27 protein-coding genes and 3 pseudogenes are annotated in these 46,337 nt (G+C 71.2%); 17 read left to right on the forward strand and 13 right to left on the reverse strand.

Features of this window, described 5'->3' with window-relative positions:
• The first annotated feature begins 388 nt into the window (after positions 1-388).
• From ACFYW9_RS37030 to ACFYW9_RS37040, 3 genes are all read left to right on the forward strand, one after another.
• Positions 389-2,563 (forward strand): FUSC family protein, encoded by a 2,175-nt coding sequence (locus tag ACFYW9_RS37030; protein ID WP_389159481.1) that lies wholly within the window; start codon positions 389-391, stop codon positions 2,561-2,563.
• Between the two features lie 1,188 nt (positions 2,564-3,751).
• Positions 3,752-4,156, forward strand: a complete 405-nt coding sequence (locus tag ACFYW9_RS37035) for an FKBP-type peptidyl-prolyl cis-trans isomerase (protein ID WP_389159482.1) — start codon at positions 3,752-3,754, stop codon at positions 4,154-4,156.
• Positions 4,157-4,518: 362 nt separating this feature from the next.
• On the forward strand, positions 4,519-4,794 hold the full coding sequence (locus ACFYW9_RS37040; RefSeq protein WP_389159505.1) for a hypothetical protein: 276 nt from the start codon (positions 4,519-4,521) through the stop codon (positions 4,792-4,794).
• Here ACFYW9_RS37040 and ACFYW9_RS37045 read toward each other — a convergent pair.
• Complete coding sequence (locus ACFYW9_RS37045; protein ID WP_389159483.1) at positions 4,772-5,743, reverse strand: NAD(P)-dependent alcohol dehydrogenase; 972 nt, start codon at positions 5,741-5,743, stop codon at positions 4,772-4,774. The two genes, ACFYW9_RS37040 and ACFYW9_RS37045, sit on opposite strands and share 23 nt — an antisense overlap.
• 180 nt (positions 5,744-5,923) lie before the next feature.
• Here ACFYW9_RS37045 and ACFYW9_RS37050 point away from each other — a divergent pair.
• Positions 5,924-6,392, forward strand: a pseudogene (locus ACFYW9_RS37050) (alpha/beta hydrolase); the annotation flags it as partial.
• A 186-nt stretch (positions 6,393-6,578) separates the two neighbouring features.
• Here the strand turns inward: ACFYW9_RS37050 and ACFYW9_RS37055 are convergent.
• On the reverse strand, positions 6,579-6,830 hold the full coding sequence (locus ACFYW9_RS37055; RefSeq protein WP_389159502.1) for a DUF1998 domain-containing protein: 252 nt from the start codon (positions 6,828-6,830) through the stop codon (positions 6,579-6,581).
• A 104-nt stretch (positions 6,831-6,934) separates the two neighbouring features.
• On the opposite strand from ACFYW9_RS37055, the pseudogene ACFYW9_RS37060 reads away from it, so the two are divergent.
• Positions 6,935-7,121 (forward strand): annotated as a pseudogene (locus ACFYW9_RS37060) (IS110 family transposase); the annotation flags it as partial.
• Here ACFYW9_RS37060 and ACFYW9_RS37065 read toward each other — a convergent pair.
• A complete protein-coding gene (locus ACFYW9_RS37065; protein WP_389159484.1) occupies positions 7,113-7,436 on the reverse strand; it encodes a hypothetical protein in 324 nt (107 codons plus the stop codon). The pseudogene ACFYW9_RS37060 and the gene ACFYW9_RS37065 sit on opposite strands and share 9 nt — an antisense overlap.
• Positions 7,437-8,231: 795 nt before the next feature.
• On the opposite strand from ACFYW9_RS37065, the gene ACFYW9_RS37070 reads away from it, so the two are divergent.
• The 8 genes from ACFYW9_RS37070 (at position 8,232) to ACFYW9_RS37105 (ending at position 25,212) form a co-directional block, all read left to right on the forward strand.
• Entirely contained in the window at positions 8,232-15,572 is a 7,341-nt protein-coding gene (locus tag ACFYW9_RS37070) for an SDR family NAD(P)-dependent oxidoreductase (protein ID WP_389159485.1), read from the forward strand.
• 122 nt (positions 15,573-15,694) lie between these two features.
• Complete coding sequence (locus ACFYW9_RS37075; RefSeq protein ID WP_389159503.1) at positions 15,695-20,431, forward strand: beta-ketoacyl synthase N-terminal-like domain-containing protein; 4,737 nt, start codon at positions 15,695-15,697, stop codon at positions 20,429-20,431.
• Complete coding sequence (locus ACFYW9_RS37080) at positions 20,428-20,763, forward strand: acyl carrier protein (protein ID WP_261706158.1); 336 nt, start codon at positions 20,428-20,430, stop codon at positions 20,761-20,763. The genes ACFYW9_RS37075 and ACFYW9_RS37080 overlap by 4 nt, the downstream gene beginning before the upstream one ends.
• Positions 20,764-20,766: 3 nt before the next feature.
• The gene (locus tag ACFYW9_RS37085) at positions 20,767-21,588 is read left to right on the forward strand and encodes an alpha/beta fold hydrolase (protein WP_389159486.1); all 822 of its coding nucleotides are present in this window, start codon (positions 20,767-20,769) and stop codon (positions 21,586-21,588) included.
• The gene (locus tag ACFYW9_RS37090) at positions 21,585-22,865 is read left to right on the forward strand and encodes a glycosyltransferase (protein ID WP_389159487.1); all 1,281 of its coding nucleotides are present in this window, start codon (positions 21,585-21,587) and stop codon (positions 22,863-22,865) included. Before ACFYW9_RS37085 ends, ACFYW9_RS37090 begins: the two co-directional genes overlap by 4 nt.
• A gap of 215 nt (positions 22,866-23,080) precedes the next feature.
• A complete protein-coding gene (locus ACFYW9_RS37095; RefSeq protein ID WP_389159504.1) occupies positions 23,081-24,118 on the forward strand; it encodes a class I SAM-dependent methyltransferase in 1,038 nt (345 codons plus the stop codon).
• Between the two features lie 276 nt (positions 24,119-24,394).
• A complete protein-coding gene (locus tag ACFYW9_RS37100) occupies positions 24,395-24,862 on the forward strand; it encodes a hypothetical protein (protein ID WP_389159488.1) in 468 nt (155 codons plus the stop codon).
• A complete protein-coding gene (locus tag ACFYW9_RS37105) occupies positions 24,859-25,212 on the forward strand; it encodes a transcriptional regulator (protein ID WP_389159489.1) in 354 nt (117 codons plus the stop codon). Before ACFYW9_RS37100 ends, ACFYW9_RS37105 begins: the two co-directional genes overlap by 4 nt.
• 148 nt (positions 25,213-25,360) lie before the next feature.
• Here ACFYW9_RS37105 and ACFYW9_RS37110 read toward each other — a convergent pair.
• From ACFYW9_RS37110 to ACFYW9_RS37120, 3 genes and pseudogenes are all read right to left on the reverse strand, one after another.
• Positions 25,361-25,831 (reverse strand): annotated as a pseudogene (locus ACFYW9_RS37110) (diaminopimelate decarboxylase family protein); the annotation flags it as partial.
• Between the two features lie 26 nt (positions 25,832-25,857).
• Positions 25,858-26,241 (reverse strand): SAV_915 family protein, encoded by a 384-nt coding sequence (locus ACFYW9_RS37115; protein ID WP_389159490.1) that lies wholly within the window; start codon positions 26,239-26,241, stop codon positions 25,858-25,860.
• A gap of 856 nt (positions 26,242-27,097) precedes the next feature.
• Complete coding sequence (locus tag ACFYW9_RS37120; protein WP_389159491.1) at positions 27,098-27,745, reverse strand: non-canonical purine NTP pyrophosphatase; 648 nt, start codon at positions 27,743-27,745, stop codon at positions 27,098-27,100.
• 595 nt (positions 27,746-28,340) lie between these two features.
• On the opposite strand from ACFYW9_RS37120, the gene ACFYW9_RS37125 reads away from it, so the two are divergent.
• Together ACFYW9_RS37125 and ACFYW9_RS37130 are read left to right on the forward strand one after the other, a co-directional pair.
• A complete protein-coding gene (locus ACFYW9_RS37125; protein WP_389159492.1) occupies positions 28,341-30,827 on the forward strand; it encodes a PEP/pyruvate-binding domain-containing protein in 2,487 nt (828 codons plus the stop codon).
• A 28-nt stretch (positions 30,828-30,855) separates the two neighbouring features.
• Positions 30,856-32,106 carry a hypothetical protein gene (locus ACFYW9_RS37130; RefSeq protein ID WP_389159493.1) on the forward strand — a complete coding sequence of 417 codons (1,251 nt, stop codon included), beginning with the start codon at positions 30,856-30,858 and terminating at the stop codon, positions 32,104-32,106.
• A 26-nt stretch (positions 32,107-32,132) separates the two neighbouring features.
• On the opposite strand, the gene ACFYW9_RS37135 is transcribed toward ACFYW9_RS37130, so the two are convergent.
• A complete protein-coding gene (locus ACFYW9_RS37135; RefSeq protein WP_389159494.1) occupies positions 32,133-33,419 on the reverse strand; it encodes an HD domain-containing protein in 1,287 nt (428 codons plus the stop codon).
• A 285-nt stretch (positions 33,420-33,704) separates the two neighbouring features.
• Between ACFYW9_RS37135 and ACFYW9_RS37140 the strand changes: the two genes are divergently transcribed.
• On the forward strand, positions 33,705-34,385 hold the full coding sequence (locus tag ACFYW9_RS37140) for an HIT family protein (protein ID WP_389159495.1): 681 nt from the start codon (positions 33,705-33,707) through the stop codon (positions 34,383-34,385).
• On the opposite strand, the gene ACFYW9_RS37145 is transcribed toward ACFYW9_RS37140, so the two are convergent.
• The 6 genes from ACFYW9_RS37145 to ACFYW9_RS37170 all read right to left on the reverse strand — a co-directional run bounded on the left by ACFYW9_RS37145 (position 34,366) and on the right by ACFYW9_RS37170 (position 42,375).
• Positions 34,366-36,552 carry an NACHT domain-containing protein gene (locus ACFYW9_RS37145; protein ID WP_389159496.1) on the reverse strand — a complete coding sequence of 729 codons (2,187 nt, stop codon included), beginning with the start codon at positions 36,550-36,552 and terminating at the stop codon, positions 34,366-34,368. The two genes, ACFYW9_RS37140 and ACFYW9_RS37145, sit on opposite strands and share 20 nt — an antisense overlap.
• Positions 36,553-37,256: 704 nt before the next feature.
• On the reverse strand, positions 37,257-37,583 hold the full coding sequence (locus tag ACFYW9_RS37150) for a nucleoside triphosphate pyrophosphohydrolase (RefSeq protein ID WP_389159497.1): 327 nt from the start codon (positions 37,581-37,583) through the stop codon (positions 37,257-37,259).
• A 194-nt stretch (positions 37,584-37,777) separates the two neighbouring features.
• A complete protein-coding gene (locus tag ACFYW9_RS37155; protein WP_351869248.1) occupies positions 37,778-38,164 on the reverse strand; it encodes a GntR family transcriptional regulator in 387 nt (128 codons plus the stop codon).
• The gene (locus tag ACFYW9_RS37160) at positions 38,157-38,948 is read right to left on the reverse strand and encodes a hypothetical protein (protein ID WP_389159498.1); all 792 of its coding nucleotides are present in this window, start codon (positions 38,946-38,948) and stop codon (positions 38,157-38,159) included. Before ACFYW9_RS37160 ends, ACFYW9_RS37155 begins: the two co-directional genes overlap by 8 nt.
• Positions 38,949-39,264: 316 nt before the next feature.
• Entirely contained in the window at positions 39,265-40,134 is an 870-nt protein-coding gene (locus tag ACFYW9_RS37165; RefSeq protein ID WP_389159499.1) for a PRD domain-containing protein, read from the reverse strand.
• Positions 40,135-40,245: 111 nt separating this feature from the next.
• A complete protein-coding gene (locus ACFYW9_RS37170; RefSeq protein WP_389159500.1) occupies positions 40,246-42,375 on the reverse strand; it encodes a glucose PTS transporter subunit IIA in 2,130 nt (709 codons plus the stop codon).
• Positions 42,376-42,964: 589 nt separating this feature from the next.
• Here ACFYW9_RS37170 and ACFYW9_RS37175 point away from each other — a divergent pair.
• The gene (locus ACFYW9_RS37175; protein WP_389159501.1) at positions 42,965-46,174 is read left to right on the forward strand and encodes an alpha-L-rhamnosidase; all 3,210 of its coding nucleotides are present in this window, start codon (positions 42,965-42,967) and stop codon (positions 46,172-46,174) included.
• The last annotated feature ends 163 nt before the right edge of the window (positions 46,175-46,337 follow it).

Consider the following 46,337-nt stretch of genomic DNA (forward strand, 5'->3'; position numbering starts at 1 on the left):
GAACTCGGCCTGGACGAGGCCCCCGCCGCCTACGAGCACTTCGACGCCCGTGACGAGGGCTGGATCAAGGTGGTCCTGCACCCGAACGGACACGGGAACGGCCACAAGCGGTAGGCGACCCGGGGCCGCCGTCCCGCCCGCCCTCCGGCCGCGGCTGGGGACAATCGCCCGCGCTCCGGTCGGACCTGAACCAACGGCGATTGCCGCGCTCCGGCCCGGTAGGACGGACGGCGGACGCTCAGCAGTGTCCGCGGTGGCTGCACCCCGTCCAGCGGCTGCGGCCGCCGGCCTGTTCGCGGGGCGGGTGGGAGGCTTCCCTGCCCGACGGCTGCCGCACCTCAACCAGGCCGATGCGACCCGGCAGGGTGTTCCGGCTAGGCTCACACCCGTGACGTGGCTGCGGGCCTTCGGAGAGGTCGTGCGATCCGGGCTCACGATCGAGGAGACGCGGCTGGAGCCCCTGCTCGCGCTGCGCACGGCCGCTGGGATGGCGATCGTCGTCGGGCCGGCGCTGTGGCTCGTCTCCCCTGCGTATGCCGCGTCCGCCGCCCTCGGCGCCTACTCCGCGGGTGGGGCCACCTTCCAGCGCACCTGGCGTCCACGCAAGGTGATCGCGCTCGGCGCGGGCGCGGGTCTGGCGCTCAGCACCTTCGTGGGCTACCTGGCGGCGGGGCGACTCGTGACGTTCCTCCCGCTGCTGGCCGTATGGGCCTTCGCCGCGGGGATGGCGTGGGCCGTCGGATCGACCGCTGGGATCGTCGCGGCGACGACGGTCGGCAGCATGCTGGTGACCATCACCCTGCCCACGAGCGTCGGGCGAGCCCTGGAGCACGCCGGGGTCATCGCGCTCGGGGGCGTGGTGCAGGCCGTGCTGATCTTGCTGTTCCCGATCCGTCGTTGGGGGGCGCATCGGGACGCGCTCGCCGACGCCCTGGCCGCAGTGGCGGACTACGCCCGCCGGCTGCGGCACGACCCGACCGCCCCGTTCGACCCGGAGCCGTTGATGACGGCCCGGGACGCGGCCGCCGTGACGCCATCACAGGCCCGCACCCGTCCCCCCGTCCTGCACGGCCCCCGGGGACTCGCCGAGCGTATTCGGCCGGTCGTCGCCGCGCTCGCCGACCCGGACGTCGGCGCCCCGGCGGAGGGACCCGGGCGGGACCGCGCGCGAGAGTTGCTCGACGCGGCCGCCGACGTCCTGGATGCCGCCGCCCGTTCGATCCGCCGCGGCGCTCCCGCCGAGGTGCCGCCCGGGAGCACGGCCGTCCTGCGTGTCGACGAGGAGTACGAGGCACTGGAGGGGCCCGCGCGGCAGGCGGCCGAGCGGCTCGTGGAACTGCTCGGCGAGGCGTTGGAGATCGCCGGGAGCGGCGGCGTGCGCGGGAGGACGCCCACGCCGCCCGGCCCTGCCGGCGCCCAGTTCCTGGTGCGCCCGACAATGCTCCGGCTGGTCCCGGTCGTCGTCCGGGCGATCCGCCGTGAGCTCCGGCGGGACTCTCCCGTGTTCCGGCACGCCGTCCGCCTGGCGGCAGTGGCCACGCTCGGCTATCTGATCGCCGCCCGGCTGCCCCTGGGCCACAGTTACTGGGCGCCCATCGCCTCGGTGATGGTGATGCGGCCGGACTTCCACCAGACGTACGCGCGCGCGGTGGCCCGTCTCGCCGGCACCCTGGCGGGGGTCGCACTCGCCACCGGGATGGTGCGGGCCCTGGGCCCGGACGCCCATGTGTTCGGCGCGCTGGCGGTGGTCTCGGCGGGTTTGTCGTACACGCTGATCCGTACCGGCTACGCCTACTCCCAGTGCTTCACTGCCGCATACGTCGTCTTCCTGCTCGGCATGGGCGGCCAGGCGTGGGAGCAGACGGTCCCGGAGCGGGTGGTGCTCACCCTGCTCGGCGGGGCCATGGCGATGCTGGCGTACGTGGTGTTCCCCGCATGGGAGACACCCCGGCTGCCGGGCCGGCTTGCGGACTGGCTCGCCGCCAACGGCCGCTACGCGGCCGCGGTGCTCCGCAGCTACGCCGAACCGACCCGGGAGCATCACGCCGACATGCGCAGGGCACTGCTGGCGAGCAGGGAAGCGTATGCCGCCTGGCAGGAGGCGTACGACCGGGCAAGGCAGGAACCGGTCCGCCCCAGGGGTCTGACGTCGCGCGAGGCGCAGGAGGCGCAGGAGGCGCTCAAGGGGTTCGGCCGGGCGGCGATGCTCATGGAGAGCCACGTCCCGCGGGCCGACAGCCGTTTCGTCCCCGAGGCGGAGCGGTTCACCGAGGCCCTGGAGACGGACACCGCGAAGGCGGCAGTCGCCGTGCGCGAGCACAGAAATCCGGACTGGGGACGCGTGGAGGAGGCGCTCCACGCGTGGGAGGACGCCGCCGGCTATGGGAGCCCGGTCGTGCGGCGCGAGGCGGAGCTGCAAAAACGGGCCTTGGAAGACCTCGCGACAGCGGTGAGCCGCACACCCCTGGAACGGGACGTCGGCTCTGCTCGCGAGGAGCAGCGGGTGCGGGCTGCCGTGGCGGCGGAAGGTGACGGATCAGGCACCGCGCACCGGGGTGGGTGACGAAGTCGGCCATGGGGAGCGCCGCGCCTCCTGGGGGCGGCAAGTAGTCTCCCGGCTGCGTCGGGCGTCGCTACACGTACGCCGCTGTCGCCATCACGAGGATTCAGCCCGGCCAGGGTGCTGCGGCGGTGATGCCGTTTCAGCGGTGGGGCGAGCGGTTGTCGGCGGTGGTTCCTCAATCGACGGGAAGGACGGCGAGCCGCGTGTGACCGAACCGCTCTTCAGCGCGAGGGACCGCGGGCGCGAGTGATGGTCGAGTTGCGGCAGCAGGCGGGTCGGTGTGCCCCGAGCAGCGGGACGGGTCGCGCGGGCCTTCGGTGAGCTCGCCTTGGCACTGGACCCGCGGGACGTCGAACATGCGGTTGCCGTAGCCGACCTCCTCACGTGTACGGGTGCGCGCAACGGTCGGCTTGGCACAGTCGCCGCACTTGAGCAGCCCTTGAAGACGGGCCCCGTGCCGTGGGCGAGTTCTCGGGCCCGGTACGAGCCTTCCGAGCGCAAGTCAGGGATCACGCCTTGCGTCCGCATGGGGCGCCAGGTCAGCAAACGGAGTCTCTGCTGCGACGCATGCTGACCTTTTGCTGACCTCGGGCGAGCCGACAGGGCACTGAACTGCACAAACGCCCAAATTCTAGATCTTGGACTTGAACATGGTGCACAGCACTTTGGACCCCTGGAAGACGGCTCCCTGCCCGCTTTTTGCAGGTCAAAGGCGTCCCGCACTGTACATCGACACGCCTTGAACTCGAAGACTTCCAGGAACATCGTGCGCTGCTGCGACCAGGCACCCCGCCTGCGCATTTCTGCGCCGACCAGGCTGCCGCGGGACCACCGACTCAGCCATATACGAAGAACCGTGCGGGACTAATGCTGAGCGGACGCCGACTTACCTGACATCTCGTCAGGCGAGTTGGGATCAGCAGCACACGGTCCGCCCGGAGTCGGTTCGCCCCCTGCCCGTAGACGAGTGCGAGCTTGGAGCGGGACCGAGAGGTGGACTCACTCGGTGTCGCCGCGGTGAGCAGGCGTGCTGGGGCCGTCCCAAGCGTCGGTATCACCTGGGCTCAGGGCCATGGTCGAGAAGAGAAGGCGCGGACCGGCACTCTCGGTAGCGTGACCATCTGCTGTATGGAGTGTCCATGCACCTGGCCGGTCCGACGGCTTCCGACGGAAAGTGATGAGGCTGCAATGAGTGAACTGACGAAGCCCGAGGTCGACGTTCCAGAGGGTGACGCTCCTACCGAGCTGACCATCCGGGACCTGGCCGTCGGGGACGGAGCCGAGGTCAAGCCGGGCATGGTGGTCAGGGTCCACTATGTCGGAGTGACTTTCGAGTCCGGGAAGGAGTTCGATGCCTCCTGGGACCGGGACCAGCCGTTCAAGTTCACCCTGGGCAGCGGCAAGGTCATCAAGGGCTGGGACCGGGGAGTGAGGGGGATGAAGGTCGGCGGCCGACGCGAGATCATCGTGCCCCCACGCCTCGGATACGGCAATCAGTCGCCCTCACCGTTGATCCCGCCGGGCTCGACCCTGGTCTTCGTGGTGGACCTGCTGGACTCGTATTCCAGCACAACCGGGTGGAGCAACGCCTAGTGCCGGATTCCTCTTCGGCTGGGTATATGTCCTGGTGGCGGGGTGGTTGCGGGTGCTCGGGGGCGGGTTCTGGGCGATGGTTTCATGGGCACGACCGGAGCGTGACGAGGACGAGCGGGCCGTCGTGCGCCGCCTGTCGCGGGCACGGAAGGCGCCTCGGGATGTGGTGATGCGAGCCCGGATGATCGAGCTGAGCTGGTCGGGGCTGCGGGTGCCGGCGATCGCGGTGGAGCTGGGCTGCAGCCAGAAGACGGTCCGCTGCCGACTGCACCGCTTCACTGGATGCGGTCGAAGAACCCGGACCTCGTCCCAAAAAGACAAGGATCATCGGCCTCTACACCCACCTGCCCGCCGGTGCGACGGTGATCTGCGCCGACGAGCCGGAACCGGTGATCCCCCGGACCTGGCTCGAGGACCATCCCCGCATCCACCACGCCTTCATCCCCGTCGGCGCGTGCCGGCTCAACCTCCAGGAAGGCTGGTGGCGCATCTTCCGCAAAGCCGCCCTCGCCGACCGCTCCTTCGCCAACCCCGACGGATCGGGCGAGGCGCAGTTGGCACAGCCCGGGCCACGCCCACGTGGACGGCCTCACCACGAGGTCAGTCGGTACGAGGTCAGTCGGTGGGTACGACCGTGATGACGACGTTGCCGATCTTCTGCCCGGTCTCGACGTACCGGTAGGCGTCGGCGATCCGCTCCAACGGGTACCGCCGGTCGACGACCGGCCTGAACTCCCCGGCCTCGATCAGGTCGCGGAAGTACCGCACCATCTCCTGGTTCTGGATGGGGAAGGCGAACTTCACCTTCCTGCCCCGGGACAGGGACGTGAGGAGCGGCAGGAGCAGGTTCTGCCCCCAGGGGCCCAGCTCCGAGGACATGTACACCCCGTCGGGTCTCAACAGCCGCTTGCAGCGGCCGAACGTGCTCTTGCCGACGGCGTCCAGCACCGCGTCGTAACGCTCGCTGTCCCTGGTGAAGTCCTGGACCGTGTAGTCGACGGCCCGGTCCGCGCCCAGGCCTTTCACCAGTTCCAGGTGCGCCGTCGCGCACACCGCGGTCACGGTGGCCCCGCGCTGCTTCAGCAGTTGCACCGCGGCCGAGCCGATGGCACCGGTCGCGCCGTGGACGAGGACGGTGTGCCCGGCGCCGATGCCCGCCTTCGTGATGAACGACAGCGCGTAGTGCGAGCCCTCGGTGCCGGGAGCGGCCTCCTCGAAGGTCGCGCCGGCCGGCATGGTCGCGATGGCACCGTCGTGCGGAACCGACAGGTATTCGGCGTGGGTTCCGAACGCGCCTTCGTTGTACCCGAACACCCGGTCGCCGACCGCGAAGGAGGTGACGCCGCCGCCGACCGCTTCCACCACCCCCGCGTACTCGGTCCCGAGCACGGTGAGCCGCGGCCGGGCGAGGCCGGTGAGCGCGCGCATGAAGAAGGGCCTGGCCGCCCGGTAGGCACAGTCCGTCCGGTTGACCGTCGTCGCGTGCACCCTGACCAGAACGTCCCGGTCCCCGATCGAGGGTTTGTCCACCTCGGCGATCCGGACCACGTCCGGCGGACCGTACAGGCTGCGCACCGCTGCCTTCATGGGCAAAGCCTAACGACGAAGCCCCCGTTCCGCACCGGACGGTTCGCAACACGATGCCCCTGACGGGCACTTGAACCTCCGAGAGCGGGAGCTTCCACCATGGCGGCGGAGCGCGGCCGGGCGATCGGGTCCGGTCGCGGAGGGCGACGTGCCGAGGGGAGTGCGATGACCGTGTTCATTCCGGTCCTGGGAGCCGCCGACCGGAGGGCGGAACGCGTGGCCCGCGTCGTCCACCTGGCCGCGGGCATGCCGCAGGACGGAGTCCCCGCCCTGGCGGCCGTGCCCGACCAGTCGCTGCGCGAGCACATAGGACGGGCCGGGCCGCGGGCGGAACTCACGCCCCCCGGACTCCCGTACGGCGTGGCAGCGCTGAGGCAGCACCGACGGCGTGCACGACGCCGAACTGGACCGGCTCACCGCCCTCGCCTCACCCCAGCCGCCGGGCCCCCTGCTCCAGCCGCTGCGGCTGACCGGCGCGGCGGCCGCGCTCCCGGCCACCGGGGTGCTCTGCACCGCGGGCGGCGTGGGCATCGACCTACTGCAGATGCGGGTCGGGTTCGGCGATCCCGCCCTGCAGGCACTCGCCGACCCCCGGGTGACGTTCTTCGAACTCCCCACCGGTCAGTGGCCGATGCTGTCCTGCACGGCGTATCCGCCGGTGAGGACCAGAGGGCAGGGGAGCCGAGGTCGAGGATGTCGGCGAGGAGACGCTCGTGGAGCGGAGTGAGCTTCACGCGGCGGTCGCGCAGAGGGCCGCTCCTGCCGGCCATTGAACTCCGGCTGCCCAATGACATGTCATTCGCGTTTTCCCTCGTCCGTGTCGGTGGAGCATGCCTCAAGGCAAACCGTTCTCCCCTTCATCCGGCGATCCGGCCGCCAAGGCATCGACCAGCGCGACGGCCTCACGGCGACTCAGCAGTTCATGGAAGCGCTCGTTGCGGAAGGTCCGCAGGCATGCGTAACAACTGCTCTCCGGGCCGCACTCGCAGGTGTCCACGCGGGCAAGCGCGGCCTCGACGACTGGTGCGAGATGCTCTCCGATCCGGATCACGTTTCCCGCGCCGCCCGGCATGGTGTCGAAGAGCAGGGCGTGGACGTCGAAACGGAGACGCTCCGGTGGTGCCGAGAGGACGGTGAGCGGGTCGAGGTGAACCTGAAGCCCAAGCGGGTCTTTTCCTGTCGGCTTCCACGGCGCTCGGTCTGTCGGCTTTCGCGGCGCTCGGTGACCTGGCGTCCCGGGCCTACTACGACAAGAAGATCGCCCAGGGCAGGCACCACACCCAGGCTTGCTCCGCCTCGTGAGACGCAGGGCCGACCCCTCTTCGTGATGCTCCGTGACGGAACCTTCCACGAACCCCAACCTGCCAGGTCAGGCTGAATTGCCGAGAGCCCGCCGTGCTTCGGTCCACAGCCGCTCGAACTCCTCCGCGGAGATCTCGGCAGCCTCGGGCTGGTCCTGCCAACCGTCCATGGGACCTTCGGCGAGAACGCCGAACTGCCGTTCATAGCGAAACATCGCCGCGAGATCGTCATGATCACGCAAGTGCAGCACCTCTTCCAGAGAGGCCGCCTTCACTGGCCTCGAGTCCTGCCCCCGGACCTCGACCTGTCGCGCTGCCCAGCCTTCGTCATCGGCCTCGAAATACAGCCACAGATCTTCGTCCTCGTAGTAGGTCCGGAACCAGGTCGTCATGCCGCCATCCTGACCCACGGCCTTGACCAAAGAGACAGGGGCACCCCCCACCCTTCCAGACGTCCCCGGCCTCCGGCCGAGTCCGTTGACGACCAGACCGGTTGTTCATGTAGGCGCCCGTCACCGAGCGCAGTGACACCCTGGCATCGCTGCGGCAGACCGGAGTCGCGCCGCAACGCCCTTCCAGGGTGAGGGGCCGCTTGTCGAGTTCTCCGGAGTCGATCAGGCGGGCGGTACGGCGTGTGAGCGGCGCGGCCCGCGGAAACACCCGGCAGTCGGTGTGCGCCGCCCGGCCGAGAATCCACCGTACGCCCGGACCTCCGCGCGTACGGCGCCCGCAAGAGGCCGTGCGATACCCGTACAGCGCCCGCGAAACCCCGCACACTCCCTTCCCGGCCACTTCAAGATCGACACATGGAATTTTCCTGTGTCCGCCGCCCGGAGGGAAAGTGCGTCTCGATTCGGACATGCCGCACCAAAAAAAGTTCCTCATTCACCTATTGGCGTTTCGATGATGTGTGAAGGGAGTGAACGGGACGCCACCATCAAGGAATTGCTCCGAATCCCGGCACCCCTTCCCGAATCCGCGGTTGACCGAATCAATGCGCCCGGGCACCGTCCCACTGGTTCAACATTGACCAGCCAGTAACAACAGGGCTACCTTTCAACGCGTTTCGAGCAGGCTCAATAAAACGGTGTTCCCGGGTCGCCGCAGGTCCCGATGGAATCCGACGCGCCGCCATCGTTGTCGTACCGCATCCCCCACCATGCAGTCTCAGCTTGATTCGGAGAATCATGACGTCTGCTGTGCGTTCCGAGGACATGATCATCGGCATCACCCCGTTCGGCGAACCCGACGCCCGGCTCGCCGCGGCGGTGTGCCGGGCCGGCGGGCTCGGCGTTCTCGACCTGGGCGACGGGGACCGAAGATCCCGTGACGCGCTGGAACGCCTGCACCGCCTGGCACCGGGCCCGTTCGGGGTGCGGATCGGCGCCCGCTGCCGGCTGGACCCCGCCGACCTCGTGGCGGGGACCGGTGACGCCGGGCGGCCGGGCACGGTGGTCCTCGCGGTCGACGCGCCGTGGCAGGCCGGCGACCTGGCCGCCGACCACCGTGTACTGGTGGAGGTCACGGACCTCGATGAGGCGCGGGCCGCGGTGCTCGCCGGGGCGTACGGGCTGATCGCCCGCGGCAGCGAATGCGGCGGCCGGGTCGGGGAGTTGAGCACCTTCGTCCTGCTCCAGCGGCTGCTCGCCGCGCCCGACGTGCCGCTCCCGGTCTGGGCCTGTGGCGGAATCGGCCCCCGGACGGCGGCCGCCGCGATGGCCGGCGGGGCGGCCGGAGTGGTGCTGGACAGCCAGCTCGCGCTGCTGGCCGAGTCCTCCCTGCCGGAGGCGGCCGCGGCACAACTGCGGCCCCTGGACGGTTCGGAGACGACGGTGCTGGCGGGTCACCGGGTACTGCTCCGGCGGGGCCCGGACGCGCCGCGCATCGCCGGGACCGACCCGGAGACGGTGGCGGCGGCACTGGGCGCGCAGGATCCGCGTACCCAGTTGCTGCCGGTGGGTCAGGACGGCTTCCTCGCCGCCCGGTTCGCACGGCGCTGGGGGGATGTGCGTCGGACGGTGCGCGCGCTGACGGACGCGGTGCGCGACGTCGTACGCGACGACACGGCCGCCGGAGCACTGGGCACGGACTCCCCGATGAGCCGGGCGCTCGGCACCCGGCTGCCCGTCGCGCAGGGACCGATGACCCGGGTCAGCGACCGCGCCGAGTTCGCGGCGGCGGTCGCCGAGGACGGCGCGCTGCCGTTCCTCGCGCTGGCGCTGGCGGACGGCGCGCGCACCCGGGCGATGCTGACCGGGACCCGGGCCGCCGTGGCCGGACGGCCCTGGGGCGTCGGCGTGCTCGGCTTCGCGCCGGAGGAGTTACGTGCCGCCCAGTTGGAGGCGGTACGGGAGCTACGGCCGACGCACGCCGTCATCGCGGGCGGACGGCCTTCCCAGGCGCGGGCGCTGGAGCGGGACGGGATCCGCACCTTCCTGCACGTGCCCTCGCCGGGGCTGCTGCGGCAGTTCCTGGAAGCCGGGGCCCGCCGGTTCGTGTTCGAGGGTTCCGAGTGCGGCGGGCACGTCGGTCCGCGCGGCAGTTTCCCGCTCTGGGAGGCGCAACTCGCGGTCCTGGAGGACTTCCTGGACGACGCGGCCGGCCAGAGCGGCGGGAACAGCAGAGGCGGCGAGGACGGCAGCGGGGATGCGGGCGACGGGAACGGCGGGGACACGGCGGAGGCGCTGGAGGTGTTCTTCGCCGGCGGTGTCCACGACGAGCGCTCGGCGGCGATGGTCGCCGCGCTCGCGGCCCCGCTGACCTCGCGCGGGGCCGCCGTAGGGGTCCTCATGGGCACCGCGTACCTGTTCACCGAGGAGGCGGTCGCGCGCGGCGCGATCCAGCCGCTCTTCCAGCGCCAGGTACGGGCCGCCGAGCGGACCACGCTCCTGGAGACCGCGCCCGGCCACGCCACCCGCTGCCTGCCGAGCTCGTTCACCGAGGGGTACCGCGAGCACGAGGGCCGGCTGCGGTCCGCGGGCGTGGCCGACCGGCGGATCTGGGAGGAACTGGAGCAGCTCAACATCGGACGGCTGCGCCTCGCGAGCAAGGGCGTGGAACGGGACGACGGCGGGGCGCTCAGGTCGGTCGACGAGGCGCGCCAGTTCACCGACGGCATGTTCATGGCCGGGGAGGTGGCCGTACTGCGCTCGGCCACCACCACCGTCGCGGCGCTGCACGAGTCGGTGACCTCCGGGGCCGCCGGCTTCCTCACGCGGCGGGCGGCGGAGCTGCGCGACCGGCTGGGCGAGCGGCCGGGCGGGTCCCGGACCCGGGAGCCGGTGGCGCCCCCTCCGTTGGACATCGCGGTCGTCGGGATGGCCTGTATGTTCCCGCAGGCGCCCGACCTCCCCGCCTTCTGGGCGAACGTCGTCGGCGGCCGGGACGCGGTCGGTGAGGTCCCGCCCGAGCGCTGGGACCCGGCCGTGCACTACGGGCAGGGCGGCGACGGAGCCGCCCCCTCCAACGGGGGCGTCCCCTCCAGCGGTGCCGTCCCCTCCAAGTGGGGCGGCTTCCTGCCCCGTATCCCCTTCGACCCGCTGCGCTACGGCATCCCGCCGGCGTCGCTCGGCAGCATCGAGCCGGTCCAGCTGCTGTCCCTGGAGGCCGCCCGGCGCGCCCTGGAGGACGCCGGATACGGCGACGGGGGAAGGGAGTTCGACCGTTCCCGCACCTCGGTGGTGTTCGGCGCGGAGGCGGGCAGCGACCTGTCCAACGCGGCCACCCTGCGCGCCGTGCTCCCCTCGTACCACGGGCGCGTCCCCGATGGCCTCGACGGCCAGTTGCCCCGGCTGACCGAGGACTCCTTCCCCGGCATGCTCGCCAATGTGATCTCCGGCCGGATCGCCAACCGGCTGGACCTCGGCGGCGCCAACTTCACCGTCGACGCCGCCTGCGCCTCCTCGCTGGCCGCGGTGGACGTCGCCTGCAAGGAACTCGTCGGCGGCACCAGCGATGTGGTGCTGTGCGGCGGCGCCGACCTGCACAACGGCATCAACGACTACGTCCTGTTCTCCTCGGTGCACGCGCTCTCCCCCACCGGCCGCTCCCGCTCCTTCGACGGCTCGGCGGACGGCATCGCGCTCGGCGAGGGCGTCGCCTGTGTCGTCCTGAAGCGGCTCGCGGACGCCGAACGGGACGGCGACCGGATCTACGGCGTGATCAAGGGCCTCGGCAGTTCCAGCGACGGCCGCTCACTGGGCCTGACCGCGCCCCGGCCCGAGGGGCAGCGCTCGGCGCTGGAGCGGGCCTACCGCAACGCGGGTGTGTCACCGGCCGACGTCGGTCTCGTCGAGGCGCACGGCACCGGGACCGTGGTCGGCGACCGCACCGAACTGACCGTCCTGGGCGAGGTGTTCGGCGAGGCAGGGGCCAAGCCGGGCAGCTGTGCGCTCGGTTCGGTCAAGTCGCAGATAGGACACACCAAGTGTGCCGCCGGGCTGGCCGGGTTGATCAAGGCGACCCTGGCGCTGTACACCGGCGTCCGGCCGCCCACCTTGCATCTGGAGCACCCCAACGCCGCCTGGGACGAGGAGAGCAGCCCGTTCGTCTTCCACACCCGGGCCCGGCCCTGGGCGGCTCCGGCCCCGCAACGTCTCGCCGGTGTCAGCGCGTTCGGCTTCGGCGGCACCAACTTCCATGTGGTGCTCGGCGCGTACGCGGACGGCGCGGCACCGGCACAGGCGCTGGACGAATGGCCCGCCGAACTGTTCGTGTTCCGGGGCCGGGACACGGCGGCGGCGCTCCGGGCCGTCGAGGAACTGCTCGGGGCCGCCGAGGCCGACGGCCGGCCGTGGCGGCTGCGCGACCTGGCGCTGAGCGCGGCCCGCCGGGCCGATGCCTGTCCGGATCCGGCGCGGGTGGCGGTCGTGGCCGCGGACGTGGACGAACTGACCGGGCGGCTGCGGCAGGTGCTGGCCGGGGAGCACGATCCGGCGCACGGCGTCCATCTCGCCCAGGGCCCGGCCGAGGGCAAGGTCGCCGGGGGCAAGGTCGCCTTCCTCTTTCCCGGTCAGGGCAGCCAGCGCCCCGGAATGCTCGCCGACCTGTTCGTCGCCTTCCCCGAACTGCGTCACTACCTCGAACTCGGCGCCGACCACGCCGGCCGGCTGTACCCGCCCGCCGCCTTCGACGACGGCGCACGCGACCGGCAGCGGGCGGCGCTCACCGACACCCGGGCCGCACAGCCCGCGCTCGGCATCACCGGACTCGCCGCCCACGCCCTGCTCACCACGGCCGGGGTGCGGCCCGACATGGCCGCCGGGCACAGTTACGGCGAACTGGTCGCCCTGAGCGCGGCGGGCGCCCTGAGCCCCGAGACGCTTCTCGCGCTCAGCTCCGAACGGGCGGCGGCCATCCTCGCGGCCTCCGGGGCGGACCGCGGAGCGGACCCGGGGACCATGGCCGCGGTCACGGCCGGCGCCGCGGAGGTCGCGGGGGCTCTTCGGGCCGTGGAGGCCCCGGCCGCCGTGGTCGTCGCCAACCGCAACGCGCCCCGTCAGACGGTGATATCCGGCTCGGTCGACGACGTCACGGACGCCGTACGTCTGCTGCGCGAGGCCGGGTACGACGCCCGGCGCATCCCCGTGGCCTGCGCCTTCCACAGCCCTCTGGTCGCCGGTGCGGGCGCCCGGTTCGCCGAGGCGCTCGCGGCCCGTCCGGTGCGCGCGCCGGAGTTCCCGGTGTGGGCCAACCGCACCGCGACGCCGTACGCCGCCGACCCGGACGCGGTACGGGCCGAACTCGCCGCGCAGATCGGCGCCCCGGTCGGGTTCGTCGAACAGATCGAGGCGATGTACGAGGCGGGCGCGCGGATCTTCGTCGAGGCCGGCCCCGGATCCGTGCTGACCGGGCTGGTCGGACAGATCCTCGGCGACCGGCCGCACCGGACGGTCGCCTGTGAGCCGCGCCCGGACAGCGGCCTGCGCGGCTGGCTGGACGCCCTGGCCCGACTGGCCGTCGCCGGGCTGCCGGTGCGCACCGGCTGGCTGCTGCGGGGCCGCGACGCCGTCGACGCGGTGCGCACGCCGGTGCCGAAGCGGCCCGGCTGGACGGTCGACGGACAGTTGGTGCGCACCGCCGCCGGAGACCTCCTTCCCGGTGCGCTCGCACCGGCCCGACGAGTCGTGGAGACGACTGTGCCGACGAACCCCCCGCACGCGGTCCCGTCCGACCGGGACGGCCGCCACGGCATGCACGCCGGCAACGGCAGCAACGGCAGCAACGGCAGCAACGGCCCGTACTACCAGGAACGCCAGGACGCCCAGGACGCGCTGATCTCCGAATTCCTGCGCACCAGCCGCGAGATGGTCGCCGCCCAGCGTGACGTGCTGATGACCTACCTCGGAGCGGTGGCCGGGGAACGGACGGCCGCGCCACCCGCGCCCGTCGCCCCGCCGGCACCGCGGGACACGACGGCGGCCGTGTCCGAGGTGGAGCCGCCGATGTCACCACCACTCCGGGCCACAGGGCCGTCGGCCGACCAGACGCCCGCCACCGGGTCGGCACCGGTTCAGGACACCGACGTCCAGCGGGTGGTCCTGGAGATCATCAGCGAGCGGACCGGTTATCCCCTCGACATGATCGAGCCCGATCTCGACCTGGAGGCCGACCTCAGCATCGACTCCATCAAGCGGGCCGAGATAGCCGGCGAACTGGCCCGGCGTCTCGGTGCCGGGGACGGCGCCGACCTCACCGTTCTCGACGACGCCGAGTTGGAGGATCTCGCGAAGGCACGGACGGCCGCCGCGGTGACCGACTGGCTGACCGCGCGGCTCTCCGGCCCCGCCGAGCCGTCCGTGCTTCCCGCCGAGGACGCCGAGACGATCCCGGCGGCCGACACGGCCGAGGCCTCCGCGGCCACCGCGTCGGTTGAGGCGTTCGAGACGTCGGAGGCGTCCGGGACGGTCGAGGCCGTGCGAGCGGCGAACAGCGACGCGGTGGACAGCCATGCAGTGAACGGCGATGTAGTGGACGGCGATGCGGTGGCCGCCGCGACGGTGAGCGGCGAGGCGCCCAAGCGGTACCTGCTGCGGCCGGTGTCCCTCGGGCAGGAGGACGGCACCGCGGATCCGGCGGCCGTCCTGTCCGGGACGCGGTGGGCCGTCCTCGGCGACGCCCCCGAGATCGGCGCCCGGCTCGCCTCGTACGGCGCCGACGTCGTCGTACGCGACCGGGAGCATCTGCTCACTCCGGACGACGGCCGGGTGGACGGGGTCCTGTACCTCGTCACGGGTGGCGGGCCGGTGCTGCCGGACGCGTTCCCCGTCCTGAAGGCCGCCCTCGCCGTGGAACCGCGTCGGCTGCTGGCCATGCGGGCCGCAGACAGGGACACGCCGAACACGGCGGCCGCGGGGCTGCGCGGCTTCTTCCGCACCGTGGCGCGCGAGTACCCGTCGACGGTCGCGCGGACGGTGGAGGTGGTGACCACGTCGGCCGTGGCGGGCACGTCGGCCGTCGCGGACACGCTGACCGTCGCGGACACGCTGACCGTCGCGGACGGGCTGCTGCTCGCGGACGCTCTGGTCGACGAGCTGTGCGCGTCCGGCCTCGCCCCGGTCGTCCTGCGCCGGCCGGAGGGCCGGTTCGGCCTGGAGCTCGTCGAGTCACCGCTGGGGATCCTCGGCGGCACCGGCGCGGGCCCGGCCGGTACCGGTGCGGCCGAAGCCGCCGCGCTCGGCCTGGACCGGGACGCGGTGGTCCTGCTGGCCGGCGGGGCACGCGGCATCACCGCGCAGTGCGCCGCGGCCATCGCCGCCGCCGGCCGGTGCCGGCTCGAACTGCTCGGCAGGACGCCCGCACCGGACGGCCCGGAGGACCCGGACACGGTCGCCGCCCGTACCCCGGCCGAACTGCGCGCGGCGCTCGCCGCCCGCGGCGGGACGAGACCGGCGGCGATCAACCAGGCCGCCGAACTCCTCCTCGCGCAGCGGGAGATCACCACGACGCTGACGGAGCTCAGGGCGCTCGGAAGCGAAGTCCGCTACCGCTGCGTCGACTTCCGCGAGCCGGAGGCGGTGCTCCAGGCGGTGAAGGACATCCACGCCGAGCACGGCCGCCTCGACGGTGTCGTCTACGCGGCCGGGGTGATCGAGGACCGGATCATCGCCGAGAAGACCCCCGAGTCCTTCCAGCGGGTCTACGGCACGAAGGCGACCGGCGCCGACGCCCTGCTCACCGCGCTGGAGGAACTGCCCGACGGACCGGCGTTCACCGTGCTGTTCGGCAGCGTCTCCGGCGTCCTCGGCAACCGGGGCCAGGCGGACTACGCGGCGGCCAACGACGCGCTCCAGACCCTCGGCTCGGCCTGGGCCGCCCGCACCGGGCACCGGGCGCTGACCGTGCACTGGGGGCCCTGGGCGCCCGCCGCCCGGCACGGCGGCATGGTCGGACCGGAGCTGGCCCGCGCCTACGGGCGGCGGGGCATCGGCCTGATCGACCCCGAGGAAGGCACCGCGGCCCTGCTGCGTGAACTCGCCTGGGGCGACCCGTCGGCCACCGCCGTCGTCTACACCGCCTCGGGCTGGTGAGGGGTTCGGTGGCGGGTCCCGCGGCAGACACGGCAGATGCGGCAGACGCGGCGAGGGACCGGACGGCGGGTGCGGCGGGAGAGCCGGTGACGCGGCGGCAGGTTCCGGTCGCCATCGTCGGCATGGCGGTGCTGATGCCGGGGGCCCGGGATCTGGAGGCGTACTGGCTCAACCTGCGGGACGGCGTGGACGCGATCGGAGAGGTGCCGCGGGGGCGTTGGGACGCCGACTACTACCGCCCCGGCACCGCGTCCGCGCCGGCCGTCGCCGACCAGGTGTACTGCCGCAGGGGCGGGTTCGTGGACACGCCGGCCGAGGTGGAGGTGACCCGGTTCGGGATCATGCCGAACTCGGTGGCCGGTACCGAGCCCGACCAGCTCATCGCGCTGCACGTGGCCGCCGCGGCCCTCGCGGACGCGGGCGGCCCGGACCGGCTTCCCGACCGGCGGCGCGTCGGTGTCGTTCTCGGCCGGGGCGGCTACCTCACCCCGGGCCTGGTCCGGCTCGACCAGCGGGTGCGCACGGCCGGGCAACTGGTGCGCACCCTGGGCGAGTTGTTACCGGAGTTGACGGACAGTCAATTACATCGTGTACGAACGGCGTTCACCGACCGGCTCGGCCCCGACAGCCCCGAGTCGGCGATCGGTCTGGTGCCCAACCTGGCCGCCTCCCGGGTGGCCAACCGGCTCGACCTGCGCGGCCCCGCCTACACCGTGGACGCCGCCTGTGCCTCGTCGCTGGTCGCGGTCGACCAGGCGGTGGGCGAACTCTCCTCGCAGCGCTGCGACCTGATGCTCGCCGGAGGCGTCCACCACTGCCACGACATCACCTTGTGGAGCGTCTTCTCCCAACTGCGCGCCCTCTCCCCCAGCGAGCGCATCCGCCCCTTCCACCGGGACGCCGACGGCCTCCTGGTCGGCGAGGGCACCGGGGTCGTCGTACTGAAGCGGCTGGCCGACGCCCGGCGCGACGGCGACCGGATCTACGCGGTGATCCGGGGCACCGGGGTGGCGAGCGACGGCCGGGCCGCCGGCCTGGTCTCCCCCGATCCCGGCGGTCAGGCGAGTGCCGTGCGGCAGGCATGGCTCGCCGCCGGACTCGACCCGGCCGCGCCCGGCTCGGTCGGCCTGCTGGAGGCGCACGGCACCGCGACCCCGGCGGGCGACGCGGCCGAACTGGCCACGCTCGGCGCGGTGTTCGGACCGGCCGGAGGATCCGGCGGAGAGCGCGCGGTGATCGGCTCGGTGAAGTCGATGATCGGGCACACCATGCCCGCCGCCGGGGTGGCCGGACTGGTCAAGGCCGCCCTCGCGGTGCACCACGCGACGCTGCTGCCGACCCTGCACTGCGACGACCCGCATCCGGCGCTGGCCGCGACCCGCTTCCGTACGCTGGAGAAGGCCGTCCCCTGGGAGGTCTCGCCCGGTCACCCGGTGCGCCGGGCCGCCGTGAACGCCTTCGGTTTCGGCGGGATCAACGCGCACGTGGTGCTGGAGGAGGCACCGGCGCAGGTCACGACGGCGCCCGCCCCGACAACCGGGCGCGCGGCCGCGCGGGTCGTCGAGCCCGAGCGGGTCCTGCTGCTCGCCGCGGACGGTCCGGAACCGCTCGCCGCCCTGCTGGACACCGACGACGGCGCGGTACGCGCCGCCGGACTCGACCCCGCGCTTCCCCATCCGGCCGCGGGCCGGGCCCGGCTCGGCATCGTCGACCCGACCGCGAAACGGCTGGCCCTGGCCCGCCGGGCGGTCGGCCGGGGCCGCGCCTGGCACGGCCGGGGCGACGTCTGGTTCCGGCCCGGCCCCCTGCTCGGTCCCGGGCACGGCAAGCTCGTCTTCGTCTTCCCCGGTCTGGAGAGCGAGTTCTCCGCGCGCGTCGACGACGTGGCCGCGCACTTCGGACTGCCCCGGGCGGCGCCCGCCGGCGACCCCGTCGGCGACGTGGGCCGGCACGGCCTCGGCGTGGTGGCCGTCGGACGCCTGCTCGACGCGGCGCTGCGTCGCCTGGGTGTCGTGCCGGACGCGGTCGCCGGGCACAGCGTCGGCGAGTGGACCGCGATGACGGTGGCCGGGCTGTACTCCGGGGACGAGGTCGACGCCTTCATGGCGGGCTTCGATCCGGACACGGTGACGGTGCCGGGTCTCGCGTTCGGCGCCGTCGGCGCGCCCGCGGAGCGTGTACTGGCCGCCCTGGAAAAGGAGTTCACGGGTGCCGGCCTGGTGCTCTCCCACGACAACGCTCCGGGCCAGTCGATGGTGTGCGGGCCGGACGGCGCGGTCGAGGAGTTCGTCCGGTCGTTCCGGGCCCGCGGTGTGCTCGGCCAGGTGCTGCCGTTCCGGTCCGGCTTCCACACGCCGATGCTGGCGCCCTACCTCGGGCCGATCAGACAGGCGGCGCAGCGGTTCCGGCTGCATCCGGCGACCGTCCCGGTGTGGTCGGGGACGACCGCGGCGCCGTTCCCCGACCGGGAGGCGGAGGTACGTGACCTGTTCGTCCGGCACCTGCTGGAACCCGTGCGCTTCCGGCAGTTGACCGAGGCCCTGTACGCGGCGGGGCACCGGGCCTTCGTCCAGGTGGGCCCCGGGCAGCTCGGGTCGCTCGTGGGCGACACCCTCGGCGACCGCGACCATCTGACCGTGGCCGCCAACTCCCCCCACCGCACCGGCCTCGCCCAGTTGCGCCGGGTGGCGGCCGCGCTGTGGACGGCGGGGGCGGCCGTCGCCCCCGCCCTGCCCACCGGGCCCCGTACGAACACCCCTTCAGGCGCCGGATCCGGATCCGGCGCCGCTTCAGGAGCCGAAGTCGGATCCGGATCCGGATCCGCCGACGGCGGCGCGCTGTCGGCGCGGCCCCCCGTGCGACTCGACCTGGACGGCGCGCTGATCTCGCTGGACGGCGCGGAACTGGCCGACCTGCGCGCCGAGTTGGGAGCGGCCGTCTCCGCTCCGGGCGCCCCCACCGGGTACGCGCCGGGTGCGCTGCGTGGGCTCACCGACCGGTTCCCCGGCGCCGCCGAACTGGACGCCCTGCTGCGGGACACCGCGGACACGGCGGCGGCGCTCATCACCGCGCGGCCCGCCCGCCGGCCGACCGCCACGCCCCCTCCCCCCGACCCCACCGCCGTCCCCGTCCCCGCGCCCGCCTCTGTCCCCGTCTCCATGCCAGCCTCTGTCCCCGTCCCCGTGCCGGCTTCCGGACCCGGCGCCGAGACGCAGACGGCGGGCGGCGACGCGGCGACGGGTGCCCTCGTACGAACATCGGTCGTCCGTGTCTCTCCGGAGACCATGCCGTACCTGCTCGACCACTGTTTCTTCCCCCAGCGGGCCGGCTGGCCGGACGTGGCCGACCGCTGGCCGGTCGTCCCGGCGACCACGATCGTGCACCACCTGATGGACGCGGGCCGGCGGGCGGCGCCGGGCAAGGTGCCGGTCGCGGTGCACGGCGCCCGGTTCGAGGAGTGGCTGACGGCCACCCCCGCCGTCGACGTACGGGTCGCGGCGGAGCCCGTGGCACCGGACCGCCTGGCCGTGTCCTTCGGTCCCCGGGCCCGCGCCACCGTCGAACTCGCCACCGGCTACCCGGCCCCGCCGCCCGCCCGTTGGCGGACCGACCCCGCGAGCGAACGCGCGCCCCTCCACACCGCGGCGCAACTGTACGGCGAGCGCTGGATGTTCCACGGCCCGGCGTTCCAGGGAGTCACCGAACTCACCGCGCTCGGCGAGCGGCACATCCGCGGGATCATCACCACCCCGGCGGCGCCCGGCGCCCTGCTGGACAACGTCGGCCAGATCCTCGGCTACTGGATCATGGCGACCCGCTCCGAGCGGACGGTCGTGTTCCCGGTCGGGATGCGGGAGATGCGCTTCCACGGCCCGCACCCCGCCCCGGGGACGAAGGTGGCGTGTCTGGTGCGGATCACCTCGCTCACCGACACCGTGCTGGAGGCCGACGTACAGCTCTCGGTGGCGGGCGCGGTGTGGGCGGAGCTGCGCGGCTGGCAGGACCGCCGGTTCGACAACGATCCGCACACCCGGCCGGTGGAGCGCTTCCCCGAGCGCAACACCCTGTCCGAGGCCCGTCCGGGCGGCTGGTCACTGGTGCACGAACGGTGGCCGGATCTGGCGTCGCGCGACCTGATCATGCGCAACTCGCTCGGCGGACAAGAGCGTTCGGAGTACGCCGGGCACGCACCGCGCGGCCGGCGGCAGTGGCTGCTGGGCCGGATCGCGGTCAAGGACGCCGTACGGCGATGGCTGTGGGACCACGGCGAGGGCCCGGTGTTCCCCGCGGAGCTGCGGGTGAGCAACGACAGCATGGGCCGCCCGTACGTCACCGGGGTGCACGGCCGGGAACTGCCCCCGCTGGACGTCTCCCTCGCCCACCGCGCCGAGGCGGGCGTGGCGATCGTACGGCCGCACACGCCCGCTCCCGGTCCCGGCATCGACATCGAGGAGGTCACGGCCCGCGACCCCCAGACGATGGCGACGGCGCTCGGCCCGGACGAACTGCGGCTGTTGCGCACGCTGTGCGCCACCGGCGGCAGCGGCAGCGGCAGCGGCAGCGGCAGCGGCAGCGGCAGCGAGGCACTGTGGTTCACCCGGTTCTGGGCCGCCAAGGAGGCGGTCGCCAAGGCGGAGGGCACCGGCTTCGGCGGCCGGCCGCGCGACTTCGCCGTGCTGGAGGCGACACCGGCCGGGGACGAGCTGATCGTCTCGGGGCGCCTGGAACGCGCCTACGCGGTGCGGTGCGCACCCGCCGCGAACCCGCCCGGACCGACCGAACGGGCCTATGTCGTGGCCTGGACCACGGGACCGATCGGACCGACGGGACACCCCCACGAGGAGGAGTACGCCCCATGAAAGCCACCCCCCACCCCGCGGACGCCACCCCCCGCCCTGCCGACGCGGACCTGGTCCTCGCCGACATCGCCGGACTGCTCGCCCGGCTCCTGGAGGACGAGTACGGCCTCGACGACGTCGAGATCGGCATGGCGACCACGTTCAACCGCGATCTGGAACTGGAGAGCATCGACCTGGTGACGCTGTCGGGGCTGCTGGAGGAGCGGTACGGCGGGCGGGTCAACTTCGCCGAGTTCCTGGCCGGGATGGAGTTCGACGAGATCATCGGGCTCACCGTGGGGCAGCTCGTCGCCTACGTCGTGACCAGCCTGAAGGCGGCGGAGGCGAGCTGACGCATGGCGATGGTCGACACCGGTGGACTCCGGTTGCACGTACAGCGGATCGGCCCCCGGGACGGCCGGGCGGCCACCGCGACCGCGGTACTGGTCCACGGTCTGCTCACCGACAGCCTGGCCAGCTACTACTTCACCGTGGCGCCCGCCTTCGCGGCGGCCGGCCTCGACGTCGTCATGTACGACCTGCGGGGCCACGGCCGCAGCGAACGCCCGCCCGACGGCTACACCCTGGACCACAACATCGACGACCTCAGGGCACTCCTTGACCGGCTGGCGGTGACCGGACCGGTGCACCTGGTCGGCAACTCCTACGGCGGGACGATCGCCTTCGGCTTCGCGGCCCGCCACCCGGAGCGTGCGGCCAGCGTGTCCCTGATCGAGTCCGAACCGGCCACCGCCGCCTGGGCGTCGAAGCTCGGCGGCATCCTCGACCGGGTGGTGGCCCAACTGGCGCACAACGAGCTCGAAGCCCTCGCGTGGATCACGGCGAACCGTGGCCACAACACGGCCCGGCTGGCCCGGGGCGCGGCCCGGCTCGCCCGGGACACCACCCTCGGGCAGGACATCCCGGCCAGCGGCGTCCTGACGGACGATCAGATCGCCGCGATGCGCCGTCCCGTGCTCGGCGTGTACGGGGGCGACTCCGACCTCGCCGAACTCGCGCCCTGGTTGGGGTCGTTGCTGCCGGACTGCCGGACGGTGGTGATCCCGGGGCACGAGCACTCGGTTCTGGTGGAGGCTGCCGGAACCGTGGGCGGTCACATCCTGGCTCTGATCCAGGGGACTTCGGCGGCCCGGAGCGTGGGGGCCGAGGCCCGGTGAGCGGATTCCTGTTCGTGGTACCGCCGTTGGTCGGGCACATCAACCCGGCCGTCGGGGTCGCCGACCTGCTGCTCGCGCGCGGGCACCGGGTGGCGTGGGCCTGCGCCGACCCCGGTCTCGTGGGACGCCTCGCGGGTGACCGGGCCCCGGTGTTCCCGTGCGCCGGGCCGGTACCGGGGGTGGGCGAGGCGCGGCGGCCTCCCGACCTGCGGGGGCCGGAGGCGCTGAAGTTCCTGTGGGAGTGGTATCTGCTGCCGCTGGCCGAGGCCATGGCGCCGGGGGTGCGGGCGGCGGTGGAGACGTTCCGTCCGGACGTGGTCGTCGCCGACCAGCAGGCGTTCTCGGGTGGGCTGGTCGCCGAGCGGGCGGGGCTGCCGTGGGCCACCTCGGCGACCACCTCGGCCGAGTTCGCCGACCCGCTGGCCGGGCTGCCGAGGGTCACGGAGTGGCTGGCGGAGCGCCTGGCGGACCTGCGTAGGTCCGTCGGGGATCCGGCGGGCGACGCAGACCCACGGTTCTCACCGCACCTGGTGCTGGCGTTCAGTACGGTGGAACTGGCCGGTCCGACGGCCGCCGCGCGGGGCGGCCCGATCCGCTGGGTCGGCCCCTCGATCACGGCCAGACCGGCCGCGGCCGACTTCCCCTGGGACTGGCTCGACCCCGGTCGGGCCACGGTGCTGGTGACCCTCGGCACCGCGAACGCGGACGCCGGCGGGCGCTTCCTCGCCGTCTGCCGGGAGGCCCTGCGCGCACGGGCCGACCGGGTGCAGGGGGTCGTCGTCGACCCGAGGAACACTCTGGGCACGTCCCGTCTGCGCTCCCTGGGCGCGGACGCCGCCTCGTCACGGGACGGCATCCCGTCCCCGGACGGCACCAGGGCTCCGTACGGCGCTCAGCCCTCGCCCGGCCACGACAAGGACCTGCTGGTCCTGCCCGCTGTACCCCAACTCGCCCTCCTCGAAAGGGTCGACGCCGTGGTCTGCCATGCCGGTCACAACACCGTGTGCGAGGCGCTGTGGCACGGGGTTCCGCTCGTGGTGGCGCCCATCCGCGACGACCAGCCGGTGGTGGCCGGGCAGGTGGTGGACGCGGGGGCGGGCGTCCGGGTCAGGTTCGGCCGGGTGACCGCCGCCCGGTTGGGCGCCGCGCTCGACGCCGTACTGCACGAAGCCGGGCACCGCGCGGCCGCCGAGCGGATCGGTACGGCGTTCCGCGCGGCCGGCGGTGCAACGGCGGCGGCGGACAGCCTCGAACAACTCGCCTGGGAGTACCGATGAGTGAGCAGACGGATCGACCGACCGGGCAAGCCGCAAAGCAGCCGCCCCGGCACGACACCGGGGAGCCGGACGGACAGGACGCCGGGGAACCGGCCATGCAGGGCACCAGAGCACCGGCAGGACACGACACCAGGGAACCGGCCGGACAGGCCCCCGAGCAGCCGGCCAGGCAGGACGTCAAGGAACCGGTCAGGGAGCCCAGCCGTGCCGAGCGGGTGGCCGGGCTGCGCCCCGGCTACCTGGCCGATCTGGCCGAGGGCACGGGCCGCTTCTTCGAGCCGCCGCGCACCACCTGCCCCTGGTGCGGCTCCGGTCGGCTGACCACCCGTCTGCGTACCACCGACCTGCTCCAGCACAAGCCGGGCCGGTTCGTCCTCGACCGGTGCGGCGCCTGCGGGCACGTCTTCCAGAACCCCCGGCTGAGCGAGGCCGGGCTGGAGTTCTACTACCGCGACTTCTACGACGGGCTCGGCGAGAAGAGACTCGGCGACACCTTCGGCGGCCGCGCCGGGATGTACCGCGACCGCGCCGGGTCGATACTGCCGTACGACTCCGTCCCCAAGACCTGGCTCGACGTCGGCACCGGGCACGGCCACTTCTGCGCGACCGCCCGCGAGGTGCTGCCCGGCACGGCGTTCGACGGTCTCGACTTCACGGACGGCGTCGAACTCGCCGCCCGCGAGGGCCGGGTGGAGCACGGCTACCGCGGCGCCTTCCCCGACCTGGCACCGGAACTCGCCGCCCGCTACGACGTGGTGAGCATGTTCCATTACCTGGAGCACAGCACCGACCCCGACCGTGAACTGAGGGCCGCGTGGCAGGCGGTGCGGCCCGGCGGCCATCTGCTCATCGAGGTCCCGGACCCCGAGAGCCGCTACGCCCGGCTGCTGGGCCGCTGGTGGCTGCCCTGGCTCCAGCCGCAGCACCTGCACTTCGTGCCGGTCGCCAATCTGCGCCACCGACTGGCGGAGCTGGGGTTCACGGTGGTGGCGCAGCAGCATGCCGAGGCGCACGATCCGGTGGACCTGCTCGCCGCCGTCTGGCTGGCGCTGGACCACGCCGCTCCGCGCGAGGACGCGCCCTGGCTGCCGAGGCCGCCGGGCGCACTGCGGCGGGCCGGGCGTACGGCCCTGCTTGTCGCGGGGATCCCGGCCCTGGTCCTGGCCACGCTGCTGGACCGGTTCGCCGTCCGCCCGCTCGCGCACCGGCTCGGCGTGTCCAACGCCTACCGCCTGGTGGCCCGCCGGGACTGACCGGCGGGGGGCGGTCATCACGCGCCCGGAACCCGGCGTGGACCCGCCGGGCAAGCCGTCCCCGGGCGCCCCACCGTGACCATCGGCGCGCGGTCGCCGACCCGGCGGGGTGGTGTTCACCCGCGCGCTCGCGCTGACGAGAGCCCCGTCGGGTCCGTTCCGGCGGGGCTCTCGCACGCCTGGACACGCCGAGACGGAAACTACTTGCCATGTTGGAAAGTAGTTGCCACTCTGGCATGAGCAAGTACACGCCGTCGTACGGAAGCCGGAGAACCCATGGACACCTCAGGATCGACGGGGCCCGGCGCCGAGTCCGCCGCGGTGCTGCGCGCCGCCCGGGCCGCCGAGAACGCGGCGCGGCAGTCGGCGCGGTCGGTTCCGGCCTGGTATCCCGCCGTCCACGGCCTGCTGCTCGCCGCGGCCTTGAGCGACTTCGGCCTGGCGCCGGAGTGGCCCCGGTGGCAGGGCTGGGTCCTCGCGGCCGCACTGCTCTGCGCGGGCGCGTTCCTCATGGTGACCTGGAGGGTTCAGCGCGCCTCCGGAGTCGCACCGTGGTTCGCCCGGCGCGAGCGCGGGACCGCTTGGCACGCATGGGTCCTGCCCCTGATCCCCTTCGTCGCGGGCCTGGTGGGGGCCCTTCTCTTCGGTGGCGCCGGAGCGTTCACCGGATTCGGCGTCGTGGCCGGTGCTGTCTCCTGGACGCAGGCCGGCCGAGGACGCGCCGCTGCCCGGGAGGCGTCGTGACCGACACGGGGCCGCCGGGCCTGGACAAGGAGATCCACCACCCGACCCGGCTGACGGCGGCCGCGTTCCTCTCCGGTTGCGCCGAGGCCGAGTTCAGCGCGGTGCGGGACTACTGCGGGGTCAGCGATTCCGTACTGAGCAAGACGGTCGCCGCGCTGGAGAAGGCCGGCTACGTGAGCGTCCGCAAGGGCTACTTCGGCAAGCGGCCCCGCACCTGGCTCGCTCTCACCCTGACCGGCCGCAAGGCGCTCGCCGCACACCTGGCCGCCCTGGAGGCGCTGGCCGGAGCCGCCCGCCGGGCCGGAACCGAGGTGCCGGGCGCCGGCGGTGCCGACGGGGAGCGGGAATAGGAATACTGCTGGACACCTGAAAGGCACCGGCGCCCAGCAGTGGAGCACCGCCTGTGAACAGGCAGGTGGCTGACGTCCGGGCACGAAAGCCCGGGCGGGCCGGTCGGCGAGGGAGGATGGGCCGGCCCGCCCGGAGATCAGCGGCCGGTCACAGGCTCACGTCCCGGCGGCGGATGTCGTCCAGGGACTCCCGGCGGATCAGCAGGCGGGCCCGTCCGTCGCGGACGGCGACCACGGGCGGGCGGCCGACCAGGTTGTAGCCGGAGGCCATGGACAGGTGGTAGGCGCCGGCCACGGGGACCGCGAGCAGGTCGCCGGGGCGTACGTCGGCGGCGAGGATGTCGCCGGCTTCGCAGTGCCGGCCCACCACGGTCACCCGGGCGGTGTCGGCGGTGCTGTGCCGGCCGATCAGGCGGGGGGCGTAGCGGACGCCGTAGAGGGCGGGGCGCGGGTTGTCGCTCATGCCGCCGTCGACGGCCACGAACACGTGCTCGCCGGTGTGTTTGACGGACAGGACGCGGTAGACGGCGATGCCCGCCGGTCCGGCGACGGCCCGTCCCGGTTCGATGATCAGGCGGGGTACGGGGAGTCCGGCCGTGGCGCAGGCGTCGGCGGGTTCGTGGACCGTGGGCATCGTGGCTCCTCTCAGGCGATCCGCAGCGCGGACATCTCGTGCGTGAGCGGCCCGGCCGGTGGGACGGGGGCCGCCGGCGCGACCGGGACGGCCGGCGTGACGCGTGCGGGCGCCGGGGCGGTGAACTGCGGGTCGACCGTGACGGCGGTGACGCCGAGCGGAGCGGTCAGCGCACGCAGCGCGGGCTCGGCGAGCCTGATCCACGCCTGGCCGGAGCCGAGGGTGGCGGTCAGCCGGCGCTCGGAGGTGAAGCCGACGGCCGTTCGCCGGCCGAGCGGGGTGCGGAAGAGCCGGGCCGCACACCCGGAGGGACCCGGCCGGACCGGTATGTACAGGGGTCCGGCCGGGAATCGATCGGCGGGCTCGGGGTCCTCGCCGTGGAGGAGTTCTGTCATGGGGTGCCTCCCGAAGGGCAGGAAATGTGAGATCGGAGCTGTGGGACCCCGGACGCGGGGAGGCGGGCCGAGGTTCGCCGTCGACGTTATGCCCGGACCTCCCGGTGGCCGGACCGGTCCTGACGGGATGCTGACGAGGAGCCGGACGACTTTGACGGGCCGCTGACGGTGCTGATGGGAGGGTGCGGAGAAGCCCGGCTGCGCTGCGCGGAACTCTGGCCGGTGGTCGCCTGGAGCCTCCGGAGGGGATCTCGCCGCCCGCAGGTTCCCGGCCACGAGCGCCCTGGACCCGGAGTGGGAACGGCTCACGGAACCCTTACGGCCGCTGCCCCGTACCGGTGGGCACGCCACCTCGTATCGGCGGGCAGGCCACCATCACGGCCGGTCAGCCGCCTCACAGGAGCCGGAAGCGAAGCCGACGGATCACCGCGTCCGTCTCCCATCGCATCGCGTGGGAGACCACCGCGCCCCGCTGGTCCTGCTGCGGGCTGCCACGGGCCGCTTCGCGAGGTGATCGGCCCGGTTGTCAGCAGCTCCTCGTCGGGTTCACGAACGGGCCCGGTCCGGTCGGCGGCTTTGCGCACGGCGGCCGCCGCTTTCCCCCTGAGGCAATCCCGGGGCTTGTGAGGCCTTCTGCGGCTACGGAAGGCCCCACCTTCTCGAAGACCACCCGGATCCAGGACGGCCGGTTCGGTAGGCGGACCGCGACTGATGCGGTGCCGTACGCCCTCACATGCTGTGGCGTTCGGGCGGCCAGGCCGATCGGGGGGGGCGGGCACTCGTCCGGCACCCGCCAGTGCCCGCCTTCGGTTCGGTCTACTGAGCGGTTGACTCGTCAGGGTCGACGAAGCGGGGGCTAGAAGTCCTCCACCCATTCCTGACGCTTGAGCGCCGCCACCGCTGCCGCTCTGCTGGACACCTTGTCTCTGTGGCCTTGCGGCATCGTTGCCGCTGTTTGGTTCTCACCGTCCGGGATCCAGATCGCGTTGTGCCCGTCTGCCACATCGCCCTGGACTTGTTCTGCCACGTGGCCCGTGGCTTCACCTACGCACACACGTGAGCCGTCGACGTCGCACACAGCCAGCGCTGTCACAGCCGTGGCGGAACGATTGTCGCTCTGCTGCAGCATCTGCAGCATGCCTTCGCTGCCTACCGTGTTGAAGAACCAGCCGGTGAACGCGCCGGGCAAGCCGTGCCAGGCATCGATGTAGATGCCGGTGTCGTCGACCAGGACGGGGCGGCGCACCAGGGAAAAAGCCAGTTCGGCCTTGCGCAGTGCGACGTGTTTGACGTCCAGCGACTGCACTTCGGGGAGTTGCATGGACACGGACGCCAGCTTGAAGCCCAGGAGCGACTCGAACTCGGCAACCTTGTTCTTGTTGCTGCTCACCAGGGCCAGACCCCGGGGAAAATCCGTTCCGGCCAGAGTTCTGAAATCGGAGGCCTTCGACGCAGCCCTTGGACTGTCGGACTGGTGGACAGGCTGCGGCTGCGACTGCTGCACGTCTGCCACTGGATGGGCGAGGCTCGAAAATGCTGGACTCGGGGGGAGCAGGCCCGGACTTGTGACGTCTATCGGCCAGGCTCCGTGGAGCGGCGTTTGCACGTCAACAAGGTTGGTGGGCTCGTCACGCATGACTCACGGTATCACGGGCGTCACTGCGTGATCTCTGGCGCGGCAGGCCGGATCCGAGGGTGCGGCAGTTTCTGAACGGCTCGTATACGCAGGTGGTTTGACCTGGGGCGCGCTTCCACCGAAGTGCCTCTTGGCTGGGGCGCGGGCCCCCTGAAGCGCCTCTTGACCGAGCCTCCGATCCGGCGGCCGACCGTGCAGCCGCCGACTTGGCGCGGCCGCGGATTGCATCGATCCGACCTCAGCGTGACGTGGCCGCCCGTGCGTGGGAGGCGGTGGGGCTCAGCCCCCATGCGTCGCCATTCGGCACAAGCGCGCAGCCATGACGATCGCGAAGCGCAATCGGCCAGCGTTTTCAGGCCAACTCTCCGCTAGCCCGGTCGAGTTACCTGCGGCTTGACAGATTCTCTCGGGCCGTCATGCTGCATTACGGAGACTCTCTCGCCCGTGGGTAGGAGTGTGATCGGTGCTCATTCTTGGTCTGGCCGAGGCCGCCGGCCTGCCGTCCGAATTGCTCGGCGGGAAAGGGGCCGGATTGGCGAAACTCGCCCGCCTGGGCCTCCCGGTCCCTCCAGCCATCATTCTGACCACTGCGGCGTATCAGCGTTGGTTCGAAGCCGGATTCCGAGTCGACGACGGCTTGCGCGGCATGGTTGAGCTCCAACTCGAGCAGCTGAGGCCACAGGCCGCGGGAATGCCGGGCCTGTCAGCGTTCGATCCGTTCCTGGTCTCGGTGCGATCGAGTCCCATCGTGTCCATGCCGGGGATGTTGAACTCGGTTCTGAATGCGGGTGTCTCCCAGGACTGGCTGGAGGCGCAGCCTGCGTCATTCGGAAGCGAGATCCTTGCCGAATTCACGCGTAGCTATCTGATGGCTACGGGAGCCCGCCCCGACAGGTCCGCCGTCACGAGCATCCCGGCGACGGACGCGGAGTCGAAGGCAGACCTTCGAGCAGCCTCACAGCATGCCCCCGTGGGAGCGCCGCTGCTGGACCAGGTGACTGCCTGCATCGACGCCGTCTTCCTCTCGAACATGCGCAGGAACGTTGCCGAGTTCACCGACCGGCGTCTTCTCGGCGGCCAGGTGCCGATTGCGTGCATTGTCCAGGTGATGGTCTACGGAAACCGTCCGGAAGGAAGTGCTTCGGGAGTTCTCTGGAGTCGCAATATCCAGTCCGGAGAGGGTCCTTGCGAGGGAACCTACCTCGTGAATGCTCAAGGGCCGGAGGTCGTCGGATCGGCGAGCGTTCGTGAACCCCGGTCACTCCTTGAGATGAGGACGGACTGGCCTGACGTCTTCGAGGACCTGTGCCGGATATCGAACATCTTGGAAGCCGAATTCCCACATGTACAGGAAGTCGAGTTCACGGTGGACGGACGAAGGGTCTGGTTGCTGCAGACCCGCGACGTCTCATTGTCTCCACCGGCCTCGGTCCGGTACGCCTGCAGCAAGGTGGATGCGGGAATGTGGACACCCGCCGAGGCGGTCCTGCACACCCGGGCGGATGCGTTACCCCGGCTGACCAATCGGGCAGCGTCGGCGGCGCCGGACTCGTCAGCGGATCTCCTCGCCCGGGGAGTACCCGCTTCAGCGGGCATCGCAACCGGCCCACTCGTTCTCAAGCCGGATGAAACCGACGGTTCGCTCCTGCCGGACAACGCCATCCTCCTGGCGGAATCACTCAGCCCTCAAGACGACTTCGGGCTGATGAAAAGCTGTGCCGGCTTCATCACGATCCGTGGAGGCCCCGGTACACACACCGCCGCTCTTCTCCGCAAGCTCGGCAAGCCCTACGTCGTCAGCCTCGACCGGGAGATCCAGCCGGCTCGGTCGGGTGCCTCCGTGCGATTCGGAGTGAACACGGTGGAAGCGGGCGACACCGTTACGGTTCTGGGAAGCCGGGGAGAGCTCTTCCGTGGAGAACTGCGGGAGTCGGAGGACGCGGGTACCCGAGAGCAGGTCGAGCGCTTCGCGCAGTGGACGGCAAGCCATGGCAGCCTGAGCTCCTGGCAGGTGTTCAACTACCCGGGGCGGCACACGGACCACAACATCAGGAGCGCCGTCGAATCGGTGGTCCGAAGGAACACCTGGAAGTCGGAAAAGGCCGTTGTCACCGAACTCCTGAGTCTTGTCCCGGCCCAGTGGCGGATCAGACAGGAGGTCTTCCCCGCCGGCGACCGCGACGCGATCCGTAACGCCATGCTCTCGGGAATCGAGGCAGGCTTCTGGATCGGCCCCAAGGTGTGCCGAACAGCGGATCCTCACCTGGGCAACGGCCCCTGGCAGACAGGGATCAAGACGGCCGAGGAGGTCGACTCCTTTCTCCAGGACCCTGCGTATTCCGGTCGCAGTCCACACGGCGGATACCTCTCCTGGGTGAGCGACACCGCGGTGACCGAACTGATCGTCGTGTTCGACCCGCAGGGAAAGGGCGAGCCCGAACTCGATGCCGAACACTTCGTGTGCACCTTGTCCTGCGCGGGTTCACCCGCTCAACTGCAGATCGTGCTCATGCTCGGCACGTCCCGTCTGCGCTCCCTGGAGTCGGCGTCGCCGCACGAGGTCATTCTCGTCACGGTGGAACCCGACTACCAGCACTCGCACTACCTGGGTCAGGTGCGCCCGTTCGTGGGCCGTGACTACTGGATCGGCCCGGGACCCGGCCGGTTCGCCGAGGTCGCCATGTCACGGGGTGAGCTGTCGTTCAACAGACTGCACGGGCTGGTCGACGAGCGGAGCCTCGTCATGGCCGAAGAGGTGACCGGCCTGATCGTGCGGGAGTTCTGGAAACCGCCATTCGATCTGCCGCACTACATGGTCGCCCTGGACGACGAGTTCGGGCTCGAAATCCTAGAGTTCCAGGGCAGGGCCGACAGCAGAGGACGTCTCGCCTTCTTCAAGCTGTTCGACGCGAAAGGTCATGAGGAGCAGCTCTTCATCGATCGCGCCTGACACCGCGAAACGAATCCGGGAGACACCTGTGACTCATCCCCATCCCTCTCTTGCGACGTTTCCGCGCCTTCCGCTGCTGGACCATGTCGAGGAGATCTTCGACGTGAAGACCTCACAACCGCTCGCCGGCTTCTCGATCGTCTGCGTTCAGCATCTTCTGGCCAGTACCGGTGCGCTGATCAGGTCGCTCTCCCGCTGCGGGGCGGACCTGAGCCGGATGCAGATCATCGGCAAAGGCTATTCCACCAACGAAACGGCGCTCCGCATGCTCCGCGAGGCAGGGATACGTGTTCTCAATCCCGGATTCCGTGGATCCGCGGATCAGCCGTACGACGCGATCCTCGCCCATGCGGTGCAATCGGCGTTGACGCGTATACAGGACACGCTGCGGACCACCGGCCGGGGCGTGCTGCTGCTGGACGACGGAGGGCATGCCCTCGCTCATGCGCACGCGCTGTTTCCACCGGAACTCCCCGTCGTGGCAGTCGAACAGACCACGCGGGGCATCCGCGCGGCGAACGCTCTCGAGCCGCGCTTTCCCGTCGTCAATATCGGGCGCAGCCGCGCCAAGTTGCACCTCGAAGCACCACTCATCGCCGCCTCCATGGTCCATCACCTTCAGCGACTGCTGGCATCGGGCCGCGATCTCTTCGACGACCTCGACGAGGTCTTCCTCATCGGCTACGGAGCGGTCGGTCGTGCGGTGGCCTTTCGGTTGAGGGCGGAAGGCTATGGCGTCACCGTGTTCGACAAGTCGGGTGAGGCGCGAAGGGCAGCGGCGGCCGAGGGCTTCCTGACCTCCGACGATCTGCACACCCCGCTCGCTCGACGGTGCGTGACGGCGGCCTCGACGGGTGGTGTCTCGTTTCCGGCGGACCTGCACGCGGTGCTGCGCCCGGGCTCGGTCCTCGCCAACATGGGTTCGTCGGACCTGGAGTTCGCGGCCTGGGAACTACGCCAGGGTGTGAGCGTGGCCGGCGTCTATGACACACAGGGCCGCGAACTCGCCGATGACGATCCGGAAGCGCCATGGGACAGGCACTACCGGCTCGTCGGCGAACAGGGGTGCCGGTACCTGCTGAAGGGGGGATTTCCCGTCGACTTCGACGGAGGACCGGACCCGATATCTCCGTCGGCCATCCAACTGACCCGCGCCCTGCTCCTGGCCGGGGTGCTTCAGGCGTCCGGCGAGACAAGACCGGGCGTGGTACCGCTGGACGAGAACATCCAGCAGCTGATCATGACTGCCTATGCGCGGAGTGTCGCTGAGAGCCGCTGACACGGAACCGATCGGCTTGTCAGGCCTCAGCACACGGAGTGCAGTGCTTCCAGCGTGGCCCTTCGGATCGCGGCCAGCGTATCGACGGAGAAGGCGTCAGATCCTTCTGGTGGGAGGGCGTAGACGGACACCGACGCCGGAGGCCGTGGTCCACCCGATGCGAACAAGCCGGACAGGTCGGTGAAGTTGCCGATCGACCCGGTACGTCCATCGACGATGGACACCTCCTTGGCCGACGCCCGTGGGCTGTCCCAGTGGATCGCCACCCGCATCGGATCCACGCCCGCGGCTTCGGCAACCAGATGTTCGGCCGCCGCCTGCTCCTTCCTCAGGGTTTCCGCCGGCTTGCGGACCGCCTGAGCAGCGACGTCGTCGTCGACCTCGATCCTGACAACCGACTTCATCAGACGGCGCTTGAGGAGCGCGCGGACCATGTCGCCGGCGCGGGAGTCAGGGGCCCCGGCCAAGGTGGCCAACGTCCGATGGTCGTCCCAGCCGATGTACTCCTCCACGAAGGCGGCATCGAGATCCTCAGGGGCGAACACCCTGCGCGGCAGCAAGCCCTCGTGGACGCCGGAGACGACGGCCCGGATGAGCATCTTGTCGATCCCCACCCGCGTCCTGTGCCCGTACACCTGGCGGTGCATGTGATACCGACCCAGCAGGAGACCCTCGACGGCGAAAATCCCGTCGCGGTCATAGGCGAGATGATCACCATCGGGAGTCTGGGCGATCCTTGCTGCTTCGATCAGTTTGTCGAGATCGAAACGACCGTAGTCGACACCGCAGAAATAGCTGTCACGCAGCACGTAGTCCATCTTGTCGATGTCCGCCGAACCGGAGACCATGTCACGCGCCACCGACCTCCGGGTGCCGTGCCCCGTTCCGGTGAGCAACTCGGCGATCCATTCGGCGTCGGCGCCCAGAACAGACCGGATCGGTGCGTGATATCGGACGATGGCGGCCGAGATCTTCTCGTGTACGTGCGTCTGCCCGGTCAGTTCTTCGAAGATGAATTCGCCGACCTGGGAGAAGGGGCCATGCCCGACGTCGTGGACCAGCGCAGCAGCCCGCACACGCCGCACCTGCCTCGGCTCTAATCCAAGACGGCCGGCCAATCGCCCCGCCAGGTGGCATGCGCCGATGCAGTGTTCGAACCGGCTGTGCCGGGCTCCTGGATAGACGAGATGCGTCATCGGAAGCTGCTGAACGCCTCGCAGCCGCTGAAATGCGGGCGAGTCCACTATCCTCCACTCGTGATCGGTCAATTCGATCAGGCCATGTACGGCGTCGCGGACTTCCCTGCTGCTCATCGGCGCCATCCCGTCCTTCGGACCACGGTGATTCGTGTCCCCGAGTCTCCCACGTCCCTGCGGACGAGGCAGGCGTCTCATCGTATTCAGCCCAGAGGGTGAACTGACGCTCCGTGAACCACGAGTGAGGCCTCACGTGCAGCGACCTGGAACAGACCATGACGGTGCGAAAGGCGTGCGGGTCCGCTTTCACGTGTCGGACATCCGCGGTCGACGCGTCCTGGCTGCACGGGCGGACTCGTGTCAAAGTAGGGAAGCGCTGCTGGTCGCCGAAGGGGGAGTCCGATGAGTGGTGCTCGTGAAGGGAAGTGCGACGGATCAGATCTCTGTGCTGAACTGTCCGGGGCGGCCTCCACCGAATTCGGCAGGACCTACCAGGGTGATCCGCAGAGCAGGGTACTGCTGGAGACGATCAACTTCGCCGTCGTGGTCGACATATCACCCCTGGTCGAGGGCCATTTGCTCGTGGTTCCCAAGAAGCACTATCTCAGCTTCTCCCGCGCGATGTCGGACTACCGGCACGAAGCACTCGGCGTCATCCGAAAAGCCAGGGACTGGGTTCGCAAGACCTATGGTGAGGTGACGTTGTTCGAGCACGGGTCCACTGCCGACCAGGCCGGCGGGGCCTGCATCGCTCATGCCCACCTACACGTACTGCCCGTGGAGACCAAGAGACTGGTTGCCGTCATGCAGCGTGACGCGCTGGATCTCAGCGCGTTCCCGGACATCTCCGGTTGGACGGACATCGCGGACGGTAAGCTCCCCTATCTTCTCTGCTCGGACGGGGAGTTGTCCTTCGTGGCCCTCTTGTCAGGGCGCGTGAGACATCAGTATCTCCGGTCCGCTTCGGCGGAGGTGCTCGGTATACCGGACCCTCAGTGGGATTGGTCGCTCGTCGTCCGCCGGGATCTGCTGCGCGGTACCGTCCGTCGCTACCGGAGCGCGATCAGCGGCCTGGCGGGGTGATCCGGATTCCTCGTTCATAGTTCTCGAACTGCCGGATCAGCACGCGCCAACGGTCGATGTCGACCACGTGCTGCTGTCTCGTCGCCGCCTCATGGAGCAAGGGGCCGACAGCCGTGGCCCAGCCCTCAGGAGGATGGGAGACGAAGACCGCTTCACCCAACTTCAGTTGCAGCCTGTTGGTGAGAGCGCCGAGACGGTCCCGCAGGCCTTCGAGTACGAGCCTCCTCTCGTCAGGGGTGCCTTCGATCGCCAGCTCCACCAGCGACCTGATCGCGCCGTAGCGCACCCACTCGCCTCGTTCCTTGTCCAGGGCCTCGAAGAGCAGAGTCGTGTTCGCTGACGACCTGAAAGCCCCGAGGCTGTGGACAACACGCCACCGGATGTCCGTGTTGCTCGTCGACCGGTAGATGGCCCGGAGCTGCCTGAGATCAGCTTCGTTGAGCGACCACCGCTTGGCCGCGTTCGAGACCGCCCAGCCCATCACCGGGTTGTCCCCGGCCAGCAGTTGGAGGTTCTCTTCGCGACCCGCGTGATCTGCGCTCAGACCCAGGGTTCTCCTCCACTGCACGAACCAGTCCTCGTCGGAGTCGATGGAGTGGCTCAGCCGGATGATGTCATCGGCCGACCGTACGACGGCCGCGCCGTGGAAGGTGGCGTTCGGAAGTCCCTCGAGCATCGTCCTGGTCGCCTCGCTCGTCCAGATGAGCGGATCGAGCACCTTCTCGGCCGCGCAGCAGGCGAGCCATGCCTCGACCTCCTTCGAGAACAGCGTTCCCACTCCGTCCGTGGAAACGCCGACGGTCTTCACCGCGTACAGCCAATGCCAGTTGTAGACCGCTTGGAGAAACCTGTCGCCGACGGAGGGAGACCTGAGCATCCGCAGTGCGCTGAGGAGGAGTTCGGTCGAATTCGCGGAGAACGTCACGCGGTTGAAGGAATCGGAATTCCACTCCTCCTCGTGCCGTGCGAGGAAACGCGCGGCCAGGAAATCGTTCTTGATCTGGTGCTCGAACTGGATCTCGCCGTCCGTCGACGTGACCAAGGTGCCATCCGCGACCAGACGGTGGGCGGTCGCCTCCGTCAGCCACTTCTCGGCGAACGACAGCGTTGCCGCGCGTGTGCTGTTGCGGTACATCTCGAAGGCCATGGCGCTCAAGCCGTCCAGATCACCCTCGGTCAGCCGCTCCTGATCCGTATAGAACAGCTCAAGGCTGCTCTCCGCCGATCCCAGCGCCGGCCTCCCCGTCGAGATCGCCTGCTCAAGGAAGAAGGGACGCCCGAGCAGCGCCCTGTCCGCGTCCGATACCGCCGCGCGCACCTCCGCCGAGAAGTGCTCGGACAGGACCGCTTCGACGGTGTCCACGGTCAGGGGATGCAGTTGCAGTTCTGTCCACGGCCACAGATCGGTACCGCCGTCGTGATGGACCCGATCGGCCACCAGGGCGGACAGGCTCAAGGGATGCTGCTGCAGGTAGGCGTCTATCGCGTTCAGGATGATGACGGAGGTTGCCTGGCTCGCGACCTCGTTCAGTCCGTCGACGAAGAGGACCACCTCGCCGAGTTCGAGGAACTCCTCGAACGTACTGGGGTTGATGGGCACGACGGATGTACGTGCCATGACGGCGAACTGCTGGCTTCGGGCTTCGGCGGATTCGCTGATCTCGCTCATCGCCTGGGAGTGTGCGGGCTTCCAATGGCTGAGATCGAGGATGACCGGGATGGCGGCACCCGACCGGATGCTCTGGAGTGCGGCGCGGCGCAAGAGCACCGATTTACCCGCACCCGCGGGCCCGCGCAGGATGATCCGCCTTCTGGCAAGGCACTCGGCGATGATCTCGCTGGGGTCGGACATGCGGGCGTCGTCGCCCGCCTGCCACTCGACGGCCAGCGGACCCGCCACGCCGGGGGGTTTGCGCGAGAGGACCTCTCCGAGCTTCGTGAGGTACTTCTCCAGCAGGCGAGCCCGGCTGCTGTCCCCCTCGTGCGGCGGAACGGGATAGTGATGATGGACGGAGTTGTCGTTGTAGGTCGCGGTGGCGTTCTCCGCAGTGGCAACCGGACCGGTGATGTTGCCGCCCGCCTGGACGGCTTGATCGCCCGCGTTCTGCCCCACCCGATTCCGCCCGTCGCCCTCCGCCCCTGTCCCGCTTGTCGTCATGCCGCTCACGACGCTCCTGACGCATCGCCTTCGGGGGACTGCCGGCGTTCGTCGGAAGGCTGCGTCCGGTCGTCGGCTCGGGCGTTCCTTCCGGTCGCGACGGCTCCGGTGATGTCGCCGGCGGCCTGAACGGCACCCGATCCGGCCCGTTGCTCGACGCTGCCCCTCGGAGGATTCCCGTCCCCCGTGTGAGCCGGGGGCGGAGGGGAAACGGCGGTGGCGCCGGCACCCCGTCCCGTGGCGACCGCGCCGGAAACGTTCCCCCCGGCCTGGACCGAGCCACGGGTTGCCCGCTGCGAGATCCCTTCGACCGGGTTCCTGCCCGAGGCGGGGATGAACCATCCCACCAGCGTGAGCAGCAGCCCTGCTACCGCGAGGACCGTACCGAATGTCGTCCCGCGACTGTCGCGTTCCCCGGCACCGCCTCCCCAGGCCCACCACCCCACGCCCACACCCACCAACAGCAGCACGACGCCCGCCACGACGATCAGGACGCTGCGAGGCCTGGAGACTGCCATGACGCCAACCCCTCTCGAGGCACGAAAGACACGTGCCCCCAACGGTAGTGCGTGAAAGGCCCGTTGCGCCGCCCGTGGTGGGCGCGAGCCGTCCCGGCCCTCACCTCATCCGTCTCTGTGGCTGCATGGCGACGGCCGGCGTCGTCCCGGGTCACCGTCTCGGAGACCACGACCGTCCGCCGAAGCGGCTTGCGGTCATCGGTTGCCCGTCCAGACGATTCGCTCCGCGAAGCCGCCCCGCTCACGGGCTTTGGCGGCGCGGATCCGCTCCAGCCGTTCCGCGTCGGACCCCAGCTCCACGGCGAGTGCGCGTACGACCTCCAGTACATCCGCGAGTTCCTCGAGCGCCGAGTCCTCATCCGCCTCGAGGAACTCGACGACTTCCTCTCCGAGCTTGTCCCGCAGTCGGCTGCGGTACTCCGCCGGACTCGCGACGTAGGTGACCGGATCGCCCCCGTCCGCGCGAATGATCTCCGGAATCCGGTCCCGCACCAGCTTGCCCCGCATGTCACCGGGATTCATGTCCGCTTCTGGCGTCTGTCGCCGGGGAACGGTTGCCACATGCCTCTCCTCTCGCTGTCACGACCTGATCGATCGCCTCGGGATCCCTCGGCAAGATCATGGCCCCTGAGCCTTGGACGTACTCGGGTCTGGGGCCGGTGCGGCGAGAGGGCGTGCATGGCGTCGCCGGGCAGACGGGAATTGTCAGACAGGCCCTAGGGACGGTCCGGCCCCAAGGCGTCGTGGACTGCGGCCAGGATGGCCTCGGTGTCGGCTCCCAGCGCGCGGGCGGAGGAGATGAAGTCGCGGGCGAGGGTAGCGAGTTGGGAGGCGTCGGGGCGGGCCGGGCCGGCCGGGGGTGCCGCGACCCGGGAGCCCGCCCCGCGGCGGGTGCGGATCAGCTCGGCGGCCTCCAGCTCGCGGTAGGCGCGGGCCACGGTGCCCGGCGCGAGGCCGAGGTCCGTGGCCAGCTGGCGCACGGTCGGCAGCCGGTCGCCCTCGGCCAGCCGTCCGGTGAGGATCAGCGCGCCGAGCTGGGCGCGGATCTGCGCGTACGGCGGCACCTGACTGGTGGTGTCGACGCGGACGACGGGCTCATGCATGGTCGGGTGACTCCTCCGCCGCGTGGTCGTTGACGGCCCGGGGTGCCACCAAGGTGACCAGGGACCAGACGACGGTGAACAGGTTCAGCAGGGCCAGCGGGTAGAACACCCAGAAGGTGAGCGCGCCCATCGCACCGGCGCAGCCCGTCTCCGTCAGCGAGACGGAGAGCATCAGCACGGCGTACAGCTGCTGGCTCGACACCAGCAGGCCCCAGGCCCCGGTCACCGCCCACGCGCGGTCACGACGCTGCTGCTCCATGCCCGGTCCGTGGGCGATGCGGCGCAGGGCCCACACGCAGGTGGGAGTGGCTATGGCGAGTGCGCCGAAGATCGGAAGGCTGTAGTACAGGCCGGGCCAGGGGCCCAGGGACGTCCGCATCCCGTTGCACGTGACGGCGACGACCTTCCCCGTGGTGAAGAGGCGGTCGGAGTCCACGGAGGCCGTGACGGCCGCGATCGCCAGCAGCACGGTGAGCGAGAGCCCCTGAAGGGCGATCAGGGGGCCCATGCGCGGTGGCACATGGTCTCTGACCAGGCGCGGGGCGAGACTCGCGGTGCGTACCGCGTCCTGGGGGACCAGGGTCAGCGCGTCGGCGAGAAGGACGCCCGCCACCGCGCACAGGCCGAAGGCCGTGATGCAGAACACGACGCGCTGCTCGAACTCGACCTGCCCCACTGTGGACACCCCCTGTGCGGCGATGATGCCGATGGCCAGGCCGGACCAGCGGGCGTAGTGGTCCGCGTGATCGAGGAAGCGGCTCTGGAGCGGGGCGGCGTCGAGCATGGAGAGATCTCCTCGGATCATCTTGTACCAAGCGGCGAGTACAAGATGCCGCAGAAGGAATCTTGTGTCAAACATGCGATACAAGATGAGGCGGAGAGCGGCAGGCCGGGGGAAGACCCGCGCGCAGGAGACCCGGCACGGGCGTGCGCCGCCGGTCGAGCGCGCACGCCGCGCCACGGAGCCGCGCTCCTCGACCGGCCGAGGCACCGGATCGGCACCGGATCGGCGACGGGACCGCGCGGGCGGCGCCGAGGGCGTCGGGCTCCTCCGGGCGGCAGAGGTGCGCGGGACCGCACGTCCGCTCCGCCTTACGGCCTCACGCGGCGGTGGCGTCGGCCTCCATCGTCATGCGGGCCACGTGGAGCGCCAGGTAGGAGACCTCGTCCTCGCTCAGACGCCGTCCCAGACGCAGCTCGACGATCGTCGCCAGCTGCTGCGCGGTGCGGGTCGCCTCGGGGTAGTACTGGCGGATGCCCTTCCCGATCGTGGACTCGTGGCCCGTGAGCTGCCGGTGCTGCTGGATCCGTACGAAGAGGTAGCGCACGTGGGTGATGAACCGCGCCACGTTCATGGCCTCGTGGGAGACGTCGATCCCGTACCGCTCCCGTATGACGGCGAGCATCTGCTGGATGACCCCGGTCATCGTGTACGTGAAGGACAGATCGCCCGAGACGAAGCCCGCGTTGACCAGGTGCAACGCGAGCGGGGTCGCCTCGGAGGCCTCCAGGCGCGGGCTCACGTGCTCGTTGATGGCCTGGAGCAGGAGCTGCGCTTGCGCGTACTCGGTGGCGTACAGGGTCTGCACCTCGGCGCGCAGCGGGTACTCGATGACGATGCCCTGCGCGGCCCGGTCCAGCGCGCCGGCGATGTGGTCGGCGACGGCGATGGCGAGCGTGGGGCGGGTGGACTCGCGCCCCTCGATGCCGACATCGCCGAGGGCGGTCACGACGGCCTCCAGGACCTCCTCGCTGATGAGGGCGAGGGCCTCGGCCAGATGGTGGGGATCGGCGGCGGGGCCGGAGTCGCGGTCGTCGGCCGGGACGAAGACACGCTCGATCAGCGCGGGGTCGACGGGTTTGCCCTGGTGGGAGCTGAAGCCGATGCCGCGCCCGGTGAGGATGACCGGCTGGTCCTTCTCGTCGCTGGCGAGGACCACGTTGTTGTTCAGGACACGCAGAGCCTTCACCGTCGGCCCTCCTTTCCGTCCGTTTTCCATCCTCTCCCGAACCGACGCGGCGCGTGCACGCGTCCCCTCTCGGGGAGCGTGCACGCGCCGTACCGGATCAGTGGCGGAAGATCACCGCCGCACGGTCACCACAGGGGCGCCCGCGGTGACGTCCTGCCCCGTGTGCGGCTCGACCGAGGCCATGTCCGCGGTGTTGAGGACGGTCATCAGAGTGACGGTCGAATACCCCGCGGCGCGCACGGCGCCGAGGTCGACCTCGGCGAGCAGGTCGCCGGTGGAGACCTTCCGGCCCGCCTCGACGCGTACGTCGAAGCCCTTCCCGTTCATCTTCACCGTGTCGATGCCGATGTGGACGAGGACCTCGGTGCCGTCGGTGGTGCGGATGCCGAAGGCGTGGCCTGTCTCGGCGACGGTGATCAGCTCGCCGTCGGCCGGGGCGACGACGTGGCCGTCGGCCGGTTCGATGCCCACGCCCTCGCCGAGCGCGCGGGAGGCGAAGACCGGGTCCTCGACCTCGCCGAGGCCGATCACACGGCCCGCGACGGGTGCCGCGAGTTCGAGGCCCTTGCGGGCGGCGGGAACGCCGGCCCCGGCGGAGCCCGCGGAAGCCGGACCACCGGTGGCGGCGGGCGCGGCGCCGACGGCGACGAGCTCGCGCTCTTCGGCCGGCACGGTCTGGGCGGGGACGGTCCGGGCGGAGGCGGCGGCCTCGCCCTTGGCGGCGGCCTCCGCCTTGGCGGCGGCCTCGGCCGCGTCGCGCTCGCCGTTGACCTGGGCGCGCTCCTCCTTGGTGCGGTAGTCGGAGAAGTACACGAGCGCCATCGAGGTGAAGAAGGCCGCCGAGATCGCGATGATGTACTTGATCATCGGGTCGAAGACCGGGATGGTCAGCAGGGAGGTGAAGGCGAAGGCCTTGGTGTCCACGCCGCCCAGGATGCCCACGATCAGGCCGCCCACGAGGCACCCGACGAGCATGCGCGGGTAGATCCTCTTGAAGCGCAGGTGGATGCCGTAGAGCGACGGCTCGGAGATACCGCCGAGCAGACCCGCGGCCAGGGCGCCGGTGGCGGTCTGGCGCATGTCCTTCTCACGGTGGCGGACCGACAGCAGCAGGACACCGGCGGTCGCGCCGAAGCAGGCGAAGTTCCACGCGCCCATGGGGCCCTGGATGAAGTCGTACCCGAGGGTGTTGATGTTCACGAGCATGAGCGCGTTCAGCGGCCAGTGCAGCCCCAGCGGCACCAGGAAGGGGTACAGCAGCGGGATGACGATCGCGAAGACGATCGGGGCGTTGCCGTTCAGCCAGGACAGACCCGTGCCGAGGCCGTTGCCGGCCCAGATCCCCATGGGACCGATGAGGAAGGCGGTCATCGGGATCATGATCAGCATGCTGAAGAACGGTACGAAGACCATCTGCACGTTCTCGGGGAAGACGCGCTTCAGGCCCTTGTAGACCAGGGCGAGCAGGGCGACCATCAGCAGCGGCACGAACACCTGGCCGCCGTAGTCGTTGAGCTGCATCGGCAGCCCGAAGACGTGCGCCACGGACTCCGAGGTGCCCAGGGTCGCGTTGGTCGTGGTGGTGACGCCGGGGGTCTTGGACCCGATCATGCCCGTGAAGTTCGGGGTCATCACCGCGGCCATCACGGTGGCACCCACCCACGGGTCGATCTTCAGCTTCTTGGCCGCGTTGTAGGCGACCATGATCGGCAGGAAGTACAGCACCGAGCGCCACATCGAGTCGACGAAGACCCAGGTCGCGGACTTGTCCGCGGCCCGGAAGTCGACGACGCCGAAGGCGTCGAGCATGGAGGCGATCGCGATGATCAGCGAGGCGCCGAGCAGCACGCCCAGGAGCGGGCGGAACGAGTCCGAGAGGTACTCGAAGAAGTTGTCGAGCCAGGCGAAGCGGCCGCGGCCCTTGGCGCGGATCTCGGCCTTGACCTCGGCGTCGGACTGCGGGCGGGGCGTGCCGCCGCCGCTCATCGACGGCAGGTTCATGATGTCGGAGTAGACGCCCGCGACGGCTCCGCCGATCACGATCTGGAAGCGGTCGCCGGACTGCGGCACGGTGCCCATGACACCGTCGAGGGCGTCGAGCGCGGCCTGGTCGGCCTTGCTGCCGTCATGCAGCTGGAAGCGCAGCCGCGTCGCGCAGTGCGTGAGGCTCTCGATGTTCTCGGGCCCGCCGACGCCGCGGAGGATCTTCTCCGCCAGCATTTCGGATGTTGGTGTGTTCATGCTGCTTCACTGCATCCCTGGTTGTCGCGATCCTGCATCGGTCCGCGATCTCTCACGCCCGGACCGTGGCAACAAAAAAGGCCCGGGCCGCGCACGAGGCGCCACCCAGGCCTTGCCTCCCTCAGGCCGGACGCCGGGGGCGTCCGTAGGGAGTAACAATCCTGCGATCGAGATCGATCGGAAATGACTATAGCAGCGCGGCGAGGTTCCGACGGCGTTCGTGACCACCACCACACGACCACGCGGTGGGCACTCGGCACCGGGCGGCGCCGGAGCATTCCGCGACCTTCCGGCGCGGCGCCCGGCCCGGGAGCGGCGCCCGCGCGCACGCGGGCGAGCAGCAGGCCGGCGGCCGCCGGCCGCCGCGGGGGCGCGCCCCCTCCGGTCGGCCGCACGCCGGCGGCAGCCACCCCTCCGATCAATTGAAACCGTTCAATGTTCGAGCACGCGAACCGGTCGATTCGCTTGATGACACGGATAAGCATGGCCGATTTCCGGAAAATACCGCCGCACTTGTTGACCTCCGCCTCCCCCACCCCTACCTTCACCGCGGTGAATCGATTCACAACTCCTAGGTGAGGGGTCGCAGTTGATCAGCAGGAGGAACATCCTGGCGAGCGCGGCGGGTGCGGCGGGAGTCGTCGCCGCGACGGCCGCCGGAGCGGGACCGGCCGCGGCGGAGTCCGCGCCGGCCGGCTCGCGCGCACGGCGCGGGGCTCCGCGTATCACCGCACCGACCGTCGAGTACGTCCAGCACCCCTTGGGACTCGACACACAGCACCCCCGGCTGAGCTGGCCGATGGTCTCGGACGAGCCGGGGACGCGGCAGGGCGCGTACCGGATCCGGGTCGCCTCCAGCGCGTCGGGTCTGTCCCGTCCCGATGTCTGGGACAGCGGGAAGGTGATGTCCGGGCAGTCCGTCCTCGTCCCGTACGCCGGTCCCCGGCTCGCCCCGCGCACCCGCTACTTCTGGTCCGTGCGGGTCTGGGACACCGACGGCGCGGCCTCCGGCTGGAGCGCGCCGTCCTGGTGGGAGACCGGTCTCATGGACACGCCCTGGTCGGCGGAGTGGGTCTCGGCTCCCCCCGCCCTCACGGACGCGCCCTCCCTCGAAGGCGGCGCCTGGATCTGGTTCCCCGAGGGGGATCCGGCGAGCAGCGCTCCCGCGGCCACCCGGTGGTTCCGGCGGGTCGTCGAACTCCCCGACGACGTCACGGCCGCGCGGATCGCCATCAGCGCTGACAACGTTTTCTCGCTCTCGGTCAACGGTACCGAGGTGGCCCGCACCGACCTGGCGACCGAGCACGAGGACTGGCGCCGCCCGGCCGTCGTCGACGTCCTCGGACGGCTGCGTCCAGGACGGAACGTCCTCGCGGTCGAGGCTGCCAACGCGACGGTGGGGCCCGCCGGTCTGGTCGCCGTTCTCGCCGTGAGCACCGCCTCCGGCGAGCGGCGGACCGTCACCGACGCGTCCTGGAGGACCACGGACGCGAAGCCCTCCGACGACTGGCGCGGCGACGGCTTCGACGACAGCGGCTGGCCCGCGGCCCGGGTGGCCGCCGCGTGGGGCGCGGGCCCCTGGGGCAGGGTCGTCCCGGCGCGCTTCGCCGCGAACCAGCTGCGCCACGAGTTCACGCTGCCCGGCAGGCGGGTGGCCCGCGCGCGCCTGTACGCCACGGCGCTCGGCCTGTACGAGGCCCACCTCAACGGCCGCCGGGTGGGCCGCGACCAGCTCGCCCCCGGCTGGACCGACTACCGCGAACGCGTCCAGTACCAGACCTACGACGTCACCTCCCTCCTGCGGCCCGGGGCCAATGCCCTCGGCGCCTTCGTGGCACCGGGCTGGTACGCCGGGAACGTCGGCATGTTCGGACCCCACCAGTACGGTGAACGCCCCGCGCTGCTGGCGCAGTTGGAGATCGAGTACGCGGACGGGACGAGTGAGCGCGTCACGTCGGGCACCGGCTGGCGGGCCGCGGCCGGACCGATCGTCGCGGCCGACCTGCTGAGCGGTGAGACGTACGACGCGCGCGAGGAGACCGACGGCTGGACCTCACCCGGTTTCGACGACCGGACCTGGCTCGCCGTCCGTGCCGCGGGTGACGGCGCGCCCCGCCGGATCGTCGCGCAGCTCGACGGCCCGGTGCGCGTGGCCGGTGAACGGCCGGCCGAGAAGGTGACCGAACCGGCCCCGGGCGTCCACGTCTTCGACCTGGGCCAGAACATGGTCGGCTCGGTCCGGCTGCGCGTCTCGGGCGAGGCCGGGACGACCGTGCGGATGCGTCACGCCGAGGTCCTCAACCCGGACGGCACCCTCTACACCGCGAATCTGCGCTCGGCGGCGGCGACCGACACCTACACCCTCAAGGGGGGCGGCGAGGAGACGTACGAACCGCGCTTCACCTTCCACGGGTTCCGCTATGTCGAGGTCACCGGGTTCCCCGGCACTCCCTCCGCCGCGGCCGTGACCGGCCGCGTCATGCACACGTCGGCACCCTTCACCCTCGACTTCGAGACCGACGTCCCGATGCTCAACCAGCTGCACAGCAACATCACTTGGGGCCAGCGGGGCAACTTCCTCTCCGTACCCACGGACACGCCCGCCCGCGACGAGCGGCTGGGCTGGACCGGTGACATCAACGTCTTCGCCCCCACGGCCGCCTACACCATGGAGTCGGCGCGCTTCCTGGCCAAGTGGCTCGTGGACCTGCGCGACGGCCAGACCGCCGAGGGCGCGTTCACGGACGTGGCGCCCATGGTCGGAACGGTCGGCAACGGAGTCGCGGGCTGGGGCGACGCGGGGGTCACCGTCCCCTGGTCGCTGTACGAGGCCTACGGGGACCGGCAGGTCCTGGCCGACGCCTGGCCGTCCGTCCAGGCGTGGCTGGCCTACCTGGAGCGCCACAGCGCCGGCCTGCTGCGGCCCGCGGACGGATACGGCGACTGGCTGAACGTCTCGGACGAGACGCCCAAGGACGTCGTCGCCACCGCGTACTTCGCGCACAGCGCCGACCTCGCGGCCCGGATGGCCACGGCGCTCGGCGAGGACGCCGCGCCCTGGGCCGGTCTCTTCGAGCGCGTCCGCGAGGCGTTCCGGCACGCCTATGTCGGCGCCGACGGGAAGGTGAAGGGCGACACGCAGACGGCGTACGTTCTCTCCCTGTCGATGAACCTGCTGCCGGACGCCCTGCGCACACCGGCGGCCGGCCGGCTCGTCGACCTGATCCGCGCGAAGGACTGGCATCTGTCGACGGGCTTCCTCGGCACGCCCCGGCTGCTGCCCGTCCTCACGGACACCGGGCACACCGATGTCGCCTACCGGCTGCTCCAACAGCGCTCCTTCCCGAGCTGGGGCTACCAGATCGACAAGGGCTCCACCACGATGTGGGAACGCTGGGACTCCGTCCGGCCCGACGGCAGCTTCCAGACCCCGGACATGAACTCCTTCAACCACTACGCCTACGGCTCGGTGGGTGAGTGGATGTACGCCAACATCGCCGGCATCTCCCCGGGCCGGCCCGGCTACCGGGAGACCGTCGTCCGCCCCCGGCCGGGCGGCGGCGTCACCTCCGCGCGGGCCACGTTCGCCTCCCTGTACGGCCCGGTCTCCACCCGGTGGCGGCAGCGCTCCGACGGCTTCGACCTCACCTGCTCCGTGCCCGCCAACACCACGGCCGAGGTGTGGGTCCCCGCGACCGGCCCGGACGCGGTCTCTCACACCGGCGCGGCCTTCCTGCGCACGGAGGACGGCTGCGCGGTGTACCGCGTCGGCTCCGGCGGCCACCGGTTCACCACCTGACCGGTATCCCCCAGGGGACCGAAGGGATCAGGTGGCCACGGCGGACGCGTCGCCCGTTCGCCCCTAAAGCCTGTCTGACAATTCGCGTCGTCGCCCGAAGGGCGGCCCGGCGGCGTCAGGTACGTGCTCTCGGCGTGCCGGCCCCGGACCTGCGTACTGGACG

It is taken from the genome of Streptomyces sp. NPDC002698 (genome assembly GCF_042888945.1).
GTDB lineage: Bacteria > Actinomycetota > Actinomycetes > Streptomycetales > Streptomycetaceae > Streptomyces.

Bases quoted from the DNA above. Each gene is read 5' to 3' on its own strand.
- ACFYW9_RS37035 (WP_389159482.1), top strand. From the start codon at position 3,752: ATGAGTGAACTGACGAAGCCCGAGGTCGACGTTCCAGAGGGTGACGCT.
- ACFYW9_RS37045 (WP_389159483.1), bottom strand. From the start codon at position 5,743: ATGAAGGCAGCGGTGCGCAGCCTGTACGGTCCGCCGGACGTGGTCCGG.
- ACFYW9_RS37065 (WP_389159484.1), bottom strand. From the start codon at position 7,436: ATGACGACCTGGTTCCGGACCTACTACGAGGACGAAGATCTGTGGCTG.
- ACFYW9_RS37070 (WP_389159485.1), top strand. From the start codon at position 8,232: ATGACGTCTGCTGTGCGTTCCGAGGACATGATCATCGGCATCACCCCG.
- ACFYW9_RS37075 (WP_389159503.1), top strand. From the start codon at position 15,695: ATGGCGGTGCTGATGCCGGGGGCCCGGGATCTGGAGGCGTACTGGCTC.
- ACFYW9_RS37080 (WP_261706158.1), top strand. From the start codon at position 20,428: ATGAAAGCCACCCCCCACCCCGCGGACGCCACCCCCCGCCCTGCCGAC.
- ACFYW9_RS37085 (WP_389159486.1), top strand. From the start codon at position 20,767: ATGGCGATGGTCGACACCGGTGGACTCCGGTTGCACGTACAGCGGATC.
- ACFYW9_RS37100 (WP_389159488.1), top strand. From the start codon at position 24,395: ATGGACACCTCAGGATCGACGGGGCCCGGCGCCGAGTCCGCCGCGGTG.
- ACFYW9_RS37115 (WP_389159490.1), bottom strand. From the start codon at position 26,241: ATGACAGAACTCCTCCACGGCGAGGACCCCGAGCCCGCCGATCGATTC.
- ACFYW9_RS37135 (WP_389159494.1), bottom strand. From the start codon at position 33,419: ATGAGCAGCAGGGAAGTCCGCGACGCCGTACATGGCCTGATCGAATTG.
- ACFYW9_RS37140 (WP_389159495.1), top strand. From the start codon at position 33,705: ATGAGTGGTGCTCGTGAAGGGAAGTGCGACGGATCAGATCTCTGTGCT.
- ACFYW9_RS37150 (WP_389159497.1), bottom strand. From the start codon at position 37,583: ATGAATCCCGGTGACATGCGGGGCAAGCTGGTGCGGGACCGGATTCCG.
- ACFYW9_RS37155 (WP_351869248.1), bottom strand. From the start codon at position 38,164: ATGCATGAGCCCGTCGTCCGCGTCGACACCACCAGTCAGGTGCCGCCG.
- ACFYW9_RS37160 (WP_389159498.1), bottom strand. From the start codon at position 38,948: ATGCTCGACGCCGCCCCGCTCCAGAGCCGCTTCCTCGATCACGCGGAC.
- ACFYW9_RS37170 (WP_389159500.1), bottom strand. From the start codon at position 42,375: ATGAACACACCAACATCCGAAATGCTGGCGGAGAAGATCCTCCGCGGC.